Origin of the sequence: Christensenella hongkongensis, from assembly GCF_000981035.1 — a bacterium.
Lineage (GTDB): Bacteria > Bacillota > Clostridia > Christensenellales > Christensenellaceae > Christensenella > Christensenella hongkongensis.
This window is the reverse complement of record NZ_LAYJ01000078.1, coordinates 173,014-218,858: the sequence shown is the minus strand read 5'-3', so window position 1 is coordinate 218,858 and position 45,845 is coordinate 173,014. Positions and strand designations below refer to the sequence as shown.

General features: G+C 48.9%; 45 protein-coding genes, 4 tRNA genes and 1 pseudogene (1 of these 50 running past the window's edge). 45 read left to right on the top strand and 5 right to left on the bottom strand.

Going from position 1 to position 45,845, the window contains the following annotated elements:
- The 17 genes and pseudogenes from CHK_RS16915 to CHK_RS06040 all read left to right on the top strand — a co-directional run.
- Positions 1-421, top strand: a pseudogene (locus CHK_RS16915) (hypothetical protein); the annotation flags it as partial.
- 12 nt (positions 422-433) lie between these two features.
- Positions 434-697, top strand: coding sequence for an RNase P modulator RnpM (rnpM, locus tag CHK_RS06115; protein WP_052740410.1), 264 nt, complete (start codon positions 434-436; stop codon positions 695-697).
- A complete protein-coding gene (locus CHK_RS06110) occupies positions 687-1,022 on the top strand; it encodes a L7Ae/L30e/S12e/Gadd45 family ribosomal protein (RefSeq protein WP_046443125.1) in 336 nt (111 codons plus the stop codon). The genes rnpM and CHK_RS06110 overlap by 11 nt, the downstream gene beginning before the upstream one ends.
- Positions 1,023-1,086: 64 nt before the next feature.
- A complete protein-coding gene (gene infB, locus CHK_RS06105; RefSeq protein ID WP_046443160.1) occupies positions 1,087-3,567 on the top strand; it encodes a translation initiation factor IF-2 in 2,481 nt (826 codons plus the stop codon).
- Between the two features lie 13 nt (positions 3,568-3,580).
- Entirely contained in the window at positions 3,581-3,937 is a 357-nt protein-coding gene (rbfA, locus tag CHK_RS06100) for a 30S ribosome-binding factor RbfA (protein WP_046443124.1), read from the top strand.
- Entirely contained in the window at positions 3,934-4,884 is a 951-nt protein-coding gene (locus CHK_RS06095; protein WP_046443123.1) for a DHH family phosphoesterase, read from the top strand. The genes rbfA and CHK_RS06095 overlap by 4 nt, the downstream gene beginning before the upstream one ends.
- A complete protein-coding gene (truB, locus tag CHK_RS06090; protein ID WP_046443122.1) occupies positions 4,881-5,798 on the top strand; it encodes a tRNA pseudouridine(55) synthase TruB in 918 nt (305 codons plus the stop codon). Before CHK_RS06095 ends, truB begins: the two co-directional genes overlap by 4 nt.
- Positions 5,776-6,696, top strand: coding sequence for a bifunctional riboflavin kinase/FAD synthetase (locus CHK_RS06085; RefSeq protein ID WP_046443121.1), 921 nt, complete (start codon positions 5,776-5,778; stop codon positions 6,694-6,696). Before truB ends, CHK_RS06085 begins: the two co-directional genes overlap by 23 nt.
- A gap of 91 nt (positions 6,697-6,787) precedes the next feature.
- Entirely contained in the window at positions 6,788-7,051 is a 264-nt protein-coding gene (gene rpsO, locus CHK_RS06080; protein WP_046443120.1) for a 30S ribosomal protein S15, read from the top strand.
- Positions 7,052-7,294: 243 nt separating this feature from the next.
- Positions 7,295-9,394, top strand: coding sequence for a polyribonucleotide nucleotidyltransferase (locus CHK_RS06075; RefSeq protein WP_046443119.1), 2,100 nt, complete (start codon positions 7,295-7,297; stop codon positions 9,392-9,394).
- A 200-nt stretch (positions 9,395-9,594) separates the two neighbouring features.
- Positions 9,595-10,875: a M16 family metallopeptidase gene (locus tag CHK_RS06070; RefSeq protein ID WP_052740412.1), complete on the top strand. Its 1,281-nt coding sequence runs from the start codon at positions 9,595-9,597 to the stop codon at positions 10,873-10,875.
- A 170-nt stretch (positions 10,876-11,045) separates the two neighbouring features.
- A complete protein-coding gene (locus CHK_RS06065; protein WP_046443118.1) occupies positions 11,046-13,472 on the top strand; it encodes a DNA translocase FtsK in 2,427 nt (808 codons plus the stop codon).
- Positions 13,473-13,476: 4 nt separating this feature from the next.
- The gene (rimO, locus tag CHK_RS06060) at positions 13,477-14,802 is read left to right on the top strand and encodes a 30S ribosomal protein S12 methylthiotransferase RimO (protein ID WP_052740408.1); all 1,326 of its coding nucleotides are present in this window, start codon (positions 13,477-13,479) and stop codon (positions 14,800-14,802) included.
- Positions 14,799-15,341, top strand: a complete 543-nt coding sequence (pgsA, locus tag CHK_RS06055; protein WP_046443117.1) for a CDP-diacylglycerol--glycerol-3-phosphate 3-phosphatidyltransferase — start codon at positions 14,799-14,801, stop codon at positions 15,339-15,341. The genes rimO and pgsA overlap by 4 nt, the downstream gene beginning before the upstream one ends.
- A gap of 20 nt (positions 15,342-15,361) precedes the next feature.
- Positions 15,362-16,441 (top strand): recombinase RecA, encoded by a 1,080-nt coding sequence (recA, locus tag CHK_RS06050; RefSeq protein ID WP_276324939.1) that lies wholly within the window; start codon positions 15,362-15,364, stop codon positions 16,439-16,441.
- A 640-nt stretch (positions 16,442-17,081) separates the two neighbouring features.
- Entirely contained in the window at positions 17,082-17,633 is a 552-nt protein-coding gene (locus CHK_RS06045; protein ID WP_046443116.1) for a hypothetical protein, read from the top strand.
- On the top strand, positions 17,617-18,411 hold the full coding sequence (locus CHK_RS06040) for a TlyA family RNA methyltransferase (protein ID WP_046443115.1): 795 nt from the start codon (positions 17,617-17,619) through the stop codon (positions 18,409-18,411). Before CHK_RS06045 ends, CHK_RS06040 begins: the two co-directional genes overlap by 17 nt.
- A 27-nt stretch (positions 18,412-18,438) precedes the next feature.
- On the opposite strand, the gene CHK_RS06035 is transcribed toward CHK_RS06040, so the two are convergent.
- Entirely contained in the window at positions 18,439-19,659 is a 1,221-nt protein-coding gene (locus tag CHK_RS06035) for an AI-2E family transporter (protein ID WP_052740406.1), read from the bottom strand.
- 368 nt (positions 19,660-20,027) lie between these two features.
- On the opposite strand from CHK_RS06035, the gene gdhA reads away from it, so the two are divergent.
- From gdhA to pyrE, 19 genes are all read left to right on the top strand, one after another.
- A complete protein-coding gene (gene gdhA / locus CHK_RS06030) occupies positions 20,028-21,362 on the top strand; it encodes an NADP-specific glutamate dehydrogenase (protein ID WP_046443114.1) in 1,335 nt (444 codons plus the stop codon).
- A gap of 154 nt (positions 21,363-21,516) precedes the next feature.
- Positions 21,517-21,837 (top strand): STAS domain-containing protein, encoded by a 321-nt coding sequence (locus CHK_RS06025; RefSeq protein WP_046443113.1) that lies wholly within the window; start codon positions 21,517-21,519, stop codon positions 21,835-21,837.
- Positions 21,834-22,223 carry an ATP-binding protein gene (locus CHK_RS06020; protein WP_046443112.1) on the top strand — a complete coding sequence of 130 codons (390 nt, stop codon included), beginning with the start codon at positions 21,834-21,836 and terminating at the stop codon, positions 22,221-22,223. Before CHK_RS06025 ends, CHK_RS06020 begins: the two co-directional genes overlap by 4 nt.
- 21 nt (positions 22,224-22,244) lie before the next feature.
- Positions 22,245-22,985, top strand: a complete 741-nt coding sequence (locus CHK_RS06015; RefSeq protein ID WP_052740405.1) for a sigma-70 family RNA polymerase sigma factor — start codon at positions 22,245-22,247, stop codon at positions 22,983-22,985.
- A 190-nt stretch (positions 22,986-23,175) separates the two neighbouring features.
- The gene (locus CHK_RS06010; protein WP_160295600.1) at positions 23,176-23,532 is read left to right on the top strand and encodes an ATP-binding protein; all 357 of its coding nucleotides are present in this window, start codon (positions 23,176-23,178) and stop codon (positions 23,530-23,532) included.
- A gap of 80 nt (positions 23,533-23,612) precedes the next feature.
- Positions 23,613-24,815 carry an HlyD family efflux transporter periplasmic adaptor subunit gene (locus CHK_RS06005; RefSeq protein WP_046443110.1) on the top strand — a complete coding sequence of 401 codons (1,203 nt, stop codon included), beginning with the start codon at positions 23,613-23,615 and terminating at the stop codon, positions 24,813-24,815.
- 4 nt (positions 24,816-24,819) lie between these two features.
- Entirely contained in the window at positions 24,820-25,506 is a 687-nt protein-coding gene (locus tag CHK_RS06000) for a YggS family pyridoxal phosphate-dependent enzyme (RefSeq protein ID WP_046443109.1), read from the top strand.
- Positions 25,507-25,522: 16 nt separating this feature from the next.
- Positions 25,523-26,026 (top strand): cell division protein SepF, encoded by a 504-nt coding sequence (locus tag CHK_RS05995; protein ID WP_046443108.1) that lies wholly within the window; start codon positions 25,523-25,525, stop codon positions 26,024-26,026.
- 30 nt (positions 26,027-26,056) lie between these two features.
- Entirely contained in the window at positions 26,057-26,731 is a 675-nt protein-coding gene (locus CHK_RS05990) for a DivIVA domain-containing protein (RefSeq protein WP_046443107.1), read from the top strand.
- Positions 26,732-26,831: 100 nt separating this feature from the next.
- The gene (lspA, locus tag CHK_RS05985) at positions 26,832-27,320 is read left to right on the top strand and encodes a signal peptidase II (protein ID WP_046443106.1); all 489 of its coding nucleotides are present in this window, start codon (positions 26,832-26,834) and stop codon (positions 27,318-27,320) included.
- Complete coding sequence (locus tag CHK_RS05980) at positions 27,301-28,218, top strand: RluA family pseudouridine synthase (protein ID WP_046443105.1); 918 nt, start codon at positions 27,301-27,303, stop codon at positions 28,216-28,218. Before lspA ends, CHK_RS05980 begins: the two co-directional genes overlap by 20 nt.
- Before the next feature lie 298 nt (positions 28,219-28,516).
- The gene (gene pyrR / locus CHK_RS05975) at positions 28,517-29,089 is read left to right on the top strand and encodes a bifunctional pyr operon transcriptional regulator/uracil phosphoribosyltransferase PyrR (protein ID WP_330379197.1); all 573 of its coding nucleotides are present in this window, start codon (positions 28,517-28,519) and stop codon (positions 29,087-29,089) included.
- A gap of 68 nt (positions 29,090-29,157) precedes the next feature.
- Positions 29,158-30,480, top strand: coding sequence for a uracil-xanthine permease family protein (locus CHK_RS05970; RefSeq protein ID WP_046443103.1), 1,323 nt, complete (start codon positions 29,158-29,160; stop codon positions 30,478-30,480).
- A 53-nt stretch (positions 30,481-30,533) separates the two neighbouring features.
- Positions 30,534-31,814: a dihydroorotase gene (locus tag CHK_RS05965; protein WP_046443102.1), complete on the top strand. Its 1,281-nt coding sequence runs from the start codon at positions 30,534-30,536 to the stop codon at positions 31,812-31,814.
- Entirely contained in the window at positions 31,795-32,724 is a 930-nt protein-coding gene (gene pyrF / locus CHK_RS05960) for an orotidine-5'-phosphate decarboxylase (RefSeq protein WP_046443101.1), read from the top strand. Before CHK_RS05965 ends, pyrF begins: the two co-directional genes overlap by 20 nt.
- Before the next feature lie 11 nt (positions 32,725-32,735).
- Complete coding sequence (locus CHK_RS05955) at positions 32,736-33,800, top strand: carbamoyl phosphate synthase small subunit (protein WP_235811567.1); 1,065 nt, start codon at positions 32,736-32,738, stop codon at positions 33,798-33,800.
- Positions 33,797-34,570 (top strand): dihydroorotate dehydrogenase electron transfer subunit, encoded by a 774-nt coding sequence (locus CHK_RS05950; RefSeq protein WP_046443099.1) that lies wholly within the window; start codon positions 33,797-33,799, stop codon positions 34,568-34,570. Before CHK_RS05955 ends, CHK_RS05950 begins: the two co-directional genes overlap by 4 nt.
- Complete coding sequence (locus CHK_RS05945) at positions 34,563-35,474, top strand: dihydroorotate dehydrogenase (RefSeq protein ID WP_046443098.1); 912 nt, start codon at positions 34,563-34,565, stop codon at positions 35,472-35,474. Before CHK_RS05950 ends, CHK_RS05945 begins: the two co-directional genes overlap by 8 nt.
- A gap of 21 nt (positions 35,475-35,495) precedes the next feature.
- Complete coding sequence (gene pyrE / locus CHK_RS05940; RefSeq protein WP_046443154.1) at positions 35,496-36,080, top strand: orotate phosphoribosyltransferase; 585 nt, start codon at positions 35,496-35,498, stop codon at positions 36,078-36,080.
- A 45-nt stretch (positions 36,081-36,125) separates the two neighbouring features.
- On the opposite strand, the gene CHK_RS05935 is transcribed toward pyrE, so the two are convergent.
- Entirely contained in the window at positions 36,126-36,749 is a 624-nt protein-coding gene (locus CHK_RS05935; protein ID WP_046443097.1) for a hypothetical protein, read from the bottom strand.
- On the bottom strand, positions 36,746-38,506 hold the full coding sequence (locus CHK_RS05930) for an Rqc2 family fibronectin-binding protein (RefSeq protein WP_046443096.1): 1,761 nt from the start codon (positions 38,504-38,506) through the stop codon (positions 36,746-36,748). Before CHK_RS05930 ends, CHK_RS05935 begins: the two co-directional genes overlap by 4 nt.
- Positions 38,507-38,603: 97 nt before the next feature.
- Between CHK_RS05930 and rph the strand changes: the two genes are divergently transcribed.
- The 4 genes from rph (at position 38,604) to CHK_RS05910 (ending at position 41,764) form a co-directional block, all read left to right on the top strand.
- On the top strand, positions 38,604-39,329 hold the full coding sequence (rph, locus tag CHK_RS05925; protein WP_046443095.1) for a ribonuclease PH: 726 nt from the start codon (positions 38,604-38,606) through the stop codon (positions 39,327-39,329).
- A complete protein-coding gene (locus tag CHK_RS05920) occupies positions 39,326-39,913 on the top strand; it encodes an XTP/dITP diphosphatase (protein ID WP_046443094.1) in 588 nt (195 codons plus the stop codon). The genes rph and CHK_RS05920 overlap by 4 nt, the downstream gene beginning before the upstream one ends.
- Positions 39,914-39,918: 5 nt before the next feature.
- Positions 39,919-40,395, top strand: coding sequence for a metallophosphoesterase (locus CHK_RS05915; protein WP_046443153.1), 477 nt, complete (start codon positions 39,919-39,921; stop codon positions 40,393-40,395).
- A 109-nt stretch (positions 40,396-40,504) separates the two neighbouring features.
- Positions 40,505-41,764, top strand: coding sequence for a chloride channel protein (locus CHK_RS05910; RefSeq protein WP_046443093.1), 1,260 nt, complete (start codon positions 40,505-40,507; stop codon positions 41,762-41,764).
- A gap of 8 nt (positions 41,765-41,772) precedes the next feature.
- Here CHK_RS05910 and CHK_RS05905 read toward each other — a convergent pair whose 3' ends face one another.
- Positions 41,773-42,873 (bottom strand): glycerol dehydrogenase, encoded by a 1,101-nt coding sequence (locus tag CHK_RS05905; protein ID WP_046443092.1) that lies wholly within the window; start codon positions 42,871-42,873, stop codon positions 41,773-41,775.
- A gap of 125 nt (positions 42,874-42,998) precedes the next feature.
- Entirely contained in the window at positions 42,999-44,273 is a 1,275-nt protein-coding gene (locus CHK_RS05900) for a glycosyltransferase family 2 protein (RefSeq protein ID WP_235843836.1), read from the bottom strand.
- Between the two features lie 379 nt (positions 44,274-44,652).
- Between CHK_RS05900 and CHK_RS05895 the strand changes: the two genes are divergently transcribed.
- From CHK_RS05895 to CHK_RS05875, 5 genes are all read left to right on the top strand, one after another.
- A tRNA-Arg gene (locus CHK_RS05895) sits at positions 44,653-44,729 on the top strand.
- A gap of 20 nt (positions 44,730-44,749) precedes the next feature.
- Positions 44,750-44,826, top strand: a tRNA-His gene (locus tag CHK_RS05890).
- A gap of 25 nt (positions 44,827-44,851) precedes the next feature.
- A tRNA-Gln gene (locus CHK_RS05885) sits at positions 44,852-44,926 on the top strand.
- An 81-nt stretch (positions 44,927-45,007) separates the two neighbouring features.
- Positions 45,008-45,083 (top strand) — tRNA-Lys (locus CHK_RS05880).
- A 282-nt stretch (positions 45,084-45,365) separates the two neighbouring features.
- Positions 45,366-45,845, top strand: the start of a protein-coding gene (locus CHK_RS05875) for an iron-containing alcohol dehydrogenase (protein WP_046443091.1). Its footprint extends 693 nt past the window's final position; 480 of the gene's 1,173 nt are visible here — the first part of the coding sequence; it begins with the start codon at positions 45,366-45,368; its stop codon lies off the right edge, out of view.

The window sequence follows — 45,845 nt, the reverse complement described above, 5'->3', positions numbered from 1 at the left end:
CGATCACCTTTGCCGCCTTTTCATCTTCGTTGATCTGCACCATGACCACCTTCGCCCGGCGAAGGTGGTCATGGTGCAGATCAACGAAGATGAAAAGGCGGCAAAGGTGATCGTGCCGGATTACCAGCTTTCCCTTGCGATTGGCAAGGAGGGGCAAAACGCCCGTCTGGCTGCAAAGCTTACCGGCTGGAAAATCGACATCAAGAGCCAGTCGCAGATTGAAGAGCAGGTGTTTGGTGAGAAGTTTGCAAACGCGGACACAAGCCTCGATTCCATGGAGAATGAATTTGACGTGATTGACGAGCTGAACGAGGAAGAGGCACAGGAAGAAATCGAAGAGGATATCCTGCTTGACGAGATGGAAGAAACGGGTGCGCCTTCTGAAGATACACCGGCGGAGGAAACCACAGAGCAGGGATAAAGGAGATCGGCCTTGGATAAGAAACAGCCCATACGGATGTGCATTGCCTGCCGCAGCGGCAAGCCGAAAAACGAGCTCATCCGCATCGTGCGCGCAAAGGATACGGGCCTTGCCGTGGATGAAACGGGGAAGGCGCAGGGGCGCGGGTTTTACCTGTGCGCAAATGCCGCCTGTGTGGATAAGGCAAAAAAAATCTTTCCAAAAGTGATGCGTCATGCAATGGATGAAACGCTTTACGAAGAGCTGAAAGGAATCGTGGAAAAGTTTGGAAAATGAAAACTTTTTGAGGTTTCTGGGGCTTGCGGCCCGTGCCGGGAAACTTGTTTATGGAGCACAGGGTGTAGACCAGGCAATCAAAAAAAGAAAAGCAAAGCTGGTTGTGGTGGATGGCGGCGCTTCAGAGAATACAAAAAAAGAAATCAGGGACGCTTGTACGTATTATCATGTTAAGCTGATTATACTTGAAGAAAAGGACGTACTGGGCAGGAGCCTTAACAAACCGAACAATAAAATTATTGGAATCGTGTGTCCACGGTTTGCAAGCAGCGCGTGGGAAAAATATAGCATGAATTCCGGGGGTGAAATCATTGAGCAAAATTAAAATCTTAGAAACAAACAAATCACTTTTAAACAATGCACAAACCATTTTCAACCGTGTTTTGGAAATGCAAACAGAAGCGGATAACCAAATCCGTGATATAAAAGCGATCGAATCGAAAATTCTTGACATTGAAAAAGTCAAGAACGAAAAAGCGCGCGCTCTTTTAGAGCAGCAGCGGGCGGAAGAGGAAGCCAAAAAGGCTGCCGAAGAGGCCCGGATTGCGGCGGAACAGAAAGCAAAGGAAGAGCAGCAGGCAGAAGCGGAAGTACAGGAAGTAAAGCCGGAGCCTGAAAAGGTTCAGGAGCCCGCCCCGCAAAAGCAGGAAGAAAAGCCGCAGGAAAAAGCGCCTGCTCCGCAGATGAGGGAGCAGAAGCCACAGGCACCGCAGCAGGGGCAAAGGCCGGATCAGCGGCAACAGCCAAGAAATGACAGGCCCCAGCAGCAAGGCAGACCGCAGCAGGGGCAAAGGGATCAGCGCCCCCAGCAACAGCAGCGTCCGGCGGCAGGCGGCAACAGGCCGCAGCAGCAAGGCAGGCCGCAAGGCGGGCAGTCCGACAGGCCGGCGGGCGCACAGCCTGCAAAGAAGTTTGCTTCGGTGGCAGGCCCAAAGCAGGGACAGGGTTTCGACCACAACAAGAAGACGAAAAAACAGATGGAAGAGGATCGTGCAAAGCGGCCTAAAATCAAGGAACGCGTCTTTAATATTGACGATGATGATTTCCCGAAGGGTTCCAGAAGATATAAGCATAAAAAGCAGCAACAGCAGCCTAAAACGGTGATCGAGCCGATTAAGATTGAAAAGGCGACGATCACGGAGGAGACGATTTCCGTCAAACTGTTCTCGGAGAAAATAGGCAAACCTGTATCTGAGATTTTGAAAAAGCTTCTTCTTCTGGGAATGATGAGCACGATTAATTCGCAGATCGATTTTGATACGGCACAGCTGATTGCCGACGAGTTTGGCATTGAGCTTGAGCAGAAAATCGCGCAGACAGCTGAAGATATTCTGGTTGAAGAAGAGCCGGATACGGAGGAAAATCTCAAAAAACGCCCGCCGATCGTTACGATCATGGGGCATGTAGACCACGGTAAAACCTCGCTTCTTGACAAGATCAGGCTTGCGAAGGTAACGGAGAGCGAAGCGGGCGGCATCACGCAGCACATCGGCGCATACCAGGTGGAGCTCAATGGCGAAAAGATTACCTTTATCGATACGCCGGGCCATGAGGCGTTTACGGCGATGCGTGCAAGAGGCGCGCAGGTTACGGATATCGCAATCATCGTGGTTGCTGCGGACGACGGCATCATGCCGCAGACAATAGAGGCGATCAACCATGCGAAATCGGCGGACGTGCCGATCATCGTGGCAATCAACAAGATAGACAGGCAAAACGCCAATATCCAGAAGATCATGCAGGAGCTTACAGAGCATAACCTGTTGCCTGAGGAATGGGGCGGCGAGACGATCGTTGTTCCGGTTTCCGCGAAAACGGGCGAGGGTATCGATAAGCTGCTCGAAATGATTCTTCTTGTAGCTGAGGTACAGGAGCTTAAAGCAAACCCTGACCGCCTTGCAAAAGGAACGATTGTGGAAGCGCAGCTTGATAAGGGCAGGGGCCCTGTGGCGACGGTACTGGTGGAAAATGGAACGCTCAAAACGGGCGATACGATTATAGCGGGTACTGCTTACGGCAGGGTTCGTGCAATGGTAAACGACCGTGGACAGACGGTGAGCGAGGCGCTCCCGTCGCAGCCGGTGGAGGTCATCGGTTTTTCGGAGGTGCCGGTGGCAGGCGATATCCTGCACGCAGCTCCTGCGGATAAGCTCTCCAAGCAGGTCGCTGAGGAGCGTAAGGATAAGCAGAAGGCAGAGATGCTCAAGAAGATGTCCAAGGTGTCGCTTGACGACCTGTTCAGCCAGATTGCGGAAGGACAGATTAAGGACCTCAATATTGTGATCAAGGCAGATGTGCAGGGCTCCGTCGAGGCGGTGCGCCAGTCGCTTGAAAAGCTTTCGAACGACGAGGTTCGCGTGCGTGCGATCCACTGCGGCGTCGGGGCAATCACGGAAACGGACGTTATGCTGGCTTCGGCTGCAAACGCGATCATCATTGGCTTTAACGTAAGGCCTGACAACATGGCGAGCGCCGCTGCAGACCGGGAGAAGGTGGATATCCGTTTGTACCGGATTATCTATAAAGCGATCGAGGACATTACGGCTGCCATGAAGGGCATGCTGGAGCCGGAGTTCGAGGAACTTGTGATCGGTCACGCGGAAGTGCGCCAGACGTTCAAGGTGTCGTCTGTGGGAACGATTGCGGGCTGCTATGTAACGGACGGAATGATTCGCAGGAATGCACAGGCGCGTTTGCTTCGTGACAACGTGGTTATATATGAAGGTGAGCTGAGTTCTTTAAAAAGGTTTAAAGACGACGCAAAAGAAGTTGCACAAGGCTATGAGTGCGGACTTTCCCTGGACCGTTACGACGACATCAAGGAAGGCGACGTGGTCGAATGCTTTGAAATGCACGAAATCGCGCGTTAGGAGTTGAAAGAAAATGCCCACAAACAGGTTAAACAGGATCGACGAAGAAGTGAAGCGTGCGCTTGCCGATATCATCAGGAATGATGTCAAGGACGACAGGTTGTCGGCCATGACGAGCGTAACAAAGGTAGATGTAACGCAGGATCTTAAATTTGCCAAGGTATATGTCAGCGTATATGATACGGACAAAAAACGCCAGGCGTCGGTTGACGCGCTCAATCACGGCGCTTCCTTTATCCGGACAAGGCTTGCCAGGGCAGTTGACATCAGACGGGTTCCGGAGCTTACATTTTTACTTGACGACTCAATCGAATACAGCATCAAGATCGCCAAGCTACTTGACGATGTAAAGAATAAGGAAGCAGAATGAAAGACGTAATCAGTTTTATTGACAGCCATCAGAAGTTTGCGGTATTGACACATTTGAATCCGGATGGAGACGCTCTCGGGAGCGCATATGCGCTCGCGAGAGCATTAAATAATCTTGGCAGGAAAGCTGAGGTTATTTTATTATGTGCGCCGCCCGCAAAGTATGATTTCAAACAGTTCAGGCCACTTTTTAAATTACTTGACGACGTCAGTTTTGACGACTATGAAGCGGTATTGACTGTAGACTGTGCGACCAAGCAGCGGCTTTCCGCCGCGCAGGAGCTTTTTGACGCAAAGCCGAACTGCAATATCGACCACCATGTTTCCAATACAAATTACGCGCAGGTCAATTATGTGCAGGATCTTCCGGCGACAGGGGAAATCGTCTACTATCTCGCAAGGGAACTGGGCGCGCCCATCGACGAAACGATCAATATGGCGGTCTATATGGCGATTGCGACGGACACGGGCAATTTTACTTACTCCAACACAAAAAAATCCACGCTGGAATTGTTTTCCTGCCTTGTGAACGACGACCTTCCGCTTGCAAAAATGGCGGACCGGATTTTTAACCGCAGGACACTTGGGGCGACAAAGCTGATCGCGCGCTTTATTGAAAACATCCGTTTCCATTTTGAAGGGCAGCTCGCCGTATCGACAATTATGCTCGATGAAATCGAGGAATGCGGCGCAAAGCTTGAAGACAATGAAATATTGATCGATTATGCGCGGGAAATAGAAGGCGTGGAGATTGCGGCGTTTATCCGGGAGCTGCGGGAAGGCGCATATAAAGTGAGCCTGCGCGCAAACGAATACGCGGACGTGGGAGATATGGCGGCGCGCTTCGGCGGCGGCGGACATGTCAAGGCCGCCGGATGTATGATCAAGGGCGAATTGTACGACGTAATGGACAAAGTTGTGAGTACGGCGAGGGATTATTTGAAGTGAACGGCGTATTCAACATCTTAAAGCCGCCGGCAATGACGTCGAGCGACGTGGTATCGCACCTGCGCAGGATACTGGCAGAGAAGCGGATCGGGCATACCGGAACGCTGGATCCGGGTGCGGCGGGCGTGCTGCCTGTGTGCGTTGGACGCGCGACAAAAATTGCAGACTACATTATGCGCGGGGATAAGGAATATATTGCGGAAATTACATTTGGCGCAGCTACGGATACTCTGGACAGCTACGGCACTCTTACGCAAGAGTGTTCCTGTAAAGTGGACAAGGAGGCGCTTGCGCGGGTGGTACCGCAATTCATCGGCAAACTCAGCCAGACGCCGCCGATGTACTCGGCAGTAAAGCATAACGGTAAAAAGCTGTATGAGCTTGCGCGCAGGGGAATCACAGTAGAAAAACCTCCGCGAGAGGTAAGCGTTTATGAGATAGAGATTCTGGAGGGAGAGTGCAACCGTTTTTTGCTGCGGATTGCATGCTCCAAAGGGACTTATATCCGGACACTGTGTGCGGATATCGGCGTGGCGCTTTCGTGCTGTGCATATACCTCCTTTTTGTTACGCACGAAAACATGCGGCTATGAGGTGCAAAACTCCTATACGCTTGCAGAGATTGAAGAGCTGGCAGAGGGTGGCGAAGCCGAAAGGGCGATGCTGCCAATGGAGGATGCGCTTGGGTTTATGCAACAGATTTGCTGCCCGGGACATTTGTTTCGTTTTTTGACAACGGGAAGGCCCATAGACCTTACAAAGACGGATATCAGGATCGAGCCTGACACAGAATATGCCGTCTATTGCAGGAATGAATTGATTGGAATTGGGAAAAAGGCGGGAAATACGCTTAAAATCGTATCAACGCTGAAGCTATTGGGGGATACATCCAGTGGAACTGTTAACGCAAAATGATCTGCCGCTTCAAAAGCCGACGGCAGTCGCAATCGGCCTGTTCGACGGGATTCACGCGGGCCATAAGGCGCTGATCGACGAAATCGACGCGCACAAGGAGCTTATGTCGGTGGTTTACACCTTCGATACAAAGCCCAGTCACGCGGCTTATAAAAACATTTACACAGTAAAAGAAAAAATCGATATTTTTGAGTGCATGGGTGTGGAAGCGCTCTATATGCAGCCGTTTACAGAGGAGTTCTCCAAGCTGACAAAGGAGGAGTTCCTGCAGAGGCTGGTAAACGACTTCTGCGCGAGACACATTACGGTCGGCTTTGATTTCCGCTTTGGGAAAAATGCGGAAGGGGACGCCGCTTTTTTACGTGCGAATGCCGATCGATATGGATATACGGTCTCGATTATCCCTGAGGTTGGGTGCGAAGAAGGCAAGGTGAGCAGTACGCTGATCCGGGCGCATATTGAGCGTGGCGAAATGGAGCAGACTGCGCGGCTTCTGGATCGTTTTTACTTTATTGACGGCAGGATCGAAAAGGGGAAAAAGCTTGGCTCTGCGATCGGGTTTCCGACAGCCAATATGTCTACTGAAAAGCTGCTGCCAAGATATGGCGTATATGCTACGATTGTACAAATCGACGGCAAGTGCTATCCGGCGGTTACCAACGTGGGTGTGAAGCCAACCGTAACGGACGAGGGAATACCAAATATAGAGACCTTTATTTTTGATTTTTCCGGGGACGTATACGACGAAAAAATGCGCGTGAATTTTGTTTCGTTTATCCGCGGGGAAAAGGCTTTTGCAAACGTAGAGGAACTCAGTGCGGAAATCGCCCGCAATGCGGATACGGCAAGGGAGATGCTTTCCGATTTATCTGTTTACAAAAAATATCTTTTGTGCTAGAATATTTAACATATGATTACCGGATGCTCTGATGTGCGACAACTCCGACGGCACCATAGCATAACGGGTTTTCAACAAATGGAGGTAAAAAATGGACAAGACAGTAAAAACAGAAATTATTCAGAAGTATGCCCAGAAGGAAGGGGATACGGGAAGCCCGGAAGTACAGATCGCGCTTCTTACTTACAGGATCAATCACCTGAACGAGCATTTGAAGGAATTCAAAAAGGATTCGCACTCAAGACGCGGATTGCTCAAAATGGTTGGTAAAAGGAGAGGCCTGCTCAACTATCTCAAAGAAAAGGATATCGAGAGATACAGAGCGCTTATCAGCAGCCTTAACTTAAGAAAATAACAGACATGATGGGGAGCGGGATTTTCTCGCTCTTTATTACGTTTTGTAAAAGCCGCGAAGCGGTTTTTACAAAACGTATCAAGACACCGCCGAGCGCAATGTGCGAGGCAGCGTGGCTTATTACGCAGTGAACGTATTGGGCAGATCAGCGTGCTGTGACGCCAGATGGTGCCTGTGGGCACACCCAAGGCATTGGCCAAAGGGGACCGAACCAAAGATGAAACAATAATGTAGGAGGAAACTATGCAAAATAAGGTATATGAAATGGAACTGGGCGGCCGGACTCTCACGGTGGAGAGCGGTAAATACGCCTTCCAGGCAGACGGAAGCGTCATCGTAAGATGCGGCGACACGGCTGTCATGGTAAATGCGACAGGCTCAAAAACGGAAAGGGAAGGCATCGATTTTTTCCCGCTGAGTGTGGAATATGAAGAAAAAATGTATTCTGCAGGCAAAATACCAGGCGGTTACATTAAACGCGAGGGAAGGCCGGCAACTTCGGCAATATTGGCGGCACGCCTGATCGACAGGCCGATTCGCCCGTTGTTCCCAAAGGGTTATTATAAGGATGTGCAGATTGTTGCGACGGTAATGTCTATTGATCCCGACGTTTCGCCGGAGGTCTTTGCAATGATCGGTTCTTCCGCGGCACTGAGCATCTCAGGACTTCCGTTTGCAGGTCCTACGGGTTCCGTACTTGTCGGTATGATTGACGGAGAATACATCATCAATCCGAACAGCGAGCAGCGTGAAAAGAGCAGGCTCCACCTTACGGTTTCAGGAACCAAGGACGCTGTGATGATGGTGGAAGCAGGTGCGAATGAAGTATCCGAGCAGGAAATGCTCGACGCGATTCTGTTTGCACATGAGGAAATCAAACGCATCTGCGCGTTCATTGAAAATATCAAAAACGAGATCGGTAAGCCGGAAAAGGAAGTTACGATTCACAAAGCTTCGGACGAAATCAACGATGCAGTGCGCGAATATGCTGCTGATAAGGTGGTTTGGAGCGTGGATACGTTTGACAGGGACGAACGCGAGGCGCGTCAGGAACAGGTAAAGCAGGAAGTGATCGAGCATTTTGCCGAGCAGTTCCCGGATGGCGCGGCAGACATTGCGGACGTGCTTTATTACATGACAAAAGAAGTAATTCGCGGTAAGATTTTGAACGACGGTATTCGTCCGGATGGCAGGGGCTACGAAGATATTCGCCCGATCTGGTGCGAAACGGGAATTTTCCCAAGAACGCATGGCAGCGCGGTATTTACGCGTGGACTGACACAGGCGATGAACCTTGTAACGCTGGGCGCCCTTCGCGAGGGGCAGAACCTCGACGGTATTTCTGATGAGGATTTCAAGCGCTATATGCACCATTACAATATGCCGCCGTATTCAACGGGCGAAGCAAAGATGATGCGCAGCACGTCGCGCCGCGAGATCGGCCATGGCGCGCTTGCAGAGCGTGCGATTTTGCCGATGCTTCCTTCAGAAGCAGAGTTCCCGTACGCAATCCGTGCGGTATCTGAGGTCATCAGCTCCAACGGCTCCACATCGCAGGCAAGCGTGTGTGCAAGCTCGCTGGCGCTTATGGATGCAGGCGTTCCGATGAAAAAACCGGTTGCCGGCTGCGCGATGGGATTGATCAAAGACGTTGATAGCGGTAAGGTAGTCGTACTGACTGATATTCAGGGACTGGAAGACTTCCTTGGCGATATGGACTTTAAGGTTGCGGGTACCAAGGACGGTATCACGGCAATCCAGATGGATATTAAAATCAAGGGGATCGACAAGGAAATTCTGGAGCGCGCCCTTGCTCAGGCGCTCAGGGGAAGACTGTATATCCTCGATAAGATGAACGAAGTGCTGCCGGAACCGCGTAAGCATCTTTCACCTTTTGCACCGAAGATCATCCAGTTTACGATTCATCCGGATAAAATCCGCGAGGTCATTGGCGCAGGCGGAAAGGTGATCAACAAAATCATCGACGATACCGGTGTTAAAATCGATATCGAGGACGACGGACGCGTTTCTATCCTGACGCCCGACGACGTGGCTGCTGCAAAAGCGCGTAAGATCATCGAGACGATTGCCAAGGATGTAAAGGTGGGCGAGGTGTTCAACGGAAAGGTAACGCGCATCATGAATTTTGGAGCGTTTGTAGAGCTTGCTCCGGGCAAGGAAGGAATGTGCAGGATTTCCAACCTTTCAAATGAATTCGTGAAAAAGGTGGAGGACGTTTGCAATATCGGCGACGAGCTGCTTGTAAAGGTAGTGGAGATCGATAAGCAGGGCAGGATCAACCTGACGCATAAAGGCGTAAAAGCGGAAGACCTCGAAAGCTAAGGGACTGACGCTTTGCGTAAAGCAAATCACAGTAAATAACCAAAATGCCGCAAGGGCCTGTCCGAACATAGATTTGGCCGCCGCGGCATTTTCCGGTTGCAAGGCTATTTTAATGTACATGGATTCGTATCCTGATCGATGCCCGCTTTATTGCAGGCGCGGGGCAGGATTTGGTACGGTTAGCCGGAAAGGATATTGATATGGATCAAACATTTGTGGATGAAATGCTGGAATGCGGCGTTCGCCTGATCGGCGAAAGGCTTCCGAATTTTCATTCCGTTACGGCAGGAATCTGGGTTGGCGCAGGTTCGGTCACAGAGACAAAAGAAGAAAACGGTATCTCGCACCTCATCGAGCATATGCTTTTCAAAGGGACGGAAAAGCGCAGCGCAAAGCAGATATCTGTGGATGTGGACAACATTGGCGGACAGATCAATGCGTTTACATCAAAGGAGTGCACCTGCTATTACATTAAGGTAATCGACGAGAAGCTCGGCGAGGGCCTTGAAATCCTGACGGATTTGTTCTGCAACGCCACGCTTCTGCCAGAAGAGCTCGATAAGGAGCGGAATGTGGTGCTGGAAGAAATCGCCATGAGCAACGATAATCCGGAAGACGCTGCAATGGATCTCATATCCAGCACGTACTTTGACGGATGCTCGCTTTCCAAAACGATTTTAGGGCCTGCGGAAAATATCCGCAGATTTACACGCGACGACCTCAAAAGCTATATGGACCGGTACTATACGGCCTCGAATATTGTGGTCGCCGTTGCGGGAAACTTTGACGTAGACAAGCTGCGGGATTGCCTGAACAGCCTGTTTGTGAGCATGAACAGGAAGAAGCTGCAGATACCCGAGTTTGCGGATTGCAATGGTTTTGCTCCCCGCAAGGACGGATTCGAGGTTTCGGACAGGGATATCGAGCAGGTACACCTTTGCATGGGCATGCCCTGCTTCGACCAGAAGGACAAGCGGAAATATGCGCTCAATATCCTCAACAACGTTGTCGGAGGCTCCATGAGCTCGCGCCTGTTCCAGAAGATTCGTGAGGAAATGGGCATGGCGTATTCTGTTTTTACCTATCCGGCGCTTTATTCAAGCACCGGCATGTACGGCGTATATGCCGGAACGATGGCGGGAAATACGGAGCAGGTTGCGGAGATGATCGTTGCGGAGCTGAAGAAGATTAAGGAAAATGGTATTACTGAGGAAGAATTCGCCCAGAGCAGAGAGCAGCTCAAGGGGAACCTGATCCTGTCGCTCGAAAGTACATCCTCCAAAATGAGTGCGATCGGCAAGGCTATGATCCTGACAGGCAACGTTTACTCTGACGAGGAAGTATTACGCTTCATTGACGAGGTGCGTTACGGGCAGATGAGGGAAGTGATCGATTACTGTATCGATCTTGACCGCCTGACGACAACCTGCGTGGGAAAAATAAATGATCAGGGCATGATGAAAAAAATCTTGTTCGGTTAGGTGCTGGTAGCAGTTTTATCGAAAAGGGAAAAGGGCGCCGCTCGGAATAAGCTCCGGCGGCGTTTGTGGCTTGATATGTAAAGACACAGTACACAGGATAATGGATTGAAAATAATTCAGTTTGGTGCTATAATAATTAAGATTGCATACATCTATTTTGAGGAGTATTCATGGCGACGGCACGCAAGAAGAAAAGACGGAAAAAGAATAGCAACAAGCGCAATGAAATAGCGGGCATTATTATTATAGGGCTTGCTATCTTTATTGCAATCACAATTTATATGAGTATAGACAGCGTTTTTGGCAATTTGATAAAAGACGTTGTTTTTGGTTTGTGCGGAATTCTGGGATATGTCGTTCCCGTGATAATCGGTATCATCGGGGTGTTGTTCATTGCATCGCGCAAAAAAAACACCAATGCGGGAAAGCTCGTGCTTTTGGGGCTTGCCGTATTGTTTGTGTTCTCACTCGTAAACCTTTCGGTTGCGGGGGACGTATATGTTGCGGGCAGCGATTTTGGAACGTTTGTAAAGGGCTCTTACGGCGCAGGCATGCAGACGCAGGCGGGCGGGGGAGCGATCGGTGCGCTGCTTTCTTTCTGGACCTACAGCTTTTTGGGGGAAATTGGAAGCTACATCGTATTTATCACAGGGATTGCGGTGTGTATCCTTGCGCTCACGAACCTCTCGATCAAAAAAGTAAGCGCGAATATTGGCAGCGCGGTCAAAACGACGTACGACGGATACCGCACGCGGGCGGAAGCGCGCCGCGAGCAAAAGCGGCTCTATATAGAGAGCCTTGATCTTGAAAAAGAAGCTGCGATACGCGCGCAGCAGGAAGAAGCAATGCGCCTGCGCCAGCAGGAGGAAAACGAATTTAATATGATTGTGGAGGAGCCGGGGGATTTTGCCAGGCCGGATATGGTCTATGAGCAGGAACCGGACGAGGATGAATTTGCGGATTACGATCCGGAGGAGTACAGGAAGGTGTTTTCGGATACGGATATCCAGTTTGACGACGACGTGCCAAGCGCGCCGCAGAGCAGGCGGAAGATAGATGTTTCGAAAATCACGGCGCGGCAGCCTGCGGTGCAGGAAACCGCTGTGAGCCAGCAAACCGCTCCGTTTGTGCCGGTGGGCGCTGCGTCGAAAGCGGCAAGCTACGTAAAACCGCCGCTGAATCTGCTTAATCCTGTGCCCAAAGGGGCGAAGGCTTCTTCTGCGGACCTTAAAAAGAATGTGGAAATACTCGAAAGCACGCTTGCAAGCTTTCATGTGGATGCGAAGGTTGTCAATGTAAGCCGGGGGCCGGTGGTCACGCGTTACGAGGTGCAGCCGGCGCCGGGTGTGAAGGTGAGCAAGATCGTAAACCTTGCCGACGATATCGCAATGAATCTTGCGGCCAGAGACGTGCGTATTGAAGCGCCTGTGCCGGGCAAACCCGTTGTAGGGATTGAGATACCGAATCTGGAGACGAGCTCGGTGGGGCTTAGAGAGCTGCTATCGGGGGAAGAGTTCAAAAACCAGAAAAGCCCGATCGCATTTGCGCTTGGCAAAGATATTGGCGGCGCGAATGTATATGCGGATATTGCAAAGATGCCGCATATGCTGATTGCGGGAGCGACAGGCTCAGGAAAGAGCGTTTGTATCAATTCGCTAATTGTAAGCATCCTTTACCATGCCTCGCCGGAGGACGTAAAGATGATTATGATCGATCCAAAGGTGGTCGAGCTGAACGTATTCAACGACATCCCGCACTTGCTGATTCCGGTTGTAACGGATCCGAAAAAAGCTTCGTCTGCCATCAACTGGGCAGTCAATGAAATGACGATGCGCTACCGCCAGTTTGCGGCAAAGGGCGCAAAGGACCTGAAAAAGTACAACGAGATCATGCGGGAAGAGCAGCAGGATGCCCTGCCGCATATTTTGGTGATTATCGACGAGCTTGCCGACCTTATGATGGTTGCGCCCGGTGAAGTGGAGGACGCGATTTGCAGAATCGCGCAGCTTGGACGCGCGAGCGGCATCCATCTTGTGATTGCAACGCAGCGCCCGTCAGTGGATGTTATTACAGGCATTATCAAAGCGAATATTCCTTCGCGTGTGGCGTTTGCAGTATCCTCACAGGTGGATTCGCGGACGATTCTGGATATGGCCGGGGCAGAGAAGCTGCTGGGGCAGGGTGATATGCTGTTCTATCCATCCGGCGCGCCAAAGCCGGTGCGTTTGCAGGGCTGTTTCATTTCCGATAAGGAAGTGGAAGCTGTTACCAAGTTTTTAAAGGACCGCATGGCGGCCAGTTATGATACCAGGGTAATCGAAGGGATTGCAAAGGAAGGAACAAATCCGATTGCGGGACAGGAAGAGACGGATGAATTGTTCATAAAGGCCCTGGAAACTATTGTGGAGTACGATCAGGCGTCTACCTCGATGCTGCAACGCAGGCTGCGGATCGGCTATGCCCGTGCGGCGCGGCTGATTGACCAGCTCGAGGAAAACGGTTATGTTTCACCCATGGACGGAAGCAAGGGAAGGCAGGTACTGATCAGCAAAGAGGAACTCCAGCAAAAGTTGAACCCACCGCAGGAAGAGGAATAGAAAAATGACTGTGAAAATTGGCGTGATATCGCTTGGGTGTGCAAAAAACAGGATTGACACGGAAGAAATGCTCGCGCAGTTGCAGGATGATTATGAATTTGTGCAGGATATGGCAGAAGCGGACATTATGCTGATTAATACCTGTGCGTTTATCAACGATGCAAAAGAAGAATCGATTAACACGATTCTGGAAGCGGAGCAGCAAAAGAAGTTTGGCAAGGTGCGTGGTATTATCGTAACAGGCTGCCTGCCGGAGCGGTTCCGTGACGAATTGAAAGAAACGCTGCCAAGGGTGGACGCTTTTCTGGGAACGTCGGCGTATAAAGAAATCAAAGATGCAATCAATGCCGTTGCCCTTGGAAACAAGTATGAAAGCTACCCGGACCACACGCTTGACGAACATTTTTCCGGCAGGGTGATTACTACAATGCCCCCGACCGCTTACGTTAAGATTGCGGATGGCTGTGATAACTGCTGCAGCTATTGTGTGATTCCTTCCATACGTGGGAGGTTTCAAAGCCGCAGGGCGGAGGATATCCTTGCAGAGATAGCATCCCTTGCAGAGCAGGGCTATAACGAAATTATCCTGATTGCACAGGATACGACGGGTTATGGAAAGGACCTTGCGGAGGATGTCAATCTTGCAAAGCTGATGGATCGGGCGGCCCAGGTTCCTGGCGTGAAGTGGCTCAGGGTGCTTTACAGCTATCCTGACGGCATTACGGACGAGCTGCTGTCTGTAATGTGCAGCCATGATAACATTGTGAAATATCTTGATATTCCAATTCAGCACACAGACAATGTAATTTTAAAACAAATGAACCGGAAAAACACGTGGGAATCCACACAGGAAGTGATTGAAAAGGTGCGGAAGGCCTCGCCGGATTTTGTGATTCGTTCCACTGTGATCGTAGGTTTCCCGGGCGAGGAACGGGAAAATGTGATACACTTGTATCAGGATCTGAAGAAATTCCAGCTCGACCATTTGGGCGTGTTCTCCTATTCGCAGGAAGAAGGCACAAAAGCTGCGGAAATGCCCGGGCAGATCGACGAGGAGGAAAAGGAATTCAGGCGGGATTCGGTGCTCAATACGCAGTCGTCGATTTCGCTCGATAGAAACCAGGCGCGAGTCGGCAGGGTTTATGAGGTTTTGATCGAAGGAAAAGACGAGCATTCAGGCCTGTACTATGGGCGGTCTTATGCCGAAGCGCCTGAGGTGGATGGAAAGATATTTATCAAAACGGAAGAAACGCTTGAAGCGGGACAATATTATAAGGTAAAAATAACCATGGCATACAGCTATGATTGTACGGGAGAGCTAATAAAATGAAGTGGAACGCACCAAATGTACTGACCTTGTTTCGAATGATATTGATTCCATTTTTTATATTATTTTATTTCACGGATTTACCTGATTGGAACATCTATGCTGCTATAATATTTATTGTAGCGTCAATTACGGATTGGCTGGACGGCTTTCTGGCACGCAGGAATAACCAGGTCACCAATTTTGGGAAACTGTGGGATCCGATTGCGGATAAGCTTCTTGTGCTGGCGGCGTTACTGTTGCTGATGGCATGGGGGAAAGTCGGTTTTATCGCGGTTCTGATCCTGGAGGCAAGGGAGCTGATTATCGGGGGAGTACGTTCGCTCGCCGCGTCAAAGGGAGTGGTGATCGCAGCGGATATGTCCGGCAAGATCAAAACAGTGGTGCAGTTTGTGGCGATCATACTGTTGCTCCTGAACGATTGGCCGTTTATGGGGCTGCCGGTTTCAGTCGGAGGAATATTGATTTGGGTGAGCGTTGCTCTCTCGATTTATTCCTGTATCGCATATTTTGTGAAGAACCGGGAAACGCTTACAGATTAGGAAAGTAGAGAGGGAAAAGCATGGCAGATATAAAAGACAAAGGCATGAGCAACAAAGAAAAGGCACTCGACGGCGCATTGGCGCAGATTGAGAAGCAGTTTGGCAAGGGCGCAGTGATGAAGCTGGGCGAGGCTGCCAAAAATATGAATATCGAAATTATCCCAACGGGATGCCTGGAGCTTGACGTTGCGCTTGGAATAGGCGGAGTGCCGCGTGGAAGGATTGTTGAGGTATACGGGCCGGAATCTTCCGGTAAAACAACTGTGGCGCTGCACATGATCGCAGAGGCACAGAAGCGCGGCGGCGCGGCGGCGTTTATCGATGCGGAGCACGCGCTTGATCCAGTGTATGCCAAAAATCTTGGGGTGGATATCGACAACCTGTATGTTTCCCAGCCGAGCACGGGTGAGGAAGCCCTCGAAATCGCAGATATGCTTACGCGCAGCGGCGCGATCGATATTGTGGTCGTAGACTCTGTCGCGGCTCTGGTACCAAAATCGGAGATCGAAGGCCTGATGGGCGATTCGTCTGTCGGCGTGCAGGCAAGGCTGATGTCCCAGGCACTGAGAAAGCTCGCAGGAGCGATCAATAAGACAAACACCGTGGTGGTTTTTATCAACCAGCTGCGTGAAAAGATCGGCGTGATGTTTGGTTCGCCGGAAACGACGACTGGAGGTAAGGCGCTCAAGTTCTATGCGTCTGTACGCCTTGACGTGCGCCGGATCGAGACGATCAAGGTCGGGGACCAGATGATCGGCAACCGTACCAGAATCAAGGTTGTGAAAAACAAAGTGGCTCCGCCGTTCAAAATGGCGGAATTCGAGATTTATTACGGCGAAGGGATCAGCGAACCGGCGAGTGTCCTTAATCTCGGGACGCAGCTTGGGCTTATCGTGAAATCGGGCGCGTGGTTCTCCTACAAAGGCGAGCACATTGGTCAGGGAAGAGATAATTCGCGCCAATACCTGATGGCGAATCCAGAGATACTGGAGGAAGTAAAGCAGGAGATTTTAAAGACATACCGTTTGGGCGAATACAGGGATTATGAAGAAGAGCCGGAAACAGCGGAAGACACCGCAGAGCCCGTTCCGGAAAAATAAGCAAAACAGGTGGTGCAGTATTCTAGTCGGTACTGCCGATTTCGAAGACGGGCCTAAAAATCCGTTATAGGGCACATCGATGAAGTTTCTGGTGTTGGCTGCTGACGCCCCGTCGGGAGCTGATGCTGGGAGTTAAGAAAGAAGGGCGATCCATAAGGGCATATGGGCGTTGACCCAGCTTTCGCGGAGACCTGTTGCGGTGGTGGTATCTAACCCATTACTGGACAGGGTAAAAACCTGCTATGCGGTACTAAGCTGTGTACAGAGTAGCCTGCCTTGAGTTGGCATGGTGGAAATGCGGGATAATTGGCGAATCATTTGCAGCGTACGGGCAATGGTGAGCAGGACTGTAAAAAACCATGCTGGCAAAAGAGACTAGAAATTGGATTTGTGCTGTCGAGGAAAGCTCCTAGACTGTATTGAGGCAATAAGGGGATTATAGTGTGGTTTGAACAGGCAATCCGGTCGTGCAAGCGGTAACGCTGCACCTGGGCCTTTGATGGGAAACCGCTTCTATCGGCGACGGGAAGCAGGCCCAGGGGAAATCCTACCGGACCATATACTGCAAGGTCTACCCTTATTGCCACCACCTTTTTATAAAAATAGCCGCAGCTTGATCAGGAAAGCTGCGTGGAGAAGCATGAAAGTTATTAAATATTGGACGATCAAGATATTCTTTATTACGTTATTTATTTCCGCAGGCGTATCGGTGGCTGCGGAATATTTTATTTCAAACCTTTCCCTGATTGCGTCCGTCGGAATACTGATTGGGCTGATTGCGATTGGCGTGTTGTTTGACATTGTTGGCGTGGCGTTCGCAAGCTGCGACCAGGCGCCGTTTATTGCGATGTCGGCAAAAAAGAACCAAAAGGCGCATTATGCGCTTAAGATGCTTAAAAATGCGGATGTTGTATCGAATTTTTGTAACGACGTAATCGGCGATATCTGCGGGATCGTCAGCGGCGCTGCTGGCGCGGCGATTACGCTCAAGGCGCTGGTGTTCAACTTTCCTTTTCCGGATATGGCAATTTCCATCGCGATATCTGCGCTGATTGCCGCGGTTACCGTTGCGGGCAAGGCATGGGGGAAGACGATTGCCATGAAGCGAAATAAAGATATTGTGCTTGCGATTGGATCGGTCGCAACCTTTTTCAGCCGTGGCGGGAGGAAAACGAATGAAAAAGAGAATTGACGTGCTGCTCGCGGAAAAAGGGCTCGCAAAAAGCAGGGAGAAAGCGAAAGCGTTGATCATTGCGGGCGAGGTCTTTGTGGGGGGAAAACCCGTGAAAGGGCCTTCCGAAGCCTATGAAGAGGATGCGGAGATCAAAATCCGGCAGGACAGCTGTCCGTATGTCAGCCGCGGCGGCCTGAAGCTTGAAAAAGCGGTAAAGGCTTTCGTATTAGACTTACACGGGAAGGTGTGCATGGATATCGGCGCGTCCACCGGTGGATTTACAGATTGTATGCTGAAAAATGGCGCTTCCTACGTTTATGCGGTGGATGTAGGTTACGGACAATTTGACTGGGGCCTTCGTAACGACAGCCGCGTTAAATTGATGGAGCGGACCAACGCGCGTTACCTTGAAAAGCAGGAACGCCCGGTAGACTTCGTCAGCGTAGATGTGTCGTTTATTTCACTTGGATTGATATTCCCCGCAATCAGCCGTGTGTGCGCGCAGGACGCGCAGGTTGTAACGCTCATCAAGCCGCAGTTTGAAGCGGGCAGGGAACATATAGGGAAAAAAGGCGTCGTGCGCGACGCGCAGGTTCATAAAGACGTGATTGCAAGGTCAGTCGAAATGGCTGCGGGAAACGGCTTCTTTCTTTATGGCCTCACATATTCACCGGTAAAAGGACCAAACGGAAATATCGAATATTTAGCGTACTATAAAACATACAGGGAAGATGCTCTTGAAACGGAACCGCTAACCGGGCAGGTTGTGGACGCCGCGCATTTTGAAATGGATTGAAGAGCCAAATACAATAAAAACAACTTGCTAATTGCCGGCAGGTTTCCGCTTGCCTTTTTTCTTTGGCGAAGATGTAAATGGATCCTTGGGGTACAAATAGCGTTCCCTGGGGATTCCTTTTTTTTCAAGTGAATTATTGATTGCGGCCGTGATGAGCGAATAGATAATTGTGAATACCGGAACGCCCAGCAGCATTCCCCAGAAGCCAAAAAGCCCGCCAAATAAAATCAGGGAAAACAACACCCAGAATGCGGACATCCCAATGTTAAGCCCAACAATTTTTGGCATGACTATATTTCCGTCAATTTGTTGCAGAATCAGTATGAAAATGACAAATGCAAGAGCATACCACGGATCGACGATCAGCAATATGATAGCGCTGGGTATCGCGCCCAAAAACGGGCCAAAAAATGGAATAATGTTGGTACAGCCAATGATGACTGCGATAAGAAGCGCATAAGGGAACTGGCAGATCGTCATAAAAATAAAGGTTGTAATTCCTACGAAGGCCGCATCAATAAGGGTTCCGTTGATGAAGCCTAAAAACACATTGTTGGAGTAATGAATGACGTCCAGGAATTTTTCAGCAAAGTGTCTGGAAAACAACGCATAGGTCAGCTTTTTTCCCTGACGCCGGAATTTTTCCCTCGCAAAAATCACATAGATACTGACGATCATTCCTACAAAAAAATTGAAAAGGCCGGTGCCTACGCTCGAAATAAATACGGGAAGGCTGGATATCAGCTTGTCAAAAAATGCGGAAATATCCAGGAAAGTAGCGCGAAGCGCGTCCAGATGTTCCGCTATTTGCGGCGTATAGATATTCCAGGATTGAAGCAGTCCAACGACTGAGTTCTGAAGCGAATCGAGGTAGTGGGGAATATTATTAAACAGCATGGTAATACTGTCAATAAGCTGTGGTATGATGAAGTATACGAGCAATGCGAAAATAACAAATACGATCAATATGATCGTGACGATAGAAAGGCTGCGCCTGAGCCGCGGATGCGGTTTTTTTCGTTCCACAAATCCAAACCAGTGTTTTTCAGCGAAACGGCAGGGCCGTACCAACAGGTACGCGATACAAAAGCCTGTAATAAAAGGCGCAAGGATTGAAAAAAGCGCCGCGATCGCCGTACCGAAAAAGGTAATGTTCAGAAAAAACAGCACGATCAGCGTAATGACCGTAGCGACGATGATGGTATAGACTGCGATTGTCGTATATTTTTTGTTCCATTCAACTTTCATGCAATATGCTCCCTGAGAATGATACTTTCATTATACAGGAAGCGAAGGAAGATGCACAGAAAAAGATTTGAAGAAAAACAAAAGCAACACTTTAAACGATAGTGCTGCCTCTGCAATGTATTGGTCCCCACCAATATAACAATTTTATGGATATATTGTATCAAAAGGTGTGAAATTAATCAAGTTTGTTTCAAAAAATGGAACGGCAAGCAATGAAATGAAAGAGAAATAATAAAAAATTGCAAAAACTTTCAAAATTATCGCCAAAAAACACTACAAAAACCTTGTTTTTGAATTTTAATACTGATATAATGTCATTATGAATTTAAAAGAGAACTAATTTTTAGCGAAGTCTTGGAGGTTTTCAAATGTCTTATGTAAAAAATGTTTTAGAACAGGTAAAAGAGAAAAACCAAAGCCAGCCTGAATTCATACAGGCCGTGTCGGAAGTTCTTCCCACACTGGAACCGGTATTTACAAAGCATCCGGAATATGAGAAGGCTGCTTTGCTTGAACGGCTTGTAGAGCCGGAACGTGTCGTGATGTTCCGTGTGCCGTGGGTAGATGATAAAGGAAACGTACAGGTAAACCGCGGAATGCGTGTTCAGTACAACAGCGCGATTGGGCCGTATAAAGGCGGCCTCAGGCTGCATCCTTCCGTGAACCTCGGTATCATCAAATTTTTAGGATTTGAACAGGTGTTTAAAAACAGCCTTACGGGAACGCCGATCGGCGGCGGAAAAGGCGGAAGCGACTTTGATCCGAAGGGCAAAAGCGATAACGAAGTGATGCGTTTCTGCCAGGCGTTTATGTCTGAGCTGTATCGCCACATCGGCCCGGATACAGACGTTCCGGCAGGCGATATCGGCGTAGGCGCAAGGGAAATTGGTTATCTGTTCGGAATGTACAAAAAGCTTACGAACCAGTATTGCGGTATCCTGACAGGCAAAGGGCTTGAGTATGGCGGAAGTCTTGCGCGTAAGGAAGCGACGGGTTATGGGCTCATATACTTCATGAAGGAAGTAATTGAAGCAAAAGGCAAATCCTTCAAAGATGCGACAGTCGTTATTTCCGGCTCGGGCAACGTTGCAATTTATGCGACGGAAAAGGCGCAGGAATACGGCGCAAAGGTAGTTGCGCTTTCCGACTCCAATGGATATATTTACGATCCGGACGGCATCAAGCTCGATATCGTCAAGGACATCAAGGAAGTACGCCGCGGCAGGATTAAGGAATATGCGGATACGGTAAAAGGCGCGGAATACCACGAAGGCTGCAGCGGCATCTGGACGATCAAATGCGATATCGCCCTTCCGTGTGCAACGCAGAACGAGCTGAATGAAGAATCGGCAAAAGTACTTGTAAAGAACGGCGTATATGCAGTTGGCGAGGGCGCAAATATGCCTACGACAATCGAAGGAACGGGTGTGTTCCAGTCCTCCGGCGTATTGTTTGCTCCGGGTAAGGCTGCGAATGCGGGCGGCGTTGCAACATCGGCGCTTGAAATGTCACAGAACAGCCTGAGACTGCCCTGGACGTTTGAAGAAGTAGACCAGAAGCTGCACCAGATCATGATCAACATCTATAAACAGTGCGAGCAGGCTTGCAAAGAATATGGCTGCGAGGATAACTTTGTTGCAGGTGCGAATATTGCGGGCTTTACAAAGGTCGCAAGCGCTATGATGGCGCAGGGGATTGTTTAATCAGAGACGATAAAAACTCCATAGAATCGAAAAAGGCGGCAGGAAATTTCAGTTCCTCCCGCTTTTTTCGTTTAATGAAAAACTGATTTGTTTATAAATGTAGCGGAGTTATTTTGCTCAAATTTCAATAAAAATTTTTTGGAGGTGTTTCGTTTTGGAAATACAGGTAACTTATGACGCGCGCGACAATAAAATATTGGCGCAGATGGAGGGGGATCTTGACCTCAACAGTGTCAATGAATTCAAGCGTGTGATGGATGAGGCGATCAGTACAAATAAAACAGACGTATCGGTGGACTGTGCGGAGCTTCGTTACATTGATTCCACGGGGCTTGGCGTATTGGTCAGTATCCTGAAAAAGGTGAAGGAATACGGCGGTAAAATGCAGATTTTGGAATTGAAGCCATATTTGTTTAAAATATTCGACGTAACGGGCCTTACGAATGTTTTTGAAATTGAGGTGGCCGAACAATGAGTGAAGTGATAAAGATGCAATTCCCCGCGAAGAGGGAATATATTAAGGCAATACGTCTTGCCGTATCGGGGATCGCCTGTAATATCGATTACAATATAGATGAGATTGAAGACCTCAAAGCTTGCGTTGCAGAAGCCTGTATTTTGTTTCTGTGCAGGCAGGCAAGCGATGGGCTTGAGATTACGCTTGGCTGCGACGATGCGATTCGTGTGAGCGTACGCGGAACAGGGAATATGAAGATGTGTGAGGAATGCACGGATTGTACCGGGTTTTCTGAGGAAATCAGCCGCCTTATGATTGAATCGTTGAGCGACGATGCAGATTTCCATGAAGAAAACGGTGTTTTGCAGGAAGTGACTTTTTCAAAGAAGCCCATGGTTCAATAATACAGAAACGAGGAATTTGCAGTGGCAGATTATGCAAAAATGGACAGCGACGAGCTGTTTAAATTATATGTGGTGGATCATGACGTCGACTTGAGGAACCTGCTTATCGAGCGCTATCTTTATATTGCAGAGATCGCCGCAAAGAAGTTTGCGGGGCGCGGCGTGGATTATGAGGACCTGTACCAGGTGGCGAGTCTCGCGCTTGTCAAGGCAATCGAACGGTTTGAGCCGGAACGCGGAATCAAATTTTCCAGTTATGCGACGCCTTCCCTGATCGGCGAGATCAAAAACTATTTCAGGGATTCGTCACGTGTGATGCGTCTTCCGCGACGCGATACGGAGCAGCTTAAAAAGATCAAGCTTTATACCCAGGAATATATGGCGCAGAATGGCAGGAAGCCTTCGCCAAAGGAGATTGCCGCAGAGCTTGAGATATCGGTGGAGCGTGTGCTCGAGGTTTTGGAAATGCAGCAGGCGGATAACATGCTGTCTCTGGACAGCGCGCTTGCAGACAGCGAAAACTTTTCACTGGGCAACGTCCTTGGCCAGGAAGACGCAAGCTTTGAGCATGTCGAGAATCACGATTTTATCACTTACTGTATGAGCCTTTTGAACGATACGGAGAAAAAAATTATCGAAGAACGCTACCTCAGGAATAAGACGCAAAAGCAGGTTGCCGATATTCTTAACGTATCGCAGATGCAGGTGTCGCGTATGGAGCGCAAGATATTAGGCAAGCTTGCGATGGTCTATAAAAAGTAAAACATGGCAGCCTGACAGGAATGATGTTTTGGCGGTTACGCCACCGGCATGAAAATATCATCGTATTCACACAAAGTTCATACATTTTTTGTTAACGGACTGACTTCGAGGGGTAAATATGCCTCAAAAGATTCACAAGGTAGGGGTATGAAAATTGTTAATCAGAAAAAGACTTTTCAGTTTGGATGAATTGAACGACGCAGTAAAATCGGTCATTTTGGGAATCGAGGAGGAGAAACACCTGAACGACGAACAGATGTACCGTATCCGACTCATTCTGAGCGAGCTTGTAATGAATATTTTCAAATATTCGGATGCAAAAGAGGTTCGGTTGAGTGCAGAATACAAACAGAATAAGCTGCATATCGTGCTTGCGGACGATGGAAGCGGTTTTGAAGCGGGAAGCGTGATCAGGCGGGATATTAAGCAGCAGGAGGTTCTTTTAAAGGAAAATGGCAGGGGGGTTTACCTTGTCAGGATGATGACGGATACGCTTCGGTACAGCGAAGCGGGAAATGAAGTGGATGTGACATTAACGCTAGGATAATTCCTCTGAATGTGGTATAATACTAAAAAATATTGCATGAATGCAGTTACGTATTGATACCGACTGAAGAGGATGATTTTATGGCAACAGGCAGGAGGCCGCCAAGAAGGCGGGCCAATCCAAAATTTTATATTTTCATTGGAATCATAGCCGCTGCGGCGGTTGCGGCAATTTTTTTTCTGACCAACATCCAGACCGCAGTGGTGGAAGATGGGACGATTCCCTTTGAAACGACGGTTCCGGTTGTGGTTGTAAGGGACGAACAGATTATTACCGTTCCAAATTACGGAAAGGTGCAGTACATCGTACAGGAAGGAGAACGCGTAGAGGCGGAAACTCCTGTGGCGAATGTTTACAAATGGGGCTATAACGATCAGGTCATGAACGACCTGATTGAAATACAGACCAAAATAGAGCAGTATCAGCAAACGCAGCTTGAAAAAGCAGGCGGGGATGAGCAGCTGGCAAGCTATAATAGTCAGATCGCGCAGAAAACGGCAGAGGTTTCAGGCATAATAGGCGGAGCGGAGGGGAGTATCCTCACCGCGGAACGGGAGCTTAAAGACCTGATGGCGCAAAAGCAACAGTATTTGCGGGATACCGTAGCGGCCGATCAGCAGTTGCAGACCTATTACGATAAGGAAGAGCAGCTTAAAGCAAGGGTAGACAACGACTGGCTGGAGGTCATGAACGCACCGGCCGAGGGGGTTGTCAGTTTTTATTTTGACGGAATGGAAGGCACGCTCAATGCAGCGCGCATCAAAGAGATTACTTCTGCGGATGTTTTGGACGTATTGAACGGTACGACAAAAAGCCAGCAGGAGTCTTCGGATGAGGGCGCTGAAAAGCAGATTTATCGCCTCGTAAATAATTTCAAATGGTATCTGGTGGTGCGCAGCGATCAGGAAATACCGGAATTTGCAAATGATAACTCGTTTTCAATCGCATTTGACGATTACATCAGCAGGCAATATCAGGGGATTGTTGTTGGTAATGTAAAAGAAGAGGACGGTTACGTTTATGCAATCGAAATCGACGACGATATCGGAGAGCTGCTGAATGCGCGCAGGACAGACGCAAAGGTGTATACACAGTTTACAGGCTTGAAGGTGCCGGAAAAAGCCCTGCGGGAAGAGGATGGAGTGACCGGCGTGAACGTAGTTGTCGGACGGGAGAAAACATTTGTTCCGGTTACGGTGAAAATACAAAAGGACGGCAGCGCAATCGTTGTGCCGGTGGCGGAAAACAGTCCGCTGATGGCGAATCAGCACGTTGAGGTATAGCGGAATGGGACTTGTGGAAAATATTAAAATTGTAGAAGATAAAATAGCCCGGGCGGCAGAAAAGGCCGGTGTAAATCCGGATGGGATCGAGCTTGTGGCGGTATCGAAAACAGTGAATACAGACGTTGTAAAAGAGGCCTACGATGCGGGTTTGCGTACCTTTGGGGAAAATCGCGTGCAGGAACTCCTGAAAAAAGAGGAAATTTTGCCGCATGATATCAAATGGAATCTAATTGGACAGTTGCAAACGAACAAAGTTAAGTATATAATGGAAAATAAGGTATTTTTGGTACATTCCCTGGATCGATTTTCCCTCGCGCAGGAATTGCAAAAGGAATGCGTGAAAAAAGACGTGTCGGTTGATGCGCTCATGCAGGTGAATATTGCGAAAGAGGATACGAAATCCGGGCTTTTTCTGGAGGATGTGGATCCGTTTCTGGAAAGCATTGCCGGTTTTGACCGGATACGCCTTAAGGGGGTTATGACGATTGCGCCTTACACAGACGACCACGCTTATTTACGCGGGGTGTTCGCGCAGGCAAAGTCGCTTTTTGATTCATTAAAGAATCAATACCCGGCATTCGAATACCTGTCGATGGGCATGTCGAATGATTATGAAGATGCAATTTTGGAGGGGGCCAATATGGTGCGTGTAGGCACTGCCATATTCGGCGATAGAATCTATCAATAACTAGGAGGCTTACTTTATGGCTAAAATTGGAGACAAATTATTATCTTTTATCGGACTGGAGTCTACGGATGAGGAAGAGTACGACAACGAGTATGACGATCAGGACATGATGGAAGATGATTTGGATTTTCCGCCGGATGATTTTGTTGCTCCGGCTCCTGTGGAAGAAAAAAAATTCTCGAAGAAGAATAGAGGAGAGACGGCGAAAGTGGTTGGCATTCCGGATACAAGTAAAGTACGCGTTCTGATTTACAAACCGGTATCTTATGAAGATACGCAAAGCATTATCGATAATCTGAAGGAGAAAAAACCGATTATCGTAAATTTGGATGAGCTTGATACTGATGTGGCGCAGAGAATCCTTGATTTTGTAAGCGGCGCGGTATATGCGCTCAACGGCAATATCAGGAAAGCGGCAAGAAATATTTTTGTCGTAGCTCCTTATAATGTTGATGTTTCCACAAATGCGGCGGAGGCGATTGACGACTTTGGATTCAGCAGCTATTTGGAACGGGAATAACCGGAGACGGTATGATTGAGGTAATTGTGGATGAATATTACGCCTAAGGATATATTAGAAAAAGAATTTGGGAAAAAATTTAACGGATACGATCAGGAACAGGTCGATGAGTTTTTGGACGAAATCATCAAGCAGTTTGAATCCCTTTTGGAAGAGAACGAGAACGTGATTGCCAAAAATGAGGAGATGAAATCTGAGATTGCCAGGCTTAAGCTAAAGGCTGATAAGCTTGAGAATATCGAAGAAAAGCTGATGGCAACCGTTATTACAGCGCAAAGAAATGCAACAATGTATATTGAAAAAGCGGAAATTCAGGCACAAAAGATCATGGACGTTGCAAACCAGAATGCGAAAACCGTGATTGAGAGCACGCAGCTTCGAATGGAGGCCGCAAAGCAGGAAATCAAAAAATATGAAAAGCAGGTTGCGGATTATAAGCGGCGCTTCCGCCTGTTCCTGGAAGATCAGATGGCATATGCGGAATCCAAGCTGGAGAATGAAGACGTACTGGGACAGCAGGCGGCTGAAATCAGCCAGTCGATCAATAACCTCACAAACCAGATGATGGACATTGACAACGATTCACAGAATACCAGCATCCGCCTGAACGAAATATTGAGACAATCAAAAGATGAGACAGAGCATGATTTTAAGCAAAGTACTGCAAACCTGCAGGAAATTGTAAATGAAATCATAGACGACTGATAAAAATGTGAATACCGCCTGATCAGCAGGCGGTATTTTTTTTTCGCAAATTCTGTGATATGATAGTACGGTAAATGTATGTTACGGATGGGAGCATTTTATGATTTATGTAATTCTGATTGCGGCGATCCTTGTTGGAGACCAGGTTGCAAAGTATTTTACGGCGGCGAACCTTGCGGTAGGCCAGTCGGTAACGTTTATTCCAGGGTTTATGGATTTTACTTATGTGCAAAATACGGGGGCCGCGTTCAGTATGTTCAGCAATGCGACATGGCTGCTGGCGCTTTTATCCGGCATTATGGCAGTCGTCGTCATTTATCTGTTGTTTAAATTCAAAAAACGTCTCAACTCAAAGCTGTTCAATATCGCAATGGCGTTTATAGCTGCTGGCGCGATTGGAAACCTGATTGACCGTGTGGCGCATGGATTTGTGATCGATATGATGGAATTTACCTTTGTGAATTTTGCGGTATTCAACGTGGCGGATTGCTTTGTAACGTTTGGTGCGATTATGCTTGCGGTCTATATTCTGTGGTTTTGGGATAAGCACAAGAAAGCGGAGAAAAAGGATGCCGACGCTCAGGAATAAAGCGGAGGCGAACGGCTCCAAACGCCTCGACGCATATCTGGCTGAGGAATATCCGCAATATTCCCGCTCGTTTTTGAAGAACCTGACCTTGCAGGGGAATATCCTTTTGAATGGGAAACCGGCAAAAGCGGGGGCCAAGGTAAAAGCGGGCGACGAGATTGTGCTTGAAATACCCGAGGCGGAAGAAGTTTCAGTCAGGCCTGAGGATATTCCAATCAATATCATCTATCAGGACGAAGATATTGCCGTTGTAAACAAAGCGCAGGGCATGGTGACGCATCCGGCGCCGGGCAACTATGAAGGAACGCTCGTAAATGCGCTGATATACCATCTGAAGGACCTTTCGGGGATCAACGGGGAGCTTCGCCCGGGAATCGTACACCGGCTTGACAAGGATACGTCCGGCCTGCTCGTGATAGCGAAAAACGACGCGGCCCATAAAAGTCTCAGCGCACAGATCGCAGAAAAAAGTGCGAAACGGATTTATCTTGCGCTTGTCTATGGCAATATCAAATCGGATACGGGAACGATCAAAACGCAGATTGGCAGGGATCCGCGGGACCGCAAAAAGATGGCTGTGGTACGGGATGGACGCGAAGCAGTGACAAATTACAGGGTTCTTTGCCGTTATGATGGATATACGCTGGTGGAGTGCGCGCTGCAGACGGGGCGGACGCACCAGATACGCGTCCACCTCAAGCATATGGGGTTTCCTGTAGTCGGTGACCGTGTATATACAAAACAAACGGACAAATTCAGGCTGAATGGGCAGCTTTTGCACGCATATAAGCTGGAGCTTACGCACCCGCGGACAGGAGAGAGAATGAAGTTTTGCGCTCCGCTGCCGGACTATTTCAAAAAGGTGCTGCGATCTTTACAGAATAAAAACGAAGCGTAGCACACGTTGTGCGTATGAAACTGTTCTCTGTACAAGGTGAGTTGGGCCAAGGAGGCAAGAGGCGGCCACCGGGGGGAAGCAATATCCAGCAAATGTTGCCTGAGCAATAATTTGAGAAATTGTAACAAAAAAGTGTAAAAAGCGATTGAATCAGGATGCCAAATTTGCTATACTGGTTCATAGAGAAAATTATACCTTTAAACAGGTCCGTTGAGAGGCCGTAAGGTGACATAAGAAAGTTTTTGTGTGCCTTGCTGTGTCTTTTGGGGAAAAGATGTACCAAGGCTTTTTTTGTGGAATGATTGGGGAGAAGAACATGGAAGGCATCAAAAAAACGACGATTATGGATGCGGAAACGATGCAGCGTACATTAAAGCGCATTGCCCATCAGATCATTGAAAACACAGACGGCGCAAAAGAGCTCGTGTTTATCGGCATCGAGCGGCGCGGCGTTACGATTGCCCAGCGTATTGCAGGTTATGTTAAGGAATTTGAAGGCGTTGATATTGAAATCGGCACGCTTGACATTACTTTTTACCGGGATGACCTTTCCAAAAATTCGGATCAGCCGGTTGTAAATGAGTCTCATTTTGGTTTTAACGTAGACGGCAAAAAAATCATTCTGGTTGACGACGTTTTATATACAGGGCGTACCGCACGCGCTGCAATGGATGCGATTATGGATACAGGACGGCCACAGTTTATCAAGTTTGCAGTACTTGTGGATCGTGGCCACAGGGAGCTTCCAATCCGCGCAGATTTTGTAGGTAAAAACGTGCCGACCGCAACGCATGAGGTCATTTCCGTAAAGGTGACCGAATTTGACAATGAAGAAAGCGTAACGATCTGTGACCGTAAAAACGGCGACTAATCCTGTCCTTTTGTGGGCGGGCTTTTTTATACTATGGTTTCATCTATTTATTATTTGGGAGGTATCGTATGGACAAAACAATCGAACAACAGCAGCAGGGATTGGGTAAAAAAATGATCCTTGGCTTCCAGCATCTGTTCGCCATGTTTGGCGCGACTGTGCTGGTACCGCTCCTCACCGGACTGAATCCGGCAGTCGCAATTTGCTGCGCAGGAATTGGAACACTGATTTTCCACCTGATTACAAAGGGCAAAGTGCCTGTGTTCCTTGGCTCGAGCTTTGCATTCATTGGCGTGATCATCATCGTTGCAACGCAGATCAGCGGGGTGGATCCATCGGTAGAAGGGTTTCTTGCTTCGCCGGAATACCAGGCTGCGCTGCCGTATGTGGCAATCGGAATTATGTGTGCTGGCGCGCTGTACCTGATTTTAGCGCTGCTTGTGAAGCTTATTGGCGTAAAACGAGTCATGTCGATTTTCCCGCCTGTGGTGACCGGGCCGATGATTATGGTGATTGGACTGACGCTGGCGCCTACAGCCTTTAATAATATCATCACGGCTCCCGCTGCGGAGGGCGTGCCGGATATTCTGTGGCTTCGGTGGGTGATCGCGCTTATTGTCGTTGTGACAATGGTAGTAATTTCCATTTTTGCGAAGGGATTTTTCAAACTGGTACCGATCATCGTTGCGATCGCCGTCGGTTACGTTAGCGCGGCGCTGATGGGGCAAGTGGATTTCTCGGGATTCCAGAACGGGGCAAACCTTGGATTCCAGGTACCATCCTTCAATTTCTTCTTTACGCATGAGTTGAATCCGGCAGGAGTAATTACTTCGATTGCGATCATAGCGCCAACCGCAATCGTTACATTTATGGAGCACATTGGGGACATTACGACAAACGGCGCAGTTGTGGGTAAGAACTTCCTTGAAGATCCGGGCCTGCACAGAACGCTTGCGGGCGATGGGATCGCAACGATGGTTGCAGGGCTGCTCGGCGGACCGGCAAACACAACGTATGGCGAAAACACGGGCGTGCTGGCTGTGACCAAAAACTATAATCCGTCTACGCTTCGGATCGCTGCGGTATTTGCTATCATTATCAGTTTCTTTGGTATATTCACAGCCTTCCTTGGATCGATTCCGGGCGCTGTTATGGGCGGGGTATCGATCATGTTGTTTGGTATGATTGCAACGATTGGCTTACGTACGCTTGCAGAAGCAAAGCTGGACTTTTCGCACAGCCGCAACCTGATCATTGTATCGTTGATGCTGGTAATTGGCCTTGGGCTTTCCGGAGGCATCCAGTTCTCTGAATCCTTCACGCTCTCGAATATCTTCCTGAGCGCACTTGCAGGCATTATACTGAACCTGGTATTGCCGAAAAACATTTAACTTTAAGACCTGCGGGCGGGTTTTCCGCCCGTGGGCAATCATAAAGGAGAAACATGACCTTACTGATTAAAAATTGCACGATTGTGAATGCAGACGGGATGCAGCCTGATATGGATATTATGATCCGTGAAGGGCGCATTGCCGAAATAAATACGAATATAACGGAACGGGCAGGAGTGGAAATCGATGCGAAAGGATTATATGCCTTTCCGGGTTTTTTAGACCTGCATAGCCACCTGCGCGATCCGGGGCTTACACATAAAGAAGACATTGCGACGGGTACGAGGGCCGCTGCAGCGGGCGGTTATACAACGGTATGCTGTATGCCAAACACGAAGCCTGTGATTGACAGCGAGAAGACGGTCCGCTATATCATAGAAAAAGCAGAGAAGGAAGGATTTACGGACGTACTGCCGGTGGCCTGCATTACATGCGGTATGCAGGGCGGCGCATTGACGGACTTTGAAAAGCTGCGGGATGCGGGTGCAGTCGCGTTTTCAGACGACGGTTTGCCGGTTGCAGGGGATGAAGTCATTCTTTGCGCGATGGAGTATTCCAAAAAGCTTGGAATGCTTCTGATGCTGCACGAAGAAGACCTTGAACTGCGCGGACAGGGCGTTGTACATGATGGGGAAAATGCCAGAAAGGCCGGGCTTGCCGGTATACCGCGCGCAGTGGAGGAAAGTATGACGGCGCGCGATATCTTTTATGCGGAAAAGCTCGATGCTCCGATCCACATCTGCCATGTTTCAACGGCAGGCAGCGTGGAGCTTGTCCGCAGGGCAAAAAAGAGGGGCGTGCCTGTGACCTGTGAGACGGGGCCCCATTATTATTCCATCACTGACGAAAAAATAGCAGACCGGAACCCAAACGCAAAGGTAAATCCGCCATTGCGTGAAATGAGCGATCTGCTTGCAATACGGCAGGGAATCGCAGACGGCACGATCGATGCAATCGCAACGGACCACGCGCCGCACAGCGAACAGGAAAAGGCGCAGGAAATGGAAGCAGCGCCGTTTGGCATGATCGGTTTTGAAACAGCGTTTGCGCTTACGGTGACAAACCTGCTCGAAACGGGCGTGATCAGCCTTGAAGATATCGCCCGCTTATTAAGCAAAAGGCCTAATGAGCTGCTGAAAAGAGAGGGTGGAGAAATCAAAAAAAATGCCCCGGCAGACATTACATTATGCGACATCCAAGAGAAATTCGTGTATAATAAAGAAGAAATTGTTTCAAAGGCAAAAAACAGCCCGTTTCTGGGAATGGAGCTGAAAGGCCGGGTAAACTATACAATCAGGAAGGGGAGCATTACCTATGATAGACAGGCTCATTGAAGATATCGTAAGGAAACAGAGCCCAATTTGCGTAGGACTCGATACTAAATTTGATTATATTCCCGCGGATTTTTTGTCTCGCGAATATTCTATGAATCCGCTGCAATACGCTGCGTCGAATATTTTCCAGTATAATTGTACTTTGATTGACGCGATTGCGGACATCGTTCCCGCGGTCAAGGTGCAGGCCGCATATTATGAAATGTATGGCTGCGAGGGTATGAAGGCCTTCCACGATACGATTGTATATGCCAAAAATGCCGGACTTGTGGTGATCGCGGATGTGAAGAGAAACGATATCGGTGCGACTGCTACCGCATATTCGAGCGCATATCTTGGCAGGACAAAAATCGGGGATGAGGAAATTCCCGTATTTGACGCGGATTTCGCGACAGTGAACGGGTATCTTGGGACAGACGGTATCGCGCCGTTTGTGGAAGATTGTAAAAAGTACAAAAAGGGAATCTTCGTACTGGTTAAGACTTCCAACAAAAGCTCCGGAGAGCTGCAGGACCTCAAAATTGAGGGCAAAACGGTGTATGAACGCATGGCGGATTTTGTGGAGCAATGGGGCAGTGAATGCGTTGGAAAGTATGGCTTTTCTGCAGTAGGCGCCGTGATTGGCGCAACCTATCCGGAACAGGCCGAAAAGATACGCGAAGCGCATCCGGGACTCTTTGTACTGATACCCGGTTATGGCGCACAGGGCGGCAGCGCACAGGGGCTTGTGCCTAATTTTGATAAAAAGGGCCTCGGCGGAATCGTAAATAATTCCCGGGCGATTTTAACAGCATACCAAAATGAAAAATATGCGGGAATGCAGTTTGACATCGCGGCGCGGGAAGCGACGCTCAATATGCAACGCGATATACTCGATACATTTGACAAAAATGGAATCGCTTATGAATGAGGGGTAAAGTAATGGCGTATCTGACACTGGAAGATGGAACGATCTTCAAAGGGGAAGCCTTTGGAGCGAAAATCGATATTATGGGCGAGGTTGTGTTTAATACGGGCATGACGGGATATCAGGAGGTGCTCACCGATCCGTCCTATTGCGGGCAGATCGTGACAATGACGTATCCGCTGATTGGCAATTACGGCATCGATGAAGAAATTTCGGAATCGGCAGGGCCGAATGTACGTGCGTTTGTCATGCGCGAAATGTGTATGCAGCCTTCTAATTGGAACTGTAAGGAGACACTTCAGGAATACCTTGAAAAATATAATGTCGTAGGCCTGGCGGGAATAGATACACGCGAGCTGACGCGGAAAATAAGGGATAAGGGAACCATGCACGGCATCATAACACAGGTGCCGCCGTCTGTTCACCAGATTGAAGAGATGCAGGCTTATGAATTTGAAAAGCCTGTGGAAGCAATGACCTGCAAAGAAAAATATCAATATTGTGACGGCACGAGAAAGCTTGCGGTGCTTGACTTCGGACTCAAAAGAAACATCCTGCGCAGCCTGGCAAAGCGCGACTGCGCGCTTACGGTTTTTCCGGCGCTTACACCGCCGGAGGAGATATTGAAGGGCGGATACGACGGCCTGATGCTGACAAATGGTCCGGGAAATCCCAAGGATAATCCGCAGATTATTGAGAATTTGAAAAAACTGATCGGAGAGCTTCCGATTTTTGGAATTTGTCTTGGGCACCAGCTTGTAGCGCTCGCAATGGGGGCGGATACGGAAAAGCTGAAATATGGACACCGCGGCGCAAACCACCCTGTGAAGGATATGCAGAAAAACAAGGTGTATATCACGTCGCAGAACCATGGCTATACGATCATGAGCCGTTCGCTGCCGGGATGCGCTGTGGTTTCGCATAAAAACTGGAACGACCAGACAATCGAAGGCGTAAAGTATATCGGATATCCGATGTTCACGGTGCAGTTTCATCCGGAAGCGGCGCCGGGGCCGGAGGATACCGCATATCTGTTTGACGAATATATAGAATTGATAGACAGGAACAGGAAGATATGATCAAAAAGCATACGACGGAAAGGGTACTAAGCAATGAACTCATTGCACAGAATACCTATTTGATGAAGCTTACATGCAGCGAGGATGCGATGCGGTTTTACAGGCCGGGGCAGTTTGCGCATATAGAGATACCGCACGCGCGTGAGCTTCTTTTAAGAAGGCCGATTAGTATTAATTATGTGGATTTTGAAAAAAAAGAGGTACATATTGCCTATAATGCCATTGGCAAGGGAACAAAGCTGCTTTCTCTGGTGCGCCCGGGAGATACGCTTGATGTGCTCATGCCTATGGGGAACGGTTTTATGCTCAAGGATGATATGAAAAAGGTATGGCTGATCGGCGGAGGGATCGGCATCGCTCCGTTAAAGTCGTTATCCTGTAAATATCCGGACAGGGAATATACCGCTTTTCTGGGGTATCGGTCCAAAGAATGCGTATACCAGATACAGGATTTTGAAAGCTTTGCAACAACCCATGTGGCGACGGATGACGGGACATTCGGCGTCGCCGGGTTTTGTACAAATCTCCTTGCGGATGAACTCAGCAAGGATAAGCCGGACGTAATCCTTGCGTGCGGCCCGTTGGTATTTTTCAGGACGCTTGCCAGGGTGATCGGCGACGTACCGGCTTTCGTATCCATGGAGCAGCATATGGGCTGTGGAACAGGCGGCTGCGCAACATGCGTGTGCAAGATAGGCGGCGAATACAAAAAGGTGTGTACGCAGGGACCGGTATTTGACATCAGGGAGGTTGACGCGCTTTATGAATGATATGAGAGTGAATATTGCGGGGGTAGAACTTAAAAATCCTGTTATCACGGCGTCGGGAACCTTTGGCTTTGCAGAGGAATACGGGCTGCATATGGATGTCGCAAAGCTTGGCGCCTTTACGTTAAAGGCGCTTACCAGAGAAAGCAGGCTTGGAAATCCGCCGGTGCGAATTGCGGAGACAGCAAGCGGAGCGCTCAACTCTGTCGGTTTGCAGAATCCGGGAGTGGATGAGTTTTTGCGGACGATCTACCCAAGGATACGTAAGATCGATACGGTAAAGATAGCGAACATAGCAGGCGCGTGCGTGGAGGATTATGTTTACGTAGCGGAAAAGCTCAACGATACGGACATAGAGCTTTACGAGGTGAACGTTTCCTGCCCAAATGTAAAGCATGGCGGTGTGAATTTTGGCACAGACGCCCGGACATTGCGCGGCGTGGTGGAGGAAGTGAAAAAAGTATCAAAAAAGCCGCTGATCGTGAAGCTGACGCCTAATGTAACGAAAATTACGGATATGGCAAAAGCAGCAGTGGATGGAGGAGCGGATGCGCTTTCCCTGATTAATACCATTACAGGAATGGCGATCAATGCGCGCACGCGCAGGCCTGTCCTTGCAAACGTGACGGGAGGCCTGTCCGGACCGGCAATCAAACCGGTTGCGCTTCGTATGGTATGGGAAGTATTCCAGGCCGGGCTTTCTGTGCCGATCATCGGTATGGGCGGCATCATGACGGGCGAAGACGCCGCGGAGTTTATGGTTGCAGGCGCTGACGCAGTGATGGTGGGAACGGCGACCATGCGTAATCCCTCCGCATCGGTAGAAATCGCCGAAGAGCTCGAGCGCTTTGCGCAAGAGCTGGGAACTGAAAAAATTACAGAGCTTACGGGAACGCTGAATATATAAAGGAAAGGAAAAAGCATTATGATGACAAGAGAAGAGATCATTGCTGTATTCAAAGAAAAAGAGGTGATGCTGGAGGGGCATTTTCTGCTGACCTCAGGGAGGCATTCCGATAAATATATGCAGTGTGCAAAGCTGTTCCAGTATCCGGATGTTTCAGAAATGATTTGCCGGCAGTTGGCGGAGCAGTTTTCAGATATGGATATCGACCTTGTGGTGGGGCCAGCAGTTGGCGGTATCATTATGGCATACGAAATGTCGCGCCAGCTTGGCGTAAAGAACATATTTGCGGAACGCGAAAATGGGAAAATGACACTGCGCAGGGGCTTTGAGGTTCCAAAAGGCGCGAAAATACTCGTTACGGAGGATGTTGTGACTACCGGCGGCTCTGTGAAAGAGGTTATTGAGCTTCTGGATGGAATGGGCGCACAGGTGATGGCTGTGGGCAGCGTTGTAGACAGGAGCGCTGGAAAAGTCGATTTTGGCGTGCCGTTCCGCGCAGTGCTTTCCATGGAAGTAAAATCGTATGAAGCGGACGAATGCCCGATTTGTAAAACGGGCGCGCAGCTTGTGAAGCCGGGCAGCAGGAAGCTTCCACAGGCTAAATAATAAAACAGGGGCGTAAGTAACGCCCCGCGATTGACCGGTTTTCGATTACGGACGCGGCAAAAGCCCGTCCGTTTTTGATTTCTCAAAGTGCTCGAGCGGAAGCTCGCGATGCCACCGCAGGTATTTGTGCAGCCATTTGTTGAACGGCCAGATCCCATCGACACGGGCGGGGATATCGCTGCGAAAACACAGGGACTTCTCATACAAATGAAGATCCATATAACCATTTCCGCCGCCTTTTTCTTCCCCTAGGTCAACGAGGAAACCGCGTATCTCGCGTCCCAAAAGGTTATCTCCGCAGATTTTGCAGTATTTACGGGTAAGGACGGTAGGGGGAATCCTGCGGCGGATGATGGACGTGATATGGAAATCACCTTCATAATATGCGCGCGTGGTTCCGTCCGGGTAATCCACATAGGCGATCAGCTTTTTGAGTACGTCCCCGTCATACCATAAAAACATTGTGTCGTTCACCTGCACGTACTCCCATTTCACACCGACGGGCGTCATTTGCAGGCGAAAACGGTTCTTGTTGGAAAGGGAATACCATCCGTTTGGGGAATGACCGCGTTTGATGATATATTTATCATGGATGACCTTGTTCTGATTTTCATTGCGGTCACAGCCTGCATTGATAAAAAGGTCGTAAATCTGGTCCTGCAAATTCATTCGTTTTCTTCCTCCGGAATGCGCCGCGTACCGTTTGCCGCATCTACGTAAACAGTGAAATAATCGTCATAGATCACTTTGCCCGGGCGTGCGGCCGGCGGTTTTTTGATGTTTTTGCGCTGGGTATAATCCACAGCGGTTTTACCGGATTGCCGTGCGCGGGAATGCGCCGCGGCAAGCTCTGCCGCCATAACGACTGTCTCATCGTCAATATCGTTAAGATCGGTTCCGCCGGTTACCAGAAGCACATGGGAGCCGGGCGTTTTCTGCGCGTGGAACCAGATATCGTCTTTGGCTGCGTCGCGCATGGTAAGCTGCTCGTTTTGCCGGTCGTTTTTGCCCACAAATATTTCATAACCGGTGGGGGAAACATAGTGGAGGGGATGGGATTGTATCTCAGGCTCCTTTTTATTTTTAGGCGGAGGCGCAAGATAACCGGCGCGTACGAGCGTAAGCCTGATTTCGCTGATCTCGTCCGTTGAGCGGGCATTTTCCGTAAAGTGGAGCACACCCTCCAAAAATTCCTGTTCTTCACGTGCGTCGGCAAGCTTTTTTTGATTGATCAGGGCTGCCGTTTTGAGCTTTCCGATCTTTTTATACAGCTTTTGCGCCGTCTCCTGAGGGCTGCGCGAAACATCCAGCGCGACTGATACATTCTCCCCGGTTTCATAATCCACGGCTTCAAAGGATTGCATTCCTTTTTTCAGGCGATAGATATTGGCGGTGATAAGGTCGGCACGTTTTTGCAGCTTTTCCGCTTTAGCAACGTCGCGCAGCGTAGCCTCATAAACGCCGATCAGCTTCAAAAGCTTGGCGTAAATTTTGTGCACCGTTTTATAAAGCGCGTCGCGTTGCTGCGTCATCCGGAAAATCATAAGTCGCTTGCTGTAATAATAATCAAGCATTTCGTTGACCGTAGCAAAGCTTTTGCGCGTTTGCTCCGGGTAGGTCTCATAAGGGACGCAGGAAAAAAACACCGGAAGCATGTCCGCATTTCTTTGTATACACGGTAAGGGATGCGCCACAGCATTTGTCAAAAAGTCGTGCAGCGCCCGCGCGATACGCTCAAGCTGTTTGCCACAGAGCGCGCCTGTCATCGTCTCGTCAATACCGGCGCGGTACAGTACCTCCTGTGCGGTCTGCAGGGAGATTCCGTCAAAAACGCTTACAATATGGGAAACAATTTTGGTATCACGTTTTGTGTGCAGCGCCTCGGTGAGCGTTCCAAGGGAAAGCGTAAGGGGATTGAGCTTTTCCTGCGGGGGATCGTCGTATACAGCGCCGGGTAAAATCTGGCGCTTGCTGCTTACATCCACAGAAACCCTGCGGATGCTGTCCAGAATCCGGTTTTCCGCATTAACAAGGATAATGTTGGAATACTTCCCCATGATCTCCACGATTAGCCTGAGCGTTATGGGATGGAGCATTTCATCCTTTGTCTCCAGCGTGAAGACGACAACACGGTCGAGGCCCCGCTGCGTTATATCTGCGATATGCGCGCCCGTAAGGTATTTGCGCAGGAACATACAGAAGGCAGGCGGCACCTTGGGATTCTCTTTTGTATGGCTGGTAAGGTAAAGGGAACAATCTCCCGCATCTGCTGAAATGGTAAGCCTCAGCGTACCTTCAGCGGCGGAGTAAAGCTGGAAAACCAGTTCCTCCTTGCCGGGCATCAGCACCTTTTGTATTTTTGCGTCCCGGCATTTTTCCTGCAATTCTGCAACGCAGGTATATAAAGTAAGACCGTCAAGCGTCATAAAAAACCTCCTTATACAGACGTGTTTATTATACCACATAATTGAATGCGTGTAGGAATTGTGTTAAAATGAAAAAATCGGATCAGAGGAGAAACGAATGAGAGACGACAAAAGAAAACTGGATGAGTTACGTCCGCTTACAATCAGGACGAATGTAATCAACAATGCGCATGGCAGCGTATTGATCAGTACGGGAAATACGCAGGTGCTGTGTACAGCTATGCTCGAGCCGGAGGTTCCGCCTTTTCTTGCTGGAACAGGGAAGGGCTGGCTGACGGCCGAGTACTCTATGCTGCCGGCGTCCACCCCGGGAAGAAAAAAACGCGACGGGATGAAAAAAGACGGCAGGGGCGTCGAGATACAGCGCCTGATAGGCCGTTCCCTGCGAAGCGTGTGTGATTTTGAGGATATGGGAGAATACACGATTTTTGTGGATTGCGACGTTTTGAACGCGGATGGCGGCACAAGGACAGCCTCGATCAGCGGAGCGTTTGTTGCCGTTGCGCTATGTGTTGAAAGGGCAATCGGGGAAGGCGTATTGCAAAGGTCGCCGCTCAAAAAGCATATTGCCGCGGTATCTGCAGGCATCGTTGGCGACGTGCCGATGCTTGACCTTTGCTACAGCGAGGACAGCAGTGCGCAGGCAGATATGAATATGATTTCCGCGTCGGACGGAAACATTGGGGAAATACAGGTTTGCGGAGAAAAACGCACCATCACGGAAGAGGAATTTTCCAAGCTGATGCGTTTGTGCAAAAAGGGAATCGGTGAAATAATCGACGCCCAAAAACAGGTGTTGAAGGAAGAGGGGATCACGATATGAAACGATTGATTATTGCGACAAACAACCAGGGAAAGGTACGGGAAATCAAAGCGATCCTGAGTGGCTTTTATGATGAAATCCTATCACTGAAGGATGCGGGGATCAATCATGACGTAGTAGAGGATGGAAACAGCTTCCATGAAAACGCGCGTAAAAAGGCTGTGGAGATCAGCGAAATGGTGGATGGCGACGTGCTGGCGGATGATTCGGGTTTGTGTGTGGAAGCGCTGGACGGAGCGCCGGGCATCTATTCGGCACGGTTTTCCGGCGAAGGGGCAAACGATGAAAAAAACAATGCAAAGCTTCTTTCGCTGGTAAAGGATAAAGAAAACCGTAGGGCATGGTTTGTATGCGCGCTTGTTCTTGCAAACGGTGGGAAGGAGAAGCTGTACGTTGAAGAGAAAGCGGAAGGCCGCATTATCGACGAACCAAAAGGAGAGAACGGCTTTGGATACGATCCGCTGTTTTATGTGGAGGAATACGGACAAACATTTGCGGAGATTCCCGCAGAGATAAAGAACAAAATCAGCCACCGGGCCAAGGCGCTTGGAAAATTGCAGGAAGAGGTTGGCAGGATACAGTGAAAAAGATGGTGCGCGCGCTTGTTTTAAGCGATACGCATGGGAACAAAGGCGTAATAGACCGTGCGCTGCGGCAGTTTGCCGATTTCGATTATATTTTCCACTTGGGGGATAATATCAGCGACGCGCGTTATATAGAGCAAAATACGCGGGCTATCGTGATTGCGGTGAAAGGCAACTGCGACATGGGCGACGCGGGAAACGATACAGAGCAGGTCGTTTTGTGCGGCCAAAAGATCATTTTGACACACGGGCATCTTTTAAAGGTCAAATATTCGTATGACAGGGCCTTCTACTATGCGCAGGAGCAGGGAGCAAAGGCGATATTATTTGGACATACCCACCAGCCGTATTGTGAGTTTGAGGATGGGATATGGCTGGTGAACCCGGGTAGCGCAGGTTGCTCCTATGATGGGATAGAACGCGCCGCGACGCTGATGATTGGCGAGGTTGGGGTAATCCCAAAGCTGCGCATCATTGACTGATGAAAAGTAAAAACATCCGGTTTTGAAACCGGATGTTTTTTTCGTGTTTTTTCGGAAACTGTTTTCAGCTTGTTTATCCGGGTTAACTTAAAGATAACGGAGTAAGGGTATGGCAGGAAAACAATCCGAAAATAAATCTGGGTTTGCCGCATACGTAAAAACTTTTTTGAAATGGGTTTTGTATGCGGGCGTAATCGGGATCGCGGTTGGAATACTGGGATCTTTGTTTGCGATGCTCATCAATACCAGCTCGGGATTTTTCCTGGAGCATAACTGGATCATATGGCTGCTGCCGGCAGGTGGGGTATTGATCACGCTGCTTTACCGCTGGGGTAAGAAAAGCCATGATAATGGAACGGATACCGTCATACAGTCTGTACGGAATTCAGACAGGATTCCTGCGGTTATGGTACCGCTGATTTTTATAAGCACCCTCATAACACGGTTGTTTGGCGGATCGGTTGGCACGGAAGGCGCTGCGATCCAGCTTGGCGGAGGCCTGTCTTCATCGATTGGAAAATGGCTTCATATGAACGATCAGGAAGAAAAGATCGTGATCATGTGCGGAATCAGCGCCGGATTTTCCGCCGTCGTGGGAACCCCCATGACTTCGATTATCCTCGCCATTGAGCTTGCAGGCGTGGGTGTGATGTTTTATTCGGCGATCCTGCCCTGCACGCTATCGTCAATCATTGCGTTTGGGATTGCGCAGATGTTTCATGTCGATTTTCCCCAGTATCAGGTCACAGGCCTGCCTGCGCTCGATGTTGTCTCCTGCGTGCAGGTTATCCTGCTTGCAGCGATGGGAGGGCTTGTCAGCATCCTTTTGTGCGCGTCCCTGCGAACGAGCAAGATGCTATATCAAAAAGCATTTCCAAATAAGGCCATAAGGGCTGCCGCGGGCGGATTTATCATCGTAGGCCTGACTTACCTTGTCGGAAGCAATCTTTACAATGGGGATAGCCTTCCGCTGATTGGAACAGCGGTTGCAAACGCGGCGGGAGGGCAGGAGTTTTTGCTGAAAATACTTTTTACCGTTGTAACGATTGGAGCGGGCTTTAAAGGCGGAGAGATTGTTCCAACGCTTGTAATCGGCGCAACCTTTGGAAGCTTCGCAGGGGAGCTTATGGGGCTTTCTCCGTCGTTTGGCGCGGCAATCGGCCTTGTTTCCGTGTTTTGCGGAGCAATCAACAGCCCAATGACGGCATTCGTGATCGGCATTGAACTTTTTGGTGCAAACGGGGCTTTGTTCTATCTGATCGCCTGTGCGCTTGGATATGTGTGTTCGGGATATTTTGGATTGTATCCCAGCCAGAAAATATGGTTCGATAAGCTCAGCCATAAGTTTATTAAAAAAAATGCGGAATAGAAAAGAGTCTATTCCAGATCAAGGTAATAACGTCCGATTGAATCTGCGGCGTAGATCGCTGCATAAACCATTTCGGCGTCTATGGGGAAGGGCATATTATAGATGCTTTCTCCTTCTGCGGTGGCAGCCTGTGCGACCTTGTGGATATCATCGGGCGTTGCGTCCGCGAGCCCAAGCTGTGCAAGCGATACAGGCAGGCCTACATCGATACAGAACTGCAGCACTTCCTCAATTTCCTCCATGGGCGCATTTTCCAGCATGAGCTGCACAAGCGTGCCAAACGCCACTTTTTCGCCATGGTAGTAATCGTGCGAAGCTTCAAGGACGGTAAGGCCATTGTGTATCGCATGAGCGCCCGCAAGCCCCGCGCTTTCAAAGCCGATACCGGATAGCAGGGTGTTTGCCTCAATGATATTTTCTACCGCTTTCGTGCACACATTATGCTCCATCGCAAGCTTGGCCTTCAGGCCCTGATCGATCAGGGTATCGTAGCAGAGCTCTGCGAGAGCGAGAGCGGCAAGCGTGCATTTTCCACCCGCGCAGTTATTTGCATTGGCCTCGGATGCGGCGCGCGCCTCAAAATAGGTCGCAAGAGCGTCGCCCATGCCCGCAACAAACAAACGTACAGGAGCCTGAGATACGATCTGCGTATCGACCAATACAATATCCGGATTGGCGGGAAGGAACAAATACCGGTCAAAGATCCCGTCGTCCGTATATAGTACGGTGAGTGCGCTGCACGGCGCATCCGTTGACGCAATCGTTGGGACAATCGCAACGGGAGCCTTCTCATAGTAGGCCACGGCTTTTGCTGTGTCAAGTGTCTTTCCGCCGCCGATTCCGATTACTGCGTCGCATTTATTTGCATGGTATTTTTCCCGCAGACGGTTCACCTCGTTCATGGAGCATTCGCGGCTGAACGGTTCAAAAAAGCACTCTGCATCTGTGCCCGAAAAGCTTTTGCGCACCGTATCCTCAACTCGCTTGAGCCCGGAGGGACTTCCCATGATAAAAAAACGTGAGCCGAGCGTCTTTACATGGCGGGCAAGGTTTTCGAGCTCGCCGCTGCCCTGTACGTATTTATTTGGACTGATGAGTATGTTTGCCATGATTAAAACCTCCTGAAAATTTAAAATTGTTTCCTATATTTATAATAACACCTTTTCGCCGGCTTAAGCGGGCGTCTTCCAATCAAAAACAGACGCCTGCCGGCGTCTGCTTACAGATGTCATAGTTATCGCATCTGTTCAAAATTATCGATTGTTTTCGTAATATTATGGGGAATTGGTTCCCAGCCGATTTTTTTGAACAATGCCGCGATTGAAATCGGAATATAGCTCAGGATGAAAATAGGGAATGTAAAGGTATACAAAATCTTCTTTGCAGAACTGGTATGGTGTATTTCCTTCCATTCCGTGATCGTCGTAATAAGGCCGACCAGATACAGGATGCTGTAAAAATTGAACAAGGAGGTAAGTATCGCAGTTCCTGTAGCGGTTATTACCGCAGTATGGATGACAGGGCCCATAAAGCCATTGATCATAAATACGGAATTTACGATGATGCTCGCAAGCGTAACAAAGATCGCGGGGGCAATCGTAATAAACATATCGTAGCAGCTGAAACGGTGGTCGACCGCAAAGCCTTTGATCAGCTTTTTGCTGTACTTGCCAAGCACCTGGTAGAAACCTTTTGACCAGCGAAGACGCTGCGTCCAGGATTGCTTCCATGTGCAGGGCTGCTCGTCATAGATTTTGGCCGCGCCGCAGTAACCGATTTTCTCTCCATGGATAATGCTGTCTACAGAAAATTCAATATCCTCGGTGAGCAGATGATGTTTCCAGCCGTTGTTTGCCTGGATGATATCGTTATGGATCAGAAATCCTGTGCCGGAAATAGCGCAGCTTGTATTAAGCAGCATACGCGGATAATTGAGATATTTGGATTCGCGCAGGAACCAAAGAGAATATCCGGCTGAAATCCAGTTGGACGCATAATTTTTTGTATTACGGTAGCAGGTGAGGACGCGATAGCCCTGATCGAAAAGCTTATTCATCTCCGCAACATAGTTTTCGTCCAGCAGGTTATCTGCGTCAAAAACGAAAAAGCCTTCAAAAGCATCGCTGCCATAATCTTTTTTGATGTTATTGAGCGCGAAACTAAGGGCATAGCCTTTTCCTACATAGGAATGGTTGAAGCGTTCGTAAACATGTGCACCCGCTTTGCGCGCGATTTCCGCAGTATCATCCGTGCAGTTGTCTGCGACGACAAAAATGTCGATTTTATCTTGCGGGTAGTTTTGCCGCTTGATGCTGTCGAGCAGATTGCCGATTACGGCGCTTTCATTCCTGGCAGCAATGAGCACCGCAAAATGGTGGTTTTTCTTTGCTGGGGAAACTTCCTTTTTCTTATGGAAGAGCGCGACCACCACAAAAATGATCTGATATGAATATAATGCTGTAAACAGGATAAACAGCACCATATTAAAGGTCGAGATAAAAGATAACAATTCAAAAACCTCCTTATCGTGTAGAGAGCCACAATTTTCATTTAACATATTTTTACACGACACAGTTGCTAATTATAGCACACAAATATGGCAAAATCTATTCATTAAATCTGAATATTTTATTACATTTCAGCCGCCAAATCCGCCACGCCTGTAAAAGGGCGGAGAAAACAACGGAGAAAACGCAGATTCTCTCCTTAGATAACCAATTACACAGATAAAAAACACAAAATGATTGTGAAAAACAGGGATGGGGAGTAAAATGAGAGATAAAGGCAGTATATGCCGCGTAAATGTTTAAATTTTGTTGACTTTTAAGATTGGGTTTGTTATAATTTTTAATTGTCAGCCGAGGCTAAATGCAATCCAAATAACTTGTGCGCCTGTAGCTCAGTTGGATAGAGCAACGGCCTTCTAAGCCGTGTGCCAGGGGTTCGAATCCCTTCAGGCGCGCCATTAAGATAATAACTGATATGGTGGGTATAGCTCAGTAGGTTAGAGCGCCAGGTTGTGGCCCTGGAGGCCGTGGGTTCGAATCCCACTACTCACCCCATTTTGTAGGTTATTATCTTTTTTATTGGGGTATAGCCAAGTGGTAAGGCACGGGACTTTGACTCCCGCATTCGTAGGTTCAAATCCTGCTACCCCAGCCATAAAAAATATCCGCAAAGATTAAAAAAGGGCTATACAATCTTTAGCGGCTATGATATAATAATCAACGTTCCACGCAAAATGACCCACTAGCTCAGGTGGTAGAGCACTTGACTTTTAATCAAGGTGTCCGGAGTTCGAGTCTCCGGTGGGTCACCAAAGCAAAGCTGCTTGAATCAAGGATTCCAGGCAGTTTTTTTATTTTGTCGAAAAAATGCTTTGCAGTGTGCCGGTCTCCGGCCGATGAAATATATACAGAGAAAAAACGATATTTGCCGATGAGTTATTTGAAAGAGCGCGGATGATTGAGGAGAATAATATCGGGACTTATAAAAATAATCTCCAGGTTTCATCATTTTAATGAATTGACATAACAGATATTGTATATAATAATAGAAGCAAACAGATATCCTTAAAATAAGAAAGCGGAGGGGATTCAATATGGATAATGATATTTTCTATAATCCGACCAAGGTTATTTTTGGAAGAAATACAGAGCTTTTGGTAGGCGACGAGGTAGCAAAATATGGCGACAAGGTATTGCTGCACTATGGCGGGGGCAGCGCGGAACGTTCAGGACTTCTTGACCGGGTTCGCAAGTCCCTGAAAGCTTCTGATATTACAGTCTACGAGCTTGGGGGGGTAAAGTCTAATCCGCGCCTCGAGCTTGTATATGAGGGAATCGCGATGTGCCGCTCCAACGGAATCGGCTTTGTACTCGCGGTGGGCGGCGGCAGCGTGATCGATTCTGCCAAGGCGATTGCCTGCGGAACGCCAAACAGCGACGACGTATGGGATTATTTTCTGGAAGAGAAAACCGCCAAGGCGATTTTGCCCATTGGTACGATCCTGACAATACCCGGTGCGGGAAGCGAGTCTTCGGATGGCATGGTCATCACCAATGAGAAAACCAGGCAAAAG

Coding starts and splice junctions, on each gene's coding strand:
- rbfA (WP_046443124.1), top strand. CDS start 3,581: ATGCCCACAAACAGGTTAAACAGGATCGACGAAGAAGTGAAGCGTGCG.
- CHK_RS05995 (WP_046443108.1), top strand. CDS start 25,523: ATGGCTAAAATTGGAGACAAATTATTATCTTTTATCGGACTGGAGTCT.
- CHK_RS06045 (WP_046443116.1), top strand. CDS start 17,082: ATGAAAGTTATTAAATATTGGACGATCAAGATATTCTTTATTACGTTA.
- CHK_RS05965 (WP_046443102.1), top strand. CDS start 30,534: ATGACCTTACTGATTAAAAATTGCACGATTGTGAATGCAGACGGGATG.
- rpsO (WP_046443120.1), top strand. CDS start 6,788: ATGGACAAGACAGTAAAAACAGAAATTATTCAGAAGTATGCCCAGAAG.
- CHK_RS05970 (WP_046443103.1), top strand. CDS start 29,158: ATGGACAAAACAATCGAACAACAGCAGCAGGGATTGGGTAAAAAAATG.
- CHK_RS05950 (WP_046443099.1), top strand. CDS start 33,797: ATGATCAAAAAGCATACGACGGAAAGGGTACTAAGCAATGAACTCATT.
- gdhA (WP_046443114.1), top strand. CDS start 20,028: ATGTCTTATGTAAAAAATGTTTTAGAACAGGTAAAAGAGAAAAACCAA.
- rph (WP_046443095.1), top strand. CDS start 38,604: ATGAGAGACGACAAAAGAAAACTGGATGAGTTACGTCCGCTTACAATC.
- pyrE (WP_046443154.1), top strand. CDS start 35,496: ATGACAAGAGAAGAGATCATTGCTGTATTCAAAGAAAAAGAGGTGATG.
- CHK_RS05955 (WP_235811567.1), top strand. CDS start 32,736: ATGGCGTATCTGACACTGGAAGATGGAACGATCTTCAAAGGGGAAGCC.
- CHK_RS06005 (WP_046443110.1), top strand. CDS start 23,613: ATGGCAACAGGCAGGAGGCCGCCAAGAAGGCGGGCCAATCCAAAATTT.
- CHK_RS05935 (WP_046443097.1), bottom strand. CDS start 36,749: ATGAATTTGCAGGACCAGATTTACGACCTTTTTATCAATGCAGGCTGT.
- CHK_RS05930 (WP_046443096.1), bottom strand. CDS start 38,506: ATGACGCTTGACGGTCTTACTTTATATACCTGCGTTGCAGAATTGCAG.
- CHK_RS06070 (WP_052740412.1), top strand. CDS start 9,595: ATGGATCAAACATTTGTGGATGAAATGCTGGAATGCGGCGTTCGCCTG.
- recA (WP_276324939.1), top strand. CDS start 15,362: ATGGCAGATATAAAAGACAAAGGCATGAGCAACAAAGAAAAGGCACTC.
- CHK_RS06095 (WP_046443123.1), top strand. CDS start 3,934: ATGAAAGACGTAATCAGTTTTATTGACAGCCATCAGAAGTTTGCGGTA.
- CHK_RS05945 (WP_046443098.1), top strand. CDS start 34,563: ATGAATGATATGAGAGTGAATATTGCGGGGGTAGAACTTAAAAATCCT.
- CHK_RS05905 (WP_046443092.1), bottom strand. CDS start 42,873: ATGGCAAACATACTCATCAGTCCAAATAAATACGTACAGGGCAGCGGC.
- rimO (WP_052740408.1), top strand. CDS start 13,477: ATGACTGTGAAAATTGGCGTGATATCGCTTGGGTGTGCAAAAAACAGG.
- CHK_RS06000 (WP_046443109.1), top strand. CDS start 24,820: ATGGGACTTGTGGAAAATATTAAAATTGTAGAAGATAAAATAGCCCGG.
- pgsA (WP_046443117.1), top strand. CDS start 14,799: ATGAAGTGGAACGCACCAAATGTACTGACCTTGTTTCGAATGATATTG.
- CHK_RS05980 (WP_046443105.1), top strand. CDS start 27,301: ATGCCGACGCTCAGGAATAAAGCGGAGGCGAACGGCTCCAAACGCCTC.
- CHK_RS06065 (WP_046443118.1), top strand. CDS start 11,046: ATGGCGACGGCACGCAAGAAGAAAAGACGGAAAAAGAATAGCAACAAG.
- CHK_RS06040 (WP_046443115.1), top strand. CDS start 17,617: ATGAAAAAGAGAATTGACGTGCTGCTCGCGGAAAAAGGGCTCGCAAAA.
- infB (WP_046443160.1), top strand. CDS start 1,087: ATGCAAACAGAAGCGGATAACCAAATCCGTGATATAAAAGCGATCGAA.
- CHK_RS05920 (WP_046443094.1), top strand. CDS start 39,326: ATGAAACGATTGATTATTGCGACAAACAACCAGGGAAAGGTACGGGAA.
- CHK_RS05990 (WP_046443107.1), top strand. CDS start 26,057: ATGAATATTACGCCTAAGGATATATTAGAAAAAGAATTTGGGAAAAAA.
- CHK_RS05910 (WP_046443093.1), top strand. CDS start 40,505: ATGGCAGGAAAACAATCCGAAAATAAATCTGGGTTTGCCGCATACGTA.
- pyrF (WP_046443101.1), top strand. CDS start 31,795: ATGATAGACAGGCTCATTGAAGATATCGTAAGGAAACAGAGCCCAATT.
- pyrR (WP_330379197.1), top strand. CDS start 28,517: ATGATTGGGGAGAAGAACATGGAAGGCATCAAAAAAACGACGATTATG.
- CHK_RS06020 (WP_046443112.1), top strand. CDS start 21,834: ATGAGTGAAGTGATAAAGATGCAATTCCCCGCGAAGAGGGAATATATT.
- CHK_RS06035 (WP_052740406.1), bottom strand. CDS start 19,659: ATGAAAGTTGAATGGAACAAAAAATATACGACAATCGCAGTCTATACC.
- CHK_RS05915 (WP_046443153.1), top strand. CDS start 39,919: ATGGTGCGCGCGCTTGTTTTAAGCGATACGCATGGGAACAAAGGCGTA.
- CHK_RS06075 (WP_046443119.1), top strand. CDS start 7,295: ATGCAAAATAAGGTATATGAAATGGAACTGGGCGGCCGGACTCTCACG.
- lspA (WP_046443106.1), top strand. CDS start 26,832: ATGATTTATGTAATTCTGATTGCGGCGATCCTTGTTGGAGACCAGGTT.